General features: G+C 37.4%; 54 protein-coding genes, 2 pseudogenes and 1 riboswitch. Of the genes and pseudogenes, 40 read left to right on the top strand and 16 right to left on the bottom strand.

Features of this window, described 5'->3' with window-relative positions:
- Positions 1-21: 21 nt before the first annotated feature.
- Positions 22-636, bottom strand: coding sequence for a CPBP family intramembrane glutamic endopeptidase (locus tag ACQKOG_RS02315; protein WP_370076884.1), 615 nt, complete (start codon positions 634-636; stop codon positions 22-24).
- 81 nt (positions 637-717) lie between these two features.
- Positions 718-906, bottom strand: coding sequence for a YkvS family protein (locus ACQKOG_RS02310; RefSeq protein ID WP_053483503.1), 189 nt, complete (start codon positions 904-906; stop codon positions 718-720).
- 123 nt (positions 907-1,029) lie between these two features.
- On the opposite strand from ACQKOG_RS02310, the gene ACQKOG_RS02305 reads away from it, so the two are divergent.
- The 3 genes from ACQKOG_RS02305 (at position 1,030) to ACQKOG_RS02295 (ending at position 2,663) form a co-directional block, all read left to right on the top strand.
- The gene (locus ACQKOG_RS02305; protein ID WP_100544207.1) at positions 1,030-1,218 is read left to right on the top strand and encodes a hypothetical protein; all 189 of its coding nucleotides are present in this window, start codon (positions 1,030-1,032) and stop codon (positions 1,216-1,218) included.
- Between the two features lie 92 nt (positions 1,219-1,310).
- Positions 1,311-1,487 carry an aspartyl-phosphate phosphatase Spo0E family protein gene (locus ACQKOG_RS02300; protein ID WP_132357797.1) on the top strand — a complete coding sequence of 59 codons (177 nt, stop codon included), beginning with the start codon at positions 1,311-1,313 and terminating at the stop codon, positions 1,485-1,487.
- Positions 1,488-1,796: 309 nt separating this feature from the next.
- Complete coding sequence (locus ACQKOG_RS02295; protein ID WP_370076886.1) at positions 1,797-2,663, top strand: NAD(P)-dependent oxidoreductase; 867 nt, start codon at positions 1,797-1,799, stop codon at positions 2,661-2,663.
- 142 nt (positions 2,664-2,805) lie between these two features.
- Here the strand turns inward: ACQKOG_RS02295 and ACQKOG_RS02290 are convergent, their stop codons facing one another.
- Positions 2,806-3,198 (bottom strand): DoxX family protein, encoded by a 393-nt coding sequence (locus tag ACQKOG_RS02290; protein WP_370076888.1) that lies wholly within the window; start codon positions 3,196-3,198, stop codon positions 2,806-2,808.
- Positions 3,199-3,363: 165 nt separating this feature from the next.
- Here ACQKOG_RS02290 and ACQKOG_RS02285 point away from each other — a divergent pair, with 165 nt between their 5' ends.
- From ACQKOG_RS02285 to ACQKOG_RS02255, 7 genes are all read left to right on the top strand, one after another.
- Positions 3,364-3,681, top strand: coding sequence for a winged helix-turn-helix transcriptional regulator (locus ACQKOG_RS02285; protein WP_370076890.1), 318 nt, complete (start codon positions 3,364-3,366; stop codon positions 3,679-3,681).
- 144 nt (positions 3,682-3,825) lie between these two features.
- Positions 3,826-4,422, top strand: coding sequence for a protein kinase (locus tag ACQKOG_RS02280; RefSeq protein WP_427444748.1), 597 nt, complete (start codon positions 3,826-3,828; stop codon positions 4,420-4,422).
- 673 nt (positions 4,423-5,095) lie between these two features.
- Entirely contained in the window at positions 5,096-6,421 is a 1,326-nt protein-coding gene (locus tag ACQKOG_RS02275; protein WP_370076894.1) for an MFS transporter, read from the top strand.
- A gap of 180 nt (positions 6,422-6,601) precedes the next feature.
- Positions 6,602-7,504: a chemotaxis protein gene (locus ACQKOG_RS02270; protein ID WP_370076896.1), complete on the top strand. Its 903-nt coding sequence runs from the start codon at positions 6,602-6,604 to the stop codon at positions 7,502-7,504.
- Between the two features lie 302 nt (positions 7,505-7,806).
- Positions 7,807-9,360, top strand: coding sequence for a Ppx/GppA family phosphatase (locus tag ACQKOG_RS02265; protein WP_370076898.1), 1,554 nt, complete (start codon positions 7,807-7,809; stop codon positions 9,358-9,360).
- The gene (locus tag ACQKOG_RS02260; protein ID WP_370076900.1) at positions 9,350-11,506 is read left to right on the top strand and encodes an RNA degradosome polyphosphate kinase; all 2,157 of its coding nucleotides are present in this window, start codon (positions 9,350-9,352) and stop codon (positions 11,504-11,506) included. Before ACQKOG_RS02265 ends, ACQKOG_RS02260 begins: the two co-directional genes overlap by 11 nt.
- Positions 11,507-11,535: 29 nt before the next feature.
- Positions 11,536-13,539 carry an EAL domain-containing protein gene (locus tag ACQKOG_RS02255; RefSeq protein ID WP_427444743.1) on the top strand — a complete coding sequence of 668 codons (2,004 nt, stop codon included), beginning with the start codon at positions 11,536-11,538 and terminating at the stop codon, positions 13,537-13,539.
- Positions 13,540-14,265: 726 nt separating this feature from the next.
- Here ACQKOG_RS02255 and ACQKOG_RS02250 read toward each other — a convergent pair.
- Positions 14,266-14,880 carry a TetR/AcrR family transcriptional regulator gene (locus tag ACQKOG_RS02250; protein ID WP_402872345.1) on the bottom strand — a complete coding sequence of 205 codons (615 nt, stop codon included), beginning with the start codon at positions 14,878-14,880 and terminating at the stop codon, positions 14,266-14,268.
- 225 nt (positions 14,881-15,105) lie between these two features.
- On the opposite strand from ACQKOG_RS02250, the gene ACQKOG_RS02245 reads away from it, so the two are divergent.
- The 5 genes and pseudogenes from ACQKOG_RS02245 to ACQKOG_RS02225 all read left to right on the top strand — a co-directional run.
- Positions 15,106-15,999: an NAD(P)-dependent oxidoreductase gene (locus ACQKOG_RS02245; RefSeq protein ID WP_402872342.1), complete on the top strand. Its 894-nt coding sequence runs from the start codon at positions 15,106-15,108 to the stop codon at positions 15,997-15,999.
- A gap of 15 nt (positions 16,000-16,014) precedes the next feature.
- Positions 16,015-17,535, top strand: a complete 1,521-nt coding sequence (locus ACQKOG_RS02240) for a CoA-acylating methylmalonate-semialdehyde dehydrogenase (protein WP_402872339.1) — start codon at positions 16,015-16,017, stop codon at positions 17,533-17,535.
- Between the two features lie 206 nt (positions 17,536-17,741).
- Positions 17,742-19,232: a gamma-mobile-trio recombinase GmtY gene (gene gmtY, locus ACQKOG_RS02235; RefSeq protein WP_427444738.1), complete on the top strand. Its 1,491-nt coding sequence runs from the start codon at positions 17,742-17,744 to the stop codon at positions 19,230-19,232.
- Positions 19,229-19,495: a hypothetical protein gene (locus ACQKOG_RS02230; protein WP_370076914.1), complete on the top strand. Its 267-nt coding sequence runs from the start codon at positions 19,229-19,231 to the stop codon at positions 19,493-19,495. The genes gmtY and ACQKOG_RS02230 overlap by 4 nt, the downstream gene beginning before the upstream one ends.
- 509 nt (positions 19,496-20,004) lie before the next feature.
- Positions 20,005-20,187 (top strand): annotated as a pseudogene (locus tag ACQKOG_RS02225) (PadR family transcriptional regulator); the annotation flags it as partial.
- 247 nt (positions 20,188-20,434) lie between these two features.
- Here the strand turns inward: ACQKOG_RS02225 and ACQKOG_RS02220 are convergent.
- The 4 genes from ACQKOG_RS02220 to ACQKOG_RS02205 all read right to left on the bottom strand — a co-directional run bounded on the left by ACQKOG_RS02220 (position 20,435) and on the right by ACQKOG_RS02205 (position 23,379).
- A complete protein-coding gene (locus ACQKOG_RS02220) occupies positions 20,435-20,689 on the bottom strand; it encodes a hypothetical protein (RefSeq protein ID WP_370076916.1) in 255 nt (84 codons plus the stop codon).
- Between the two features lie 117 nt (positions 20,690-20,806).
- Positions 20,807-21,859, bottom strand: coding sequence for a hypothetical protein (locus ACQKOG_RS02215; RefSeq protein ID WP_427444734.1), 1,053 nt, complete (start codon positions 21,857-21,859; stop codon positions 20,807-20,809).
- Between the two features lie 38 nt (positions 21,860-21,897).
- Positions 21,898-22,443, bottom strand: a complete 546-nt coding sequence (locus ACQKOG_RS02210; protein ID WP_370076920.1) for a hypothetical protein — start codon at positions 22,441-22,443, stop codon at positions 21,898-21,900.
- A gap of 741 nt (positions 22,444-23,184) precedes the next feature.
- Positions 23,185-23,379: a hypothetical protein gene (locus tag ACQKOG_RS02205; protein WP_427444731.1), complete on the bottom strand. Its 195-nt coding sequence runs from the start codon at positions 23,377-23,379 to the stop codon at positions 23,185-23,187.
- Positions 23,380-23,757: 378 nt separating this feature from the next.
- On the opposite strand from ACQKOG_RS02205, the pseudogene ACQKOG_RS02200 reads away from it, so the two are divergent.
- The 11 genes and pseudogenes from ACQKOG_RS02200 to ACQKOG_RS02150 form a co-directional block, all read left to right on the top strand.
- A pseudogene (locus ACQKOG_RS02200) lies at positions 23,758-24,453 on the top strand (M15 family metallopeptidase); the annotation flags it as partial.
- Positions 24,454-24,607: 154 nt separating this feature from the next.
- Positions 24,608-25,333 (top strand): M15 family metallopeptidase, encoded by a 726-nt coding sequence (locus ACQKOG_RS02195; RefSeq protein ID WP_370076922.1) that lies wholly within the window; start codon positions 24,608-24,610, stop codon positions 25,331-25,333.
- A 695-nt stretch (positions 25,334-26,028) separates the two neighbouring features.
- Positions 26,029-27,345 (top strand): GntP family permease, encoded by a 1,317-nt coding sequence (locus ACQKOG_RS02190; RefSeq protein ID WP_370076923.1) that lies wholly within the window; start codon positions 26,029-26,031, stop codon positions 27,343-27,345.
- Positions 27,346-27,356: 11 nt separating this feature from the next.
- The gene (locus ACQKOG_RS02185; protein WP_370076924.1) at positions 27,357-28,118 is read left to right on the top strand and encodes a 3-hydroxybutyrate dehydrogenase; all 762 of its coding nucleotides are present in this window, start codon (positions 27,357-27,359) and stop codon (positions 28,116-28,118) included.
- A gap of 16 nt (positions 28,119-28,134) precedes the next feature.
- The gene (locus ACQKOG_RS02180) at positions 28,135-29,319 is read left to right on the top strand and encodes an iron-containing alcohol dehydrogenase (protein ID WP_402872335.1); all 1,185 of its coding nucleotides are present in this window, start codon (positions 28,135-28,137) and stop codon (positions 29,317-29,319) included.
- A gap of 141 nt (positions 29,320-29,460) precedes the next feature.
- Entirely contained in the window at positions 29,461-29,913 is a 453-nt protein-coding gene (locus tag ACQKOG_RS02175; RefSeq protein WP_427444726.1) for an HIT family protein, read from the top strand.
- Positions 29,906-30,730: a protein phosphatase 2C domain-containing protein gene (locus ACQKOG_RS02170; RefSeq protein WP_427444723.1), complete on the top strand. Its 825-nt coding sequence runs from the start codon at positions 29,906-29,908 to the stop codon at positions 30,728-30,730. The genes ACQKOG_RS02175 and ACQKOG_RS02170 overlap by 8 nt, the downstream gene beginning before the upstream one ends.
- 413 nt (positions 30,731-31,143) lie before the next feature.
- Positions 31,144-31,911 (top strand): 2,4-dienoyl-CoA reductase, encoded by a 768-nt coding sequence (fadH, locus tag ACQKOG_RS02165; protein ID WP_370076929.1) that lies wholly within the window; start codon positions 31,144-31,146, stop codon positions 31,909-31,911.
- Positions 31,912-32,142: 231 nt separating this feature from the next.
- On the top strand, positions 32,143-32,382 hold the full coding sequence (locus ACQKOG_RS02160; protein WP_049668244.1) for a hypothetical protein: 240 nt from the start codon (positions 32,143-32,145) through the stop codon (positions 32,380-32,382).
- Positions 32,383-32,634: 252 nt separating this feature from the next.
- Positions 32,635-33,075 (top strand): cyclic-di-AMP-binding protein CbpB, encoded by a 441-nt coding sequence (gene cbpB / locus ACQKOG_RS02155; RefSeq protein WP_370076931.1) that lies wholly within the window; start codon positions 32,635-32,637, stop codon positions 33,073-33,075.
- Positions 33,076-33,143: 68 nt separating this feature from the next.
- Entirely contained in the window at positions 33,144-34,031 is an 888-nt protein-coding gene (locus ACQKOG_RS02150) for a LysR family transcriptional regulator (protein ID WP_402872376.1), read from the top strand.
- On the opposite strand, the gene ACQKOG_RS02145 is transcribed toward ACQKOG_RS02150, so the two are convergent.
- Positions 34,019-34,234 carry a hypothetical protein gene (locus tag ACQKOG_RS02145; protein WP_427444719.1) on the bottom strand — a complete coding sequence of 72 codons (216 nt, stop codon included), beginning with the start codon at positions 34,232-34,234 and terminating at the stop codon, positions 34,019-34,021. The genes ACQKOG_RS02150 and ACQKOG_RS02145 overlap by 13 nt on opposite strands.
- Here ACQKOG_RS02145 and ACQKOG_RS02140 point away from each other — a divergent pair.
- The 12 genes from ACQKOG_RS02140 (at position 34,186) to ACQKOG_RS02085 (ending at position 48,548) form a co-directional block, all read left to right on the top strand.
- Positions 34,186-34,383 carry a hypothetical protein gene (locus tag ACQKOG_RS02140; RefSeq protein WP_402872323.1) on the top strand — a complete coding sequence of 66 codons (198 nt, stop codon included), beginning with the start codon at positions 34,186-34,188 and terminating at the stop codon, positions 34,381-34,383. The genes ACQKOG_RS02145 and ACQKOG_RS02140 overlap by 49 nt on opposite strands.
- 364 nt (positions 34,384-34,747) lie before the next feature.
- Positions 34,748-37,135, top strand: a complete 2,388-nt coding sequence (locus ACQKOG_RS02135) for a DUF7408 domain-containing protein (protein ID WP_427444716.1) — start codon at positions 34,748-34,750, stop codon at positions 37,133-37,135.
- On the top strand, positions 37,135-38,070 hold the full coding sequence (locus ACQKOG_RS02130; RefSeq protein WP_370076937.1) for an ABC transporter ATP-binding protein: 936 nt from the start codon (positions 37,135-37,137) through the stop codon (positions 38,068-38,070). Before ACQKOG_RS02135 ends, ACQKOG_RS02130 begins: the two co-directional genes overlap by 1 nt.
- Complete coding sequence (locus ACQKOG_RS02125) at positions 38,067-38,912, top strand: ABC transporter permease (protein WP_370076939.1); 846 nt, start codon at positions 38,067-38,069, stop codon at positions 38,910-38,912. Before ACQKOG_RS02130 ends, ACQKOG_RS02125 begins: the two co-directional genes overlap by 4 nt.
- A 12-nt stretch (positions 38,913-38,924) precedes the next feature.
- A complete protein-coding gene (locus tag ACQKOG_RS02120) occupies positions 38,925-40,385 on the top strand; it encodes a hypothetical protein (protein WP_427444712.1) in 1,461 nt (486 codons plus the stop codon).
- An 11-nt stretch (positions 40,386-40,396) separates the two neighbouring features.
- On the top strand, positions 40,397-41,392 hold the full coding sequence (locus ACQKOG_RS02115) for an AAA family ATPase (RefSeq protein ID WP_370076943.1): 996 nt from the start codon (positions 40,397-40,399) through the stop codon (positions 41,390-41,392).
- A complete protein-coding gene (locus tag ACQKOG_RS02110; protein WP_370076945.1) occupies positions 41,389-42,264 on the top strand; it encodes a DUF58 domain-containing protein in 876 nt (291 codons plus the stop codon). Before ACQKOG_RS02115 ends, ACQKOG_RS02110 begins: the two co-directional genes overlap by 4 nt.
- Before the next feature lie 11 nt (positions 42,265-42,275).
- The gene (locus ACQKOG_RS02105) at positions 42,276-44,021 is read left to right on the top strand and encodes a vWA domain-containing protein (RefSeq protein ID WP_427444707.1); all 1,746 of its coding nucleotides are present in this window, start codon (positions 42,276-42,278) and stop codon (positions 44,019-44,021) included.
- A complete protein-coding gene (locus ACQKOG_RS02100) occupies positions 44,005-46,602 on the top strand; it encodes a VWA domain-containing protein (RefSeq protein ID WP_427444704.1) in 2,598 nt (865 codons plus the stop codon). Before ACQKOG_RS02105 ends, ACQKOG_RS02100 begins: the two co-directional genes overlap by 17 nt.
- A 183-nt stretch (positions 46,603-46,785) precedes the next feature.
- Positions 46,786-47,208: a MarR family winged helix-turn-helix transcriptional regulator gene (locus ACQKOG_RS02095; protein ID WP_427444701.1), complete on the top strand. Its 423-nt coding sequence runs from the start codon at positions 46,786-46,788 to the stop codon at positions 47,206-47,208.
- A 521-nt stretch (positions 47,209-47,729) separates the two neighbouring features.
- Positions 47,730-48,053, top strand: a complete 324-nt coding sequence (locus tag ACQKOG_RS02090; protein ID WP_427444699.1) for a hypothetical protein — start codon at positions 47,730-47,732, stop codon at positions 48,051-48,053.
- A gap of 15 nt (positions 48,054-48,068) precedes the next feature.
- Positions 48,069-48,548 (top strand): EVE domain-containing protein, encoded by a 480-nt coding sequence (locus tag ACQKOG_RS02085; protein WP_427444696.1) that lies wholly within the window; start codon positions 48,069-48,071, stop codon positions 48,546-48,548.
- Positions 48,549-48,624: 76 nt separating this feature from the next.
- Here the strand turns inward: ACQKOG_RS02085 and thiW are convergent, their stop codons facing one another.
- From thiW to ACQKOG_RS02050, 7 genes are all read right to left on the bottom strand, one after another.
- Complete coding sequence (thiW, locus tag ACQKOG_RS02080; RefSeq protein ID WP_427444693.1) at positions 48,625-49,125, bottom strand: energy coupling factor transporter S component ThiW; 501 nt, start codon at positions 49,123-49,125, stop codon at positions 48,625-48,627.
- A gap of 232 nt (positions 49,126-49,357) precedes the next feature.
- Positions 49,358-49,465: riboswitch (TPP riboswitch) on the bottom strand.
- Between the two features lie 67 nt (positions 49,466-49,532).
- Entirely contained in the window at positions 49,533-50,729 is a 1,197-nt protein-coding gene (locus tag ACQKOG_RS02075) for an MFS transporter (protein WP_370076959.1), read from the bottom strand.
- A gap of 431 nt (positions 50,730-51,160) precedes the next feature.
- A complete protein-coding gene (locus ACQKOG_RS02070) occupies positions 51,161-52,234 on the bottom strand; it encodes an ABC transporter substrate-binding protein (protein WP_370076961.1) in 1,074 nt (357 codons plus the stop codon).
- Positions 52,231-53,028, bottom strand: a complete 798-nt coding sequence (locus tag ACQKOG_RS02065) for an ABC transporter permease (RefSeq protein WP_370076963.1) — start codon at positions 53,026-53,028, stop codon at positions 52,231-52,233. Before ACQKOG_RS02065 ends, ACQKOG_RS02070 begins: the two co-directional genes overlap by 4 nt.
- On the bottom strand, positions 53,025-53,837 hold the full coding sequence (locus ACQKOG_RS02060; RefSeq protein ID WP_370076965.1) for an ABC transporter permease: 813 nt from the start codon (positions 53,835-53,837) through the stop codon (positions 53,025-53,027). Before ACQKOG_RS02060 ends, ACQKOG_RS02065 begins: the two co-directional genes overlap by 4 nt.
- A complete protein-coding gene (locus tag ACQKOG_RS02055) occupies positions 53,827-54,933 on the bottom strand; it encodes an ABC transporter ATP-binding protein (RefSeq protein ID WP_370076967.1) in 1,107 nt (368 codons plus the stop codon). The genes ACQKOG_RS02060 and ACQKOG_RS02055 overlap by 11 nt, the downstream gene beginning before the upstream one ends.
- 17 nt (positions 54,934-54,950) lie before the next feature.
- On the bottom strand, positions 54,951-55,493 hold the full coding sequence (locus tag ACQKOG_RS02050; protein ID WP_079559677.1) for a helix-turn-helix domain-containing protein: 543 nt from the start codon (positions 55,491-55,493) through the stop codon (positions 54,951-54,953).
- 406 nt (positions 55,494-55,899) lie between these two features.
- Between ACQKOG_RS02050 and ACQKOG_RS02045 the strand changes: the two genes are divergently transcribed.
- A complete protein-coding gene (locus tag ACQKOG_RS02045; RefSeq protein WP_248718040.1) occupies positions 55,900-56,442 on the top strand; it encodes a peroxiredoxin in 543 nt (180 codons plus the stop codon).
- 438 nt (positions 56,443-56,880) lie between these two features.
- A complete protein-coding gene (locus tag ACQKOG_RS02040) occupies positions 56,881-57,333 on the top strand; it encodes a TlpA family protein disulfide reductase (RefSeq protein WP_053483465.1) in 453 nt (150 codons plus the stop codon).
- The last annotated feature ends 338 nt before the right edge of the window (positions 57,334-57,671 follow it).

Genomic DNA, 57,671 nt, shown 5'->3' with positions numbered 1-57,671 from the left:
TGTTTCCAAATTTTAATGTTATCATGTTAAAGGTAACACTAAAAATAATAGTAGTACAAAAACTACATGGGTTACAATAACAAGTGGCATACTTTTACGCCATTCATATAACAAGCCCCAAATAAGGCCGGTTACAAATGCGGCGATCATACCAAGCATAAAACCGCTTAATGCAATAGAGATGGCGCATAAAATCGCAGTTACAATAACAGCAAAAATAGGACGCATAAAGCGTTTCAGCTGTTGTTGAACATAGCCACGCCAAAAAATCTCTTCACCGATTGCAACAATGAATACGAGTAAAATATAGTGCCAAATATTTTGTGGTCCATAGTTTGCTAAAAATTTTTGTACTGACTGTACTAATGAATCATTAATGTATGGTGCAAGCCAATAGCCAAAGCGTATAATACCGTATGTTATTGTACCGTACCCAATACCGAAAAGTAAAAATTTCCAGGTAGGTAATTGATCTTCAATTTTACCAGCCAAAATGGCAATGGCAATACATACAAGTAAAGTAAAAGCATATAGGTACCAAAATACAGCTTGGTTAGCAAAGGTATATGCAAGCATGCCATAAACGAATAATAAAGAAAGGAGCAATATTATTGTTTGTTTCGAATTTGTAAGCATTATTCGACCTCCATGCTTTTAATATTATCAAAAAAAAAGCCCCTTATCATCTATAAAGACAAATAGGGACTATTCAGACTATTAAGCCTCGTTTGTATATAAAATTTTGTAACGTTTATGGTTGACGACCGTTTTTTCTTCAATTTCAAGGGAATCGAAATTTTCCATGTATGTTAAATCAACGATCACCGAATTTTCATTTACTTTTTCTACTATACCCTGTAAGCCATCTTTAAACTCGATAATATTTCCAACTTCAGCTATTTTCACAGACAGTCAGCTCCTTCATCGACTAATAATATACAGTTTGCATGAAAAAATGGAAAACGTAAAGCCCTTTTTAAATAATTCATAATTTATTAAACAAAATACTAAGAAGTGAGGAAAAGAAAAATGGAAAAATACGAAAATATGCTTAAACAATTACAAAACGGGGAATTAAAAAGTATAGAGATAGAAAAGGAACAATTTTATGAGTTTCGAGAAGTACTTGTAAAACATCCTTTATTTAAACATTTTAGGGGTGAGGCCAAACAAAATGGACGAGTAATCTATACTTATCAAGAAGTTGCAAGAAGCTAATTTGTCGAACATTGTCGTAAGTTAATGCTGTAAGAAATGAAATATAAATGTATAATAATGGTATGATTATTTGTGTGTGGAGGGTTGTATGAATGGTCAATCTACTCTTGAAACAAATGGAGCAAACTCGTGAAATGATGATTCGCTCAGGTGTAGAGAACGGATTACAAAATGCAAAAACCATTCAACTGAGTCGCAGATTAGATCAGTTAATGAATACTTATTATAGACAGACAGCATTTGAAGAAGAAGAAGATCAAGAAGATTGAAAGAATGTTCCTTCAGAGTATAAACTTTTTAAATAATATGTTTAAAAAGCATTAGTTGGGGAATACTTATTTTGAACACAGCAACATTCTCATTTCCCCCTTTAGAGCAGTGATACCCCATCACTTGCTCTCTTTTTTATTTTGATTTAACTTCTTTCAGCGAGTGTCCAGCACATAAGGTATATAGTACAACTTAATAAAAGGAGTTTGAATTATCGCACTTATTCAACTACACTGAAAGATAAAAATAAGTGCTAATGATTGGTTATGTAGAATCGATAGCCTGGATAAACAAAGGAGTATGTACATATGGGAAAAGAGAGTATTGCATTTATCGGCAGTGGTGTTATGGGGGCAAGTATTATCAAGCATTTATTAAAAAATGGTCATGAGGTGACAGTTTACACACGTACAAAGGAGAAAGCGGAGCCGCTTTTGGCGCTAGGTGCAGCTTGGGCAAGTACACCGGCAGAAGCATTTAAAAATAAGGATATTGCCTTTACAATGGTTGGATACCCAGCAGATGTAGAGGAAGTTTATTTTGGAGATAACGGTTTATTGCAAACAGCTGAATCCGGCAATATCGTTATTGATATGACCACTTCAGAGCCAACATTGGCAAAGAAAATTTTTGAGCATGCCCAAAAGCTTGGGGTAGAAGCACTAGATGCGCCTGTTTCTGGAGGAGATATTGGTGCTCAAAATGGGACATTATCAATTATGGTTGGTGGTAGCCAAGATACATTTAATAAAGTTTTATCAGTCATGAAACATTTTGGTGAAAATATTGTTTATCAAGGTGAAGCTGGTGCAGGACAGCATGCTAAAATGTGTAATCAGATCGTTATTGCTTCTGGAATGATTGGTGTGTGTGAGTCACTTGCTTACGGTTTAAAGGCTGGACTTGATTTACCAACAGTATTGCAATCTATTTCGTCGGGTGCAGCAGGCTCCTGGTCGTTAAGTAATTTAGCACCCCGTATGATCAAAGAAGATTACGCACCAGGTTTTTATATCAAGCATTTTGTAAAGGATATGAAAATTGCTTTAGACGAATCTAAAAAAATGGGGATTACATTACCAGGTCTAGCACTTGCTTATGATATGTATGACAAGCTAGTGGAAGCAGGCTATGGTGAAAACGGTACACAGGCTCTTTTAAAAGCTTATCAATAAAATACTGACTATAGAGAGCGAAGAATTCTGATTTTAGAAAACCCGAAGTATCATCTTATGAAAGGATGGGTACTTCGGGTTTTTGTCTTTGATAAAGAAGCTGCAGCTCACTAACACACAGAAAATAGCAAACTACGAAACATTACTCTTTATGAAAAAGTTTTGCGTCTAAAGAAAAACTAGATGCTCCTGCAAGTGCAAAGTATAAAGCAATTGCAGCTAAAGCTAAATCAAATTCATATCCAGCTAAGCCGTTTTCGCCGATAAAGCCAATACTAAGCTTCGCCGTGAAAATGGCAACAATCATAGTCACTGTCAATAAAGCGCCAAAAAGTCTTGTGCCTAAACCTAGAATAATTGCAACACCACCGACTAGTTCTATAATGGCAACAATATAAGCCATAAAGCCTGGAATACCTATGGCATCAAAATAATCAGCTGTGAAGCCGATACCACCTTGAAATTTTTGGAATCCGTGGGCGGCAAAAATAAAGCCAAGCACCACACGTAAAATAGTTGAACCGATATTTTGCATAGTTTAATAAACTCCTTTTTTTTTTTTTTTTTGTGCTTACATTTCGTAACTTAGTTTATTTTTAAAAACAACTTTTGTCAAGTAACTTAATTTTATTTTTAAAAATGATTTTCGGAAAAATGATATACTGTTATATAAGAACGAAGTACTTAGGAGGCAGGGAAATTGGATCAAAAAAAAATTTGCCCACGATTTGAGAAAGCGCTAAAAATATTAAACCATAGCTGGAACACTCTGCTTATTTATCAGTTATTAGAAGGTCCTCAACGATACTCAACAATTAAAAAACAAATGGGTATTAGCAGTCGCGTGTTAACGGAGAGATTAAAAGAATTAGAGATAGAGAACATTGTGAAACGCACTGTTATTCCATCGACACCAGTAGTGATTGAATACGAGCTAACAGAAAAAGGACATGCACTTGCGCCGGTCCTAAAAGCAATTGAAAAATGGTCTTCTATGTGGGTGAATATAGAAGAATAGTAAAAAGGATATCCAAGCGAGGGGGCTTGGATATCTTTTTTAGGCTGTCTTCGTTGTTCTTCAACTAATCTTTAAGAAGGAAAAATTAACAAAGTGTTGAATTTATATACAGTTAAGTTTTTAGTTGTGTAAGGAGGGGAAACAATGCTTAAACAAATAATTCAAAATTGGAATCAGTATTGTAAAGATGAAAATTTTGTTGGCATAGGTTCTACAAGAAAAGTATATAGAGTTTTGGATTATGTAATAAAAGTGCATTTACATCCAATCGGTTATAAACAATCAAAAAATGAATTAGAAATTTACACTTCAATGGCTGATAAAGGTCTTGCCCCCTTACTCGCTCAGACATACTATGTTGATGAATTCATATCTGTACAAAAATATTACAAACCTTTAGAACTAAAGAATAATCAATCGTATGAGGTAAAGGTTGAAGAACACCGATGCTTGATCCCTAATTTATTTGATGAGGTTTTAGAAATATTAGATAAAAACTTCGACTGCTTTGATTTAAAAGACAGTAGTAATTACGGTTTAAACAATGATGGTAAACTTGTTTTTACCGATTATGGTATGACAAAGAGTTTATATGAAAAAGAGTGGGTTCCATTAGCCGAAGAAGGCATACTTCCGCAAATACATTTTGACTTTTGCAGCGTTTGTGGATTAGAAAAGGAACTCCGTATGTACGGAGACAAGGACAAAGACAAACGTTGTTATGATTGTGGTAAGGAATAAAGAGAATCAGTATGTCGGAAAGTTTTAGAAATATTATACATAAACTCCCATGAAGGAACTTAATCATCTTTCATTTTCTGTGGTGAAGTGCTGATTTTTGCGCTCCATGGATGGCTAACGGGGTGGTTTAGTTAAAGAAGGATTTACCAAAGACCAAGTTAATCTACAAAATGTGTAGAATTAACTTGGTCTTTATGTATTAATAGCTACAATCTATATTGAAAACAGCCTTTTTTATTATGAATATGTAATTTTTAGTATTCCGCAGATAAGGCTAAGATTCGTTTATTTTAGAGTGTTAGTCAAGTGAAAATAATTGTATATTGTAAATAGTGTTAATTTTCTTTAGATAAGAGGTATTTTTTATTACATGAGGGAATTTATTTAACTTCTTTCAGCAGAAGTCCCCCACCTCTATGGGTGGTGAGATGAATGCAGTTTTAAGTTACTTTTCATTGGGTGTCCAAACATCCGCTGAAAGAAGTTAAAGCCCCCGGCGGATGTCACGGAATCGGAAAGGAGTTCAATTTAGGATGTTAGCCTAAAATCATCGCATCCATGCGATAACGGCTAACTGACCTGCATCACGCAGGCCTAAGCACAAAGCCGATTCCGGACGCAATTATGCCGAGGCATAATTGATCATATAATAGAGAATGGAAAGGAGGGTTTTATGAAGCGGAATTCAGTAATAGACGCACAGCATCGGAGTCAGTTAGCTCTTTATTTATCACTGCCAATTTTATCGTGGGCATTTTATGATTTTGCGAATACAATATTTTCTTCAAATATTAATACTATATTTTTCCCGTTTTATATGGATGAAGTTTTAGGGACGAATGAGGTAATGCAGCAGGTGGCAAGCACGTTTATTTCTTATGCGAATGCCATTGCAAGCTTTTTCCTCGTCGTTTTTTCGCCACTTTTTGGTGTATGGATTGATAATACAGGCTATAAAAAGAGATTTATAGTGTGGTTTGCATCTATCTCTATCTTTTTCACCTTTATGATGGGTGTTTTTGCAAATCTACAGACGTCAGCGAATTATTCAGGTGTGCCGCTTAGTTTATTTTTAGTTGTAGTCAGCTTTATCATCGCAAAATTTTTCTTTAATTCAAGTCTAGTGTTCTATGATTCAATGATGGGTGATTTAGGAACAAAAGAAGAAATGCCCCTTATTTCTGGCTATGGGGTAGCGATTGGATATCTTGGTACAATTCTTGGACTACTTGTTTATTTGTATGTAGGAAATAGTGGATTCCATCGGGCATTTATTCCAACTGCAATTTTATATTTGTTATTTTCTTTGCCATTATTTTTTATTAATAAAGATACACCGATTCCAAGGTCTCAGCGCAAGCCTATTAAATTTCTAGATGGCTATAAGGAAATTGTTCAGACTTTTAAAGACATGAAGCAATATAAAACTATTTTCACCTTTATGATTGCTTATTTCTTTTTAAATGATGCCATTGCAACAACCATTGCAATGATGGCTGTATATGCAACAACGATTGTCGGCTTTACGTCGGGTCAATTTATCGTGCTTTATTTAGTGTCTACGGTTTCAACTATTATTGGCTCTTTTGCATTTGGTTATATTACAAAAGCAATTGGAGCCAAACGTGCGATTACCGTGGTGGCGCTATTAATGATTGTTGCTTTAACATTTGCTGTCTTTGCGACAGAGCAATGGATGTTCTGGCTTGCAGGTAGTATGTTTGGCGTATCACTAGGATCCATGTGGGTAACATCTAGAACATATATTATTGAATTGTCTCCAGAAGAAAAACGGGGTCAGTTTTTTGGCTTATTTGCATTCTCAGGTAAAGTATCCTCCATTATTGGGCCGGCAGTCTACGGAACGGTCACATTATGGATGAAAGATTACGGAACGCTAGCAAGCCGTGTTGCATTATCGACATTAATTGTGATGACGATAATTGGCCTATTGATACATTTAAAAATTAATGGCTCAAAAGTTGGAGATGACATTTGAAAAAACGTATGCACGCCCAGGTAAGCGCCCTATCGGAATGGAAATCAACCCAATGTTATGATGACAACCCAAGTTCATGATAAAATTGGTAAAAGCAAGTAGGAGAAATGTATTGCCTATGATACAATTGAATTATAAATAGAATTAAATTGAAGTTGAGGAGAAAGGAACGGGGTTGCTTTGGAACATAAAGGTATATTGTTAGAAAGTGGCACAAATGAGCTAGAGATTGTTGAATTTGAAGTAGCGAACAATAAATTTGGTATTAACGTTATTAAAGTAAAGGAAATTATTCAACCGATTCCAGTAACATTTATTCCACACGCGCACCCGCATGTAGAAGGGATCATTCAATTACGAGGTGAGGTTTTACCAGTAGTTGATATGCTCCGAGTATTAGGTATTCAAAATGCAGAGCGTAGTCCTCAGCAAAAATATATTGTAGCTGAGTTTAATAAACAGCGCGTAGTATTCCATGTAGATAATGTAACGCAGATCCACCGTATTTCATGGAATCAAATCGAGAAACCTTCTGATATGTATCAAGGAGGAACATCACAAGTAATTGGTGTTATTAAGCAAAATGAACAGATGATTTTATTACTTGATTTCGAAAGAATTATGGTGGATATAAATCCGGATTCTGGTATTAGTGTAGAATCCGTTAAAAAGCTCGGTAAACGTGAACGCTCTGAAAAACGAATTTTAATTGCTGAAGATTCGCCATTACTACGTAAGCTCTTATTCGATACTATGAATGAGGCGGGTTATGCGAATGTTGAATTCTTTGAAAACGGCCGTGATGCTTATGAATACCTCGAATCTATCGTCAAAGGTGGTAACGAAGTAGCCGAGCATATTCAATTAGTTGTGACAGACATTGAAATGCCACAAATGGATGGGCATCATTTAACACGTAAAATAAAAGAGCATCCAGACCTCCAAAAGCTTCCTGTTATTATTTTCTCAAGCTTAATTACAGATGATCTTCGTCATAAAGGTGACCAAGTAGGTGCAGAGGATCAAATTAGTAAGCCTGAAATTGCGGAGCTTATTTTACGAATAGATCAACTTATCTTATAAAATTAAGTTTTATCAGGGTTTAACAATAGAGATAAAGGTACTTCACAATATTAATAATGGGTATCCTGAAAGTATATTAATAATTTTAAGAGAGTCGGATGCCTTTTAGGCTCCGGCTCTTTTGTATAGATAAATGAGGCTAGGAACAAAATAATAAGGACTGATTTGTCGGGGGATCTATACAACTTTGACGTGAGTATCCTGACATGGGCAAGCTAAGAGCCCGCAGGTTTGTATCTACAAACCGAGGAGGCTAAACGATCAGTAAATAGTATGAATGTATGCGTTAAGGAAGTGATCATTTGAATGAATTAAAAACTGCTATCATCGATATTGGCTCCAACACTGTTCGATTAGTATTGTATCAATACGATAAAGAAGAGGGACTTCGTGAGATTGGAAATATTAAAACGGTTGCACGTTTACGTACATATTTACAGCCCTCTGGTGAAATGTCTGAAGAAGGTATACAAGTATTAACAGAAACATTATTGACTTTTAAAGAAATGCTCGATGATTTTGAAGTGACTGATGTTAAAGCTGCTGCAACAGCTGCAATCCGTCAGGCAACAAATAGAGCAAAAATTATTACCTTAATGAAAGAACAGACAGGCATTCAAATAGAGCTTTTATCAGAAGAAGAAGAGGCATATTATGGCTTTGTTGCTGTAGCGCATTCAATAGGCACGAAGTCCGCTGTAACTATCGATATTGGTGGTGGTAGTACAGAAATAACGCTTTTTGAAAATAAAGAACTACAGAAATCTTATAGTTTCCCTTTTGGAACAGTTTCTTTAAAGCAACGTTTTGTAAAGGGCGAGATTATGAATGGTAGTGAAAAAAAGGAACTCATTGCATTTGTTAAAGAACAGTTCAAATCACTTCCGTGGATTCAGGATATTGGTTTACCGATTATCGCCATTGGTGGTAGTGCTCGAAATATTGCCCAAATTCATCAGCAAAAACATGCATATCCGATAGCAAGTGTACATGGCTACGAAATGACTAAGGAAAATTTAGTGGAGCTCAGTGTGTTTTTAGGTAGTTTAAGTTTTAATGAATTGAAACAGTTAGATGGGCTTTCGACAGATCGTGCAGACATCATCGCTCCTGCACTAGAGGTTTTCAATGTGTTAGTGGAGGTTGTTGGCAGTAAGTTGTTCCAAATAACAAAAAAGGGTTTGCGAGAAGGACTCATTATACAGCGTATTTTGCAAACAGATAAACGTGCGTTTGATAAGTACAATGTGTTTGAGGGAAACGCTAAAAGATTGGCTCGTCAGTATGGTCGAACTGAAATAGAAGTGGACTATTTGACGCGTTTAACGGATCAATTGTACAGTGAATGCTGTCGCGTCGGTTGTTTACAACATAATCCAAAAGATTTGCAATTATTGGCGAAAGCGGCGAAGGTTTTTAATATAGGGGAGTATATTGAGTTAAGTTCGGCGAGCCAGCATACCTTTTATTTAATTGCGAACCAATCTATCGATGGGCTAAACCATAAGGAGCGTGTGAAATTAGCACTGTTAGCCTCGTATAAAAATAAAGATTATTATCAGCTATTCGCAGCTCCTTTTACAGAATGGATAAGTCGTGAGGAGTATCGTAAAATACGAGACTTTGGCGCACTTTTAAAATTTGTCTATGCGTTAAATGTATCTAAAAGAAAGATTGTACGTACCATTAAGATGCAAACAAAAGAGGATTATGTTCAGCTTAACATCTATGTGAAACACAATGCGACCGCTGAAAAATATCAAGCAAATCGACATAAAAAGCATCTAGAACGCGCACTGAAAATACCTATAAAAATAAACTTTATTGAAGAAGGGTTGAGCAATTATGACAACTGAAGTTACGAATAATCAGTTAAGTGAAGGGAATTTAACAGAAGCACAAGGTCGTTTACTAGAGGAAATCGCTAAGCCACAATACTATAATAATCGTGAATTAAGCTGGTTAGCCTTCAACGAACGAGTATTAGAGGAAGCAGAGGATGTCAACAATCCTCTGCTAGAACGATTGAAATTTTTGGCGATATTTAGCTCGAATTTAGATGAATTTTTTATGGTGCGTGTTGCGGGTCTACAGGATCAGGTGCGTGCAGGTTTCCATAAGCCTGAAAATAAGTCAGGCTTAACACCAAAAGAACAATTAGCAAAAATTGCAGAGCGAACTCAGGCATTAGTGCGCCGACAAACTGAAGTTTATAGACATTTAATATATGATTTATTACCACAACATAATGTACATATTGCAGACATGAAAGACTTAAATAATACACAGAAAGCATTCGTCAATGAAATGTTTGCAGAAACTATCTTCCCTGTTTTAACACCTGTAGCTGTAGATGCGTATCGTCCCTTCCCAACTTTGCTTGGTAAAACTTTGAATTTACTTGTTTTATTAGAGCAAGATGAAGCCGACTTAGAAAATCGTGAAAAGGTAGCAATCGTACAAGTTCCATCTGTCTTAGATCGTTATATTAAAGTACCATCAGCAGATGGAGAGACAGTTATTGTCTTATTAGAAGACGTGATTGTAGCGCATATCGAAAAGCTCTTTTATGGTTACAGTGTCAAATCAGCACAGGCTTTCCGTTTGACACGTAATGCTGATTTAACGATTCATGAGGAAGGTGCACGAGATTTACTTGTAGAAATCGAAAAAGAGTTGAAAAAACGTAAATGGGGTGTAGGGAGTCGTCTAGAAGTTCGTGAGGGCGAGATGAGCGAGGAAGTTCTTACATACTTACTTGATGAATTTGAAATTGAAGAAACAGATGTTTTTCATATAGATGGACCACTAGATTTAACTTTTATGTTCTCGTTTGTAAAAGGCATATCTGTTGGTCGAGAACATTTAGAATATGAAAGCTTTATTCCACAGCCACCATTAGATTTGCAATCGGATGAAAATATTTTTGAAAAAGCTCTGCAACAAGATATATTTTTCCATCACCCATATGAGTCGTTTGTGCCAATTGTAGATTTTATCTCAGAAGCGGCGGTCAATCCAAATGTTTTAGCAATCAAACAAACGTTATATCGTGTAAGTGGTAATTCACCTATTATACAAGCGTTAAAGTTTGCAGCAGAAAATGGTAAGCAGGTAACAGTGTTAGTTGAATTGAAAGCACGTTTTGATGAAGAAAATAATGTGCTTTGGGCAAAGCAACTTGAGCAAGCTGGCTGCCTGGTCATTTACGGTATGAATAACTTAAAAACACACTCGAAAATAACGCTTGTTGTAAGTCGTCGAAATGGAAAGATTGAGCGTTTTGTACATCTTGGAACAGGAAATTATAATGATGCAACTGCAAAAATTTATACAGACATGGGTATAATAACGACAGATAAGGAATTTGGCATTGATGCTACTAACTTCTTTAACTATTTAAGCGGTTATACAGAAAAGCCAACTTTTAATCATTTAGTTGTGGCGCCATTTGATATTCGAGATGAGTTTATCCGATTAATGGATGAGGAAATTGCTTGTCATAAGAAGCATGGGAATGGTTTTATTCGAGCTAAAATGAATTCACTAACGGACAAAGACTTAATGATGAAGCTATATGAGGCGTCTATTGCAGGTGTGAAAGTAGAGCTGATCATTCGTGGTATTTGTTGCATTAGACCAGGTATCCCTGGAATTAGTGAAAACATAACAGTAACGAGTATTGTTGGTCGTTTCCTTGAGCATTCTCGTATTTATTGGTTCCATCATAATGGAGAAAATAAAGTCTACTTATCTTCTGCAGATATGATGACTCGTAATATGATTAAACGTGTGGAAATTTTATTCCCTGTATATGCAAGCGAAGCAAAAGCTCGTATTATTAACATCATGAATACACAACTTGAGGATACAGCAAAAGCTCGTATTCAAGACTCCAATGGAAAATATCATTACAAAGAGTTTGACCGTGGTGAAGACCCAATTAATAGTCAGGAAATTTTCCTAAAGGATGCACTAAAACCTACGCTAGACGAAGAATAAAGCAAACACGCTACTTAGTGAGGGATATAATGAAAAAATATAAAGAGAGTGTAGCGCAATTTGCAGACTATCATCAATTCATACAACTCAACCCATTTGATGCAATCGTATGTTTGAGAAAAGTTGATACAAAAGCGTTTGAAGTCGTTCATTTTAACGAAAAGCTACCGTCATTTATTAAGCTACAAGATGTGAAAGCCATCAACGCAGAACAATTTTTTACGGAGCAATGCTGGCTGCAATTATCAAATATATTACAACAAGAATTCAATATAGACCAAAGTCTAAAGGAAAGTACGGAGCACACAGTAAAAACATTTGTTGTTCGTGTACTGCCCTTAGAAAAATCAGTTATAGCAGTTATTCTACGGGAGAAACAAAATGAGGTAGAACCGTATTTGCAATTTGTAGAACAGCACGTAAGTCCGGTATTAACAACTGATTTACAAGGTCGCATTATTCACCAAAACGTTGTTGCCACTTCTCTATTGTCAAAAGAACATCAAAGCTTGATAGGTCAAAATATTTTTTCATTATTAGAGAGTAAGTATATCAACGAATTTAAATTATTATTCGCAAAAACTATTGAGGGCTCAGCATTTGGTATGCCCAAATGCATGTTTAAAGGTCAATTGCTAAGTAAAGAACCATTTTATTTAAGAACGCATCCAACGTACTTTAATGGTGAAATTATAGGTGTACATTTATTTGTGAAAGATGCCACTTCATTTATGAATGATCATGAGGCCTTTTATTACCTAGCATTAATGGATGAATTAACGGGTATTTGGAATCGCAAGGCTTTTAAGGAGCATTGGCTTCAACATTTAAATGATAAAAAGCGTAATAAGCAAGCAGCTATTATTTTAGTGGATATTGATCGCTTTAAAAAGTTTAATGAATCCCTTGGTGAAAGTAAGGGTGATGAACTTATGCGAATGTTTAGTCATAGACTTCGTGAGCTCTGTTACTCCAAATGCTCTCTTTATCGTTATAATAGTGATGAATTTATTTTTGTTCTAAAAGATGCAACCATCAACAAAATTGAACATACGGCTAATGCTATTTTAGACGCATTAAAACAGCCATTCATGATTGATGGGCAGGAATATTTTATTAGCGTGTCGATTGGTATCTCACTCAGTCCAGCAGATGGCATGGATTTAGAAACGCTTGTACGTAAAGCAGATAAAGCATTGTTTTCTGTAAAAGAACATGGGCGTTCACACTACCGTTACTATCGTGAAGATATGACAACTATTTTTCCAAATGAAGCGCTAATGGAGGCCCATTTACGTCGTGCTATCGAATTTAATGAGCTAAGTATTCATTTACAACCACAAATGGATTTAACGAATAACAGCACCAATAGCTTTGAGGCCTTATTACGATGGAATAATCGAAAATTTGGCTATGTGTCTCCTGCACAATTTATACCTATTGCGGAGGCATCAGGCTTAATAATTGAAATCGGTGATTGGATTATTGACGAGGTATGTCGCTATCAAAAAGAGTGGCAAATGAAGGGTTATCGACCAGTACGAATTGCCATCAATATTTCACCAAAACAATTTAGAAAAGAAAACTTTGCTCGGAAAATTAAAACTGCCTTGAAAAAGTATAATGTGCCACCTGAATTATTAGAGGTGGAAATTACCGAAAGCTCCATGACTAATGTTCATGAAACATTTTCAATTTTAACTGAATTGAAGCAACTAGGTGTTTATGTTTCGGTTGATGATTTTGGAACAGGCTATTCATCTTTAAGCTATTTAAAGCGTTATCCGATAGACATCATAAAAATTGATCAATCATTTATAGCTGATATTACGAAAGATGATAAAAATGAGGCAATTATTAAGGCCATTATTTCAATGTCCCATAACTTGGGATTAGAGGTCATTGCTGAAGGGATCGAGGAACCATCACAGGTTGATTTCCTAAAACGTCATTGTTGCCAAAAAGGCCAAGGCTTTTTATATAACAAGCCATTACCTGTAGAAACCATTGTTAATAAATATTTTGTCGGCTAATGAAAACAAGTCAAGTAGCACTTCATCGTGAATTGGATGAAGTGCTACTTTTTAGAGTTTTGGGAAGAGGGGTATCTAAGGGAAATGCAGGTACAACCGATCAAAAAAAGGCATAACCTGATCACATCTCCGGGCAAGCCGATCAAAAAAGGACTTCACCTGATCACATCTCTGGGCAAGCCGATCAAAAAGGAATATACCTGATCACATCTCCGGGCAAGCCGATCAAAAAAGGGCTATACCTGATCACTTTTCCGGGCAAGCCGATCAAAAAAGGAATATACCTGATCACATCTCTGGTCTAGCCGATCAAAAAAGGAATATACCTGATCACATCTCCGGTCAAGGCGATCAAAAAAGGGCTATACCTGATCACTTTTCCGGGCAAGCCGATCAAAAAGGAATATACCTGATTACATCTCCGGCCAAGCCGATCAAAAAAGGAATATACCTAATCACATCTCCGGTCAAGGCGATCAAAAAAGGGCTAAACCTGATCACTTTTCCGGGCTAGCCGATCAAAAAAGGACTTCACCTGATCACATCTCCGGGCAAGCCGATCAAAAAAGGACTTCACCTAATCACATCTCTGGTCAACTCGATCAAATAATGCTTTACCCGAGCAGTTCTCCCGTCAACCCGAACGAACGGAGATACAACCGGATTGGAAAAGGACTACACCCGAGCGCATGCTGTTTCCACCTGAGCAAACCTGTCTAAAATGAGCTATTTATTTTCTACTTTCAATCCATCTAACACAATAGCTGTAAATTGCGCCATTTCTGCAGCTAAATTGAAATCTTCATTGTGGATTAACCAATCATAAACATTTGCACGCATACAACGTTGAATAATTGCTTGAATTTGATTAACCTCTATATCGTGACGAAACTCCCCAAGTTGAATACCTTCTTCGATATAACTGTTCATAATTTGGAAAATCATTCTTTGTGGATTTATTAAATAATGATCTTGTTCCACTTGATTTGTCATCGCAGCAGTATACACAGTTCGTAACAAATCTTTTCCAACAACATTTGTTAAATACTTCATTTGTTCTTGATACAGCAATAAAATTTTTTCACTTGCAGGCAATGTACGATCAATATTTTTTTCCACAGAGCCATAAAAACTATCTAGCTCTTTAAATTTTTCTAAAATAACGTCGTACTTGGATGGGAAATGTGTGTAAAATGTTCCTTTTGATACATTACAGGCTTTAGTAATTTGCTCAACAGATACATGCTCGAATCCATGTTTATTAAATAAATCTAAAGATGCTTTGAGTAATTTTTCCCGTGTTTCTAATGCCTTTTTTTGACGGCTAGTCAATGAATTCATATTGGACAATCCCTTCAAGTTAAAGTATTTTAACATATTTTTTATGGAGAATATTCTGAAAATATAAAATGTTTTGATTGACGTAATGGATTTGATTTGATTATCATTTAATTGACCGTAGTCAATGACTTTGGTCAATTAATAAATCACGTTATTAATGTTACGATAAAAGAGTAGGGTTTGGCTAGTGTTCATTGGATTTTCAAGGAACGGGGGATGTCAACAATGACGGAGAAATTAGGTTTTATCGGCTTAGGCAATATGGGGTTACCGATGTCAGTTAATTTATTAAAGGCTGGCTATAAGGTATATGGCTTTGATACTAATTCACAAGCAGTGGAGCAATTTAAAAAAGAAGGTGGAGTTGGACTTGCAACAGCAAAGGAAGTTGCTGAGCAAAGCGATATTATTATGACGAGCTTGCCGACACCACAAGTAGTGGAACAAGTATATAGATCTGAACAGGGTATAATGCATCATGCTAAGAAAGGAAGTTTATTAATAGACTTTAGTACGGTAAATCCCGAATTGAATGATTCCTTACATAAGGAAGCACAATCATTGGGATTACGATATCTTGGGGCACCTGTTAGTGGAGGTGTTGTAGGTGCTATTAATGCAACACTTACGATAATGGTTGGTGGTGAAGAGGATGATTATCAAAGCGGATCTGGAATATTCCGAATAGTAGGAAAAAATATTTATCATCTGGGTACGTCTTCAAGTGTAGGTACACGTATAAAATTACTCAATAATTTAATGATTGGATTTTATACTGAGGCAGTCGCTGAAACAATCGTGCTTGGTGAAAAGATGGGTATCCATGCAGATACATTGTTTGAAGTGTTAAGTAATAGTTACGGTCAAAGCCGTATTTATGAACGTAATTTTTTAGAATACATGAAAAACGACAACTATCAGCCAGGTTTTTCTACAAATCTATTATTAAAAGATTTGAAACTAGCGAAAAATATGGCAGAAGAAGCAGGGGTACCACTTCGAATCGGGAATAAATTAGTGGATCTTTATAGTGATATTTCTCAGCAAGGCTATGGAGAAAATGATATGTCGGCTGCTTATTTAAGTTTAAAAGAAACATGTAAAATTGAACAATTTTAAAGGAGGACAATAAATATGACAACAGCACATGAGGTTAAAACATTAACGCACTTTATTGGTGGGGAACTAATAGAAGGGAAAAGCGAACGTTTCGGTTCGGTATTTAACCCAACGACTGGTGAGGTTATTGCCAAGGTTCCGCTTGCAACTGCAGAAGAAACTCGAGAGGCAATCGATAAGGCACAGACAGCTTTTCCACAATGGAGAGATACATCAGTAGCTAAACGTGCTGAGATTGTATTAAAGTTCCGTAATCTTATTACTGAAAACATGGAGGAGCTTTTACAAATTATTTGTACAGAAAGCGGTAAAACAATTGAGGATGCGAAAGGTGAAATTACACGTGGTTTAGAGTCTGTTGACTTAGCTATCGGTGCACCTCATTTAATGAAGGGAGAGTATTCAGTTAATGTTGGTGGTGACATTAATGCCTACTCTGCAAAATATCCCTTAGGTGTTGTAGCGGCTATTTCACCATTTAACTTCCCGATCATGGTGCCTTTAGCGCAAACAAGTATGGCAGTTGCTGTCGGTAATGCCGTTATTTTAAAAGCTTCCGAACGTGTTCCTATGACTGCCTTATATGTTAGTGAGCTTTGGAAAAAGGCTGGGTTACCAGATGGCATTTGGACGGTAGTAAATGGAGATAAAGATGCAGTTAATGAACTATTAGAAAATCCGAGTGTGGAAGCAATTTCATTTGTAGGGTCGACACCAGTTGCCAAATATATTTATGAAACAGGCTCGAAACACGGTAAACGTGTCACAGCACTTGGTGGAGGAAAAAACAATATGGTTGTTATGCCTGATGCAGATCTTGATCAGGTAGCAAATGCGTTTATCGGAGCAGCTTATGGAGCAGCCTCTCAACGTTGTATGGCCATTTCTACGATTATGCCTGTTGGAAAGGATACAGCAGATCGTCTTCTTGAAATCTTAAAGGAGAAAATCACTAATTTGAAGGTAGGTTCATATACAAATCCAGAGACAGATTTTGGCCCTGTCATTTCACAGCAATCGAAGGAAGCGATTATTGCTGCGATCAATCGAGGAGAGTCTGAAGGGGCAACAGTTGTTTGTGATGGTCGTGAACTTGATATTGTCAAAGAGTCAAAAGGATTCTTTGTAGGTCCAACATTGCTAGATAACGTAAAACCGGGCATGGAAATTTATGAACAAGAAATATTTGGTCCAGCACGAAATGTTGTACGTGTGGATTCATTGGACGAAGCAATCCAACTTATAAATAAGCATGAGCTTGGAAATGGGGTAACAATCTTTACGAATGACGGTTTAGCAGCTCGTAAATTTACTACAGAAATCGATGTTGGTATGGTTGGTGTAAATGTCCCAATTCCAATCCCAGTAGGCTACCATAACTTTGCTGGATTTAAAGGCTCTCGTTTTGGAGAAGGGCATATGTTTGGTCCCGATCAAGCACGCTTCTTCACTAAAACAAAAACAATATCAGAGCGTTGGATGACAGGTCAAGCATCGACAGCATCTACGTTTGCATTCCCAAGTAATAACGACTAGTTCAGAAGAGGAGCTGTATACTTTTTATTACAGGTAGGAAACCATACTAAAACTTAATAGTTAACCACCAAATACAGTCTTTATACACATAAAAGGCTGTATTTTTTTATTGTCTTAAAATATTATTACAGGTAAAATATATACCAAATACCAAATATATGCAATGATATAACGTTAATTCAAGATACATAGATCGGGGGGAATTTATGAGATATGTAAGAGTGCTAACAAAAACATACAAAGACAACACTGGTAGAAGTATTGAATTGTACTCTCTTCTCGTAGAGCACAATGGAGAAACAAGTCTTTTACATCCATTGCACGAGTATCAGCTAAAAAACCATGTAATGAGCAAGTCATGGCATAACAAACTTATACAGGCAGTGGAATTAATGCTAGATTATATGAATGCAAATCAACATTGCTTTTCATCTCCAAAGGCTTTCTTTGAATCCTTTGCTGAATCTATGTATTCTGGGACGATTGGTGAAGATGGGTATGACCCAAGTGGTCTTTACTGGTTACCTAAAAAAACCACTACAGCGAATAATCTTCTCTACTTACTAACTCAATTCTCTGATTGGCTGGCAGAGAACTATAATGTAAAGCCACTCAATCCATGGAGAAATGCTACCAGTTATGAAGAAAGATTGAATTGGATGGCACAGAACAATAAGAGTCATAGGTCCTTTTTAGGACATTTGGACAGTTCATTAAAAACGTCAGAGACAGCTAAGAAAGCACGCAATCTCAAACTACGAAGAGCTCCTTCAGGTGAAAACAGCGGAACAAAAGCATTTCCTGAAGACAAGATTAACGAATTACTGTGGGAAGGCTTTAAGAAGACAGACAAAAAGAACAATTTAAGTTTTCTTGAGAGTTACAACTGGCGTGATATTGCTATTACTATTTTAATGCATGGAGGTGGCATTCGACATTGTGAGGCTTATCACTTATGGGTACATGATGTAATGCCTGACCCCTACGACCCAAACCTCGCTCTTGTACGAATTTACCACCCTGTTGATGGCGCTGCACCTAACGACTATAAAAACCCCTCAAACGGACGTTATGTAACGAATCGTGAAGCCTATTTAGGTATCAAATATGGCATGCTACCTAGAAACAAATATGTAGACAAGAGGCGCTATGCTGGATGGAAAAATCCTAAGATGTCTGACGGACAACAAAACTATATGCAGGTTCATTGGTTTCCTCGTCAATGGGGATACCTTTTTATGCAAGTTTGGAAGATGTATATGGCTCAACGCCTTCGTGAGAATATACCTGACACACACCCCTTCGCGTTTGTATCCTTTAAGGACAAGGTTAAAGGTGATATGTACAGCATGCAGTCGTTTAAAGAATCTCATGCCAAAGCAGTAGAAAAAATAGGACTTACAGTGGGTAAAATGCATGGTACAACTGAGCATGGTCATCGGCATGCTTGGGGACAACGTGGACGTGCTGCAAACTTAGACCGTCCAGTTATGCAGGCAGGACTGCACCATAAGTCTGAGGAGTCACAGGATATTTATACAGAGCCAACGATAGATAGTGTGACACGAGCACTCACCCAAGCAAGTGAGGCGCTAGAAAATGGCATTAAGCTACCTATGAACGTAGATATGGATGCGTGGTTCAATCAAGAACGTAAGCTACAAAAAAAGTGGATCCAAAGGGGAAAAAATAGATGAAGAAAAAAAACCTTGGACAAAGCTCAGACATAACATTTAGTTGGGTTACAGAAATAGACCCTAAACTTGAACAATGGGGTTCTTTAGCTAAAGATTATCTGATTACAGTTATAAGAAACAAATCTGGAGTAATATCAGCACTTGGGAAATTTCTAATCGAATATCTTCATAAGAAAAATATATCAAAAGTTCCACTCAATGAATGCGTGCTGCTGCCCCTTCTGGCCTGCTCCAAGTTGTTTCGAGATAATAAAGTTGTTTAATACCGTTCAACAATAAATTCCTTTTCTTATGGAACGGTTCTCTACGTTGTTTGTAACTGTAAAATTTAAGGAATCCTTTACAGACAACCCCTAAAGCTTTGGATCACTTCATTAGGCGCACCGTGATTAATCATATGTGTAGCATTATTTCTTTATCGTCATCTTTCATCCAAAGCTGTTGGTGAAAAATCTTTAGCGATTTACCAAATCTCTTAAAGTCTTATCGTATAATCGATAAATAACAGACATAATTTCCTCGTCTATTTCATCAACAAATTCAACTACTTGTTGGTCTTCAACGTTTTCCACATTATTATCTTCTACTATCGTAGAACACCTCCTCTTATAAATATTAGACCTATTTATATTTTATCACATGTGAATGTTTTTATAATTGTTCCTTTTATACAGTTGGTCTACACTACCTTTATTTATCAGCAATATATTTTTTTATTATACCTTGCATTATAGAGTAATATAAATTACGTTATTACCAATATGTGTGAGAAATAGAAGTTGATAAGGGAGTTTTAAAAGGACATATTGATACGTTAATTCTTTCACTTTTACATAGTAAGGATATGATGAACTTGCAAAATTAGTTCGAGAAAAGAGTAAATAATCAGTTTGAACTTAAAGAAGGGACTCTTTATCTGTCATTAAAGCGTTTGGAGAAAAATAAATGGATTTCTAGATGAACAAGGTCCTGGAGTGGGGAAACCCTGTCTAAGTTCATGTTAATTAGACCGTACAATCGGATATGGTCTTTCACGTAAGGATTCTCAGCAAATTATTTCACTTGTTTCGGATTAAATAATTGATGACTCATTTTCTACACTCATGTTCATTATTCTCTTGATAATGTATCTTTTTTAAGTAAAAGCACCCTATGAAGGTAGACTTTTTTTAATTGTCTACCTTCATAGGGTGCTTTTTATATTAAGAAACATTTTTTATCATTTTAGTTTTAATTAAAGAGAAATATTGCATTAATTGATTCGTAATCCATAAAGATAACGTCACAATAAAGGCTGATACACCCCAACGAACGAAATTTGATATTTCAGATAGCGGATAAGGATTTATTACTACTGATCCTGAATTTGATATCAAAATAATATATATCAATCCACGTTCAGAAATTATAAGAGATAATGTAATCACTATAAAATAGACTAATGCTTTCAATTTCATTTTTTAACCACCTTTAGATTATAATATTAAAATACAATACATGAATATAAGAGGGCTCAACTTAATAACTCCTAAACCAGTGTTAAACCATCTTATCATCTGTTTATTACTTACAAATTAATCACTCTCTTTGTAAAATTCTATAACTGTTTGGAATGAGGTAGGGAAGGGTTTTAATCCTAATTCAACAGCTTTTATATCTGCAAGTAATTCTTCTTCCCTATTATTAAGAATCATTAGATAATTTTTTTCTTTGGATGTACGTAACTCTTTCAATTGTTGAGAATCAAAAAATATATATGTTGGTTCGTTTTTTTTCACTTTTACTTTCTCCATTAATACAGAAGAATTCCCTCTTTCATCTAAAGAGATTATATCAACTTCCGTATTATAGGGAACCGGTCCTAATTTCATACCTTCTATTGGTGATTTAGTAATTACTATCCCTTCATTTATCATATATTCAATGTCTTGTTTATTTTTTCCTATCCATTTAGGGTAAGGGGTTAAATTAACATTCTCCACATCTTTCAAATCCAAATCAAAAGTATGTTTGGCAGTATTGTTATTTACGTTAACAGGGCCATCCATAACGAAATTCCGATGGATGGGTGACATTTCACCATTGTACAAACCCGGAATTCCCGAGTGTTCAAGTGGGAAAAATAATAATTCATTCATCCCATCTTTATCCCATTCAATCTTAATATTAATTTCCACTGAAGATTCAGGCTGTACATCATATAAAATGGAATAAGCCCATTCACTAGAGTTATTCATTTTTACTTTCGCAAATTTATTACCTTGCATGAAAAAACTCTGAACTTTCAATTTTTCGTTCCCCTTATTTTCGAAAATAATTGTCCCTATAATATGGTCCTGCTCCGTATCAAGTTTAATATAGGGATAGGAGACACTCTTCATCTTAATATGTTTTATAAGTTTTTCGTTGGGAAGGAACCCCAACACTTTACTGTATTTTGGACCGATATCTGGAGATGAGTTGAATATATTGTAATCATCGTTAATTTTTACATCAGGAGAATCGTTAGAAACTTCTTCATATACTTTTATCTCATTTTTCTCTGTGTTTTCTAGATCTGAGTATACTATTCTTGCCAAAAAAAGAATTATAATTATTGCTATAACAAATAAATAGATTTTTTTCATTTATTAACTCCTTGATTAAGAAAATGTCGATTTGAAATTTAGTAGTTTATACTATCAGAGGTATATCCAGTAAAAGTTATATTTGATGTGAATCTATTTACCGTATGGTAAGTTAACCCTGACCATGCATTCGTACCCGATAAATCATTAGTCTCAATTGTAGAAGTAGCTTTAGAAGATGAAGACAATACAGTAGTCGAAGCAAAATTACCTTGAATAGGACTTAACCCTGCTGTACTAATGGAAGTTTTTGCAGTTATTACATCCATAATTCCTCCGTCTTGAGAATACCCAGTGCTAGTAACTTTACTACCCGATCCTTTAACTGTTGTTTTCCCATTTGTATATTTGAACGCTTCGTTTGCCAAAGGTGAAATTCCATAATCTGAAGTTTCATTATTTGAAATTTCATTTGGATCAAAAAGTTCAATAGTATTAGGATACTTTCCTACTTCGAAAGATTCCCAAGCCTTATCCCAATCAATATCAGTATATTCAGAGCTCGCTTTAACTGATGAATTACTACCTGTAGATAAAACAACACCTGCAATTAAGAACGGCGTTAACATTTTTGTAAGTTTCATACAAATTCCTCCTTTTTCTATTATTACCTTATAATATTTTCCAATTTATTAAAAGTGTGATTTTAACTAAATTCATGAGTTTAATTTGAAATTTTCTGATTTTTCGATATAATATATTAACAAAATTTGGATGTATTTTGTTTTAATCTTTTTTAAAATATTATTTTTACATAAGTACCATTGAATCAATTTCATGTGAGATTACTCAATTGAAAACATAACTAGAAGAAAACGAACTATTCCAGTCTCTTCCCGGTATAGGTGAAAAATTCGCGAACGGGTGCTTTACTTCAATAAGGAGTAGAGCCTTTTTCTACTTAAATTAAACCAGCTAATAGATTGTCAATAAAAATCTTTATAATTAAAAAACACTTCATGCTATACATACCAGTGGATTTACGATAATGACAAAGTACTCTCTTGCTTCTAAAAACTGAACAACTGGGGCATACTCAAATAAACCTCGCATTTTTCGCGCAAAAAAAGGGCGTAAATGGATTAAAAAGGATTTCCACACCCGAGGATGTTGCTGAAACCATCTGTTATACACTTCTTCAAAAGTCTCTAACAGGACAAATCATAGCAGTAGACAATGGTCAAACAATGTAAGAATCGATTCCCTTTTTATTTATAATTGAGAATTCAAAATTGAAAAGATGTTTACTGAGTTTGTAAAATCCATCAGTAAACATCTTTTTGTTCGTTTATCAAGGTTATTAGTATCAATTTGATCATACATTATTATTGAAAAAAAAAGGATGCTAAATATTTAATTTCCTTTTCATCAGGTGTTGCATATCCTACATTATTTTTATCACTTAAATAGGCAACACAATCTGGATATAATGCTTCTGTCCATTCTTTAACTTCAAACTCTGAATCAAAAATACGGTTATCCTCTTTATGGCTTCCATTTATCCATTTAACATTCTCCATTGAATCCACCACACTTCCAATTTCCCCCACAACTATTCTATATTATTATGCTAACCTGCGCCTTTAGTTCAATAAAAAAGAGCTGCCTATGCAACTCAATGATTTTCAAGTAAAGCACCCCAAGTAGCCTAATCGATTGCATTAATTTTATTCCCTCTCTTAAACCCTTTAATTATATGCGAGCGAGAAATCGTTGATAACAAGGTTATGGTACTACTTACGAAGTTACCGAAAACTTATCAAACTATGTACCTCGACTTAATAGGAGGAGGTCTTTCATTCGTACTCTTATTTTTTGTAAATTCAGTTCCTATTGCATGGGTGTGTGAATTGTTTGGGGGAATGGTATTTCCTTTATTCAATGCCCAAAGTGCAGCAAATTTACTTTTGGTCAATAGTAAGAACCCAGTTCACAATGAAAGTATAATATCAGATGTCATCAATTTATACGCTAACAAAGAATTGGTAAAAGGATATAAAGTGTTTAATAGCGAAATATTTTTATCAGAAGATATAGCAAGTAAATTTTCGGATATGGTTCTTGATGCGGAAGAAGATGGAGTTTCTAGTTTTTTAATTACGAGTGGTTTTCGAAGATTTGATGAGCAAACTAAACTTTATAAAGAAATGGGTTCCAAACGTGCCTTACCAGCAGGTTTCAGCGAACACAATTTAGGTTTATCGCTTGATATGGGAAGTACCCAAGGGAAGATGGAGGTAGCACCTGAGGGAGAGTGGATAGCACAGAACGCTTGGAAATACGGGTTTACTCTACGTTATCCAGAGGATAAAACGGACATAACTGGAATTATGAATGAACCATGGCATATCCGCTTTGTCGGTTTACCGCATAGTGCGATTATGAAAGAAAAGAATTATGTTTTAGAGGAATATTTAGACTTTCTAAAAGCAGAAAAACATATTTCTGCTACTGTAAATGGTCAAAAATATGAGGTCTTTTATTATCCTGTTACTGAAAATACCACTATTAATGTACCAGCCAATCTTCGTTATGAGGTATCGGGTAATAATATAGATGGTGTGATTGTGACAGTATTTCCTGATACAGTATAGAAACTCAAGGACCTCGTGTAAACCAGGGTCAAACAGGTACAACATAAAAAGAGTGAGAGAGCCAAAAGGCGAACAATCTCCTATAGGAAATCCAACAGATCCCCCAGTTGTCCGAATCAGCTGGGGGATCTATTAGAAAGAGTCTTTTACACTAATGTACAAGGAGTCATATAAATATGATAAAAAAACAGTCACAATTGCACTACTCATGATGATTCTAATTGTTTTTGGCTGTTCCAGAAATGAACAAAACAAACAACAAATCCAACAGGGATTACTCACTGTCGCTGATCCTGAAAGTATCACCCTTCTTGTCAATAAAAAATATGCTTTTCCGGAAGGCTATGAACCGAAAGATCTCGTTTATCCAAATGTTCCATTTATATTTAATGGAAAAATAGAAAAAAGAATGATGAAAGAAGAAGCAGCGAAGTATCTCGAAAAAATGTTCCATGCTGCGAATAAACAGAATATTTATCTAGCAGGTGTTTCAGCCTATCGTTCTTCTCAAACTCAAACAACCCTATTTAATAATTATGTTAAAAAAGATGGTATTGAAAAAGCAAAAACATATAGTGCTGTTCCTGGTACAAGCGAACATCAATCAGGATTAGCAATTGACGTTAGTGGAACCGATGGAACTTGTGCTGCAGATGATTGTTTCGCGAATACAGGAGAGGCAGCATGGCTTGAAGATAACGCCCATAAATATGGATATATCATTCGCTTTCCAAAAGGCAAAGAAAATATTACCGGCTACCAATATGAACCATGGCATATACGTTATGTTGGGGTAAATTTAGCCACTGAGTTATATAATAAAGGGTTAACATTGGAAGAATATTATGAGTCAGCACCTGTGAGTAGAGAGAGAAAATAACAATGAGTATCTCAAAAATATAAAATTCCTCCAATAATATGTAGGATAAATTAATTTAGTGGGCCCCTATTGAGAATAGGGGCTCTTTTTTGAATTTAAAAATTGAATTTGTATATTAAGTAACTGCCTATATCAACTACCCAATCAATCCTCAAAACCATTTATCTTTCTCTGATTACTTATCATCTTGCCAACGCGGCAAAGATATACTTAAAATCACAACATACTCGAGGCTGATAATATCGAAAATTTTTAGTTGTAAATACCTAACATATCAAAGCGGTTCCCGGTCGTAAGACTGATGTTAAGATGCAGAATGGATCGCCAAGTTACTTCGTCATGGATTACTCAAACAAAGCTAGTTTCATTCCAGATCGCACCCAACGTGAATTACAGAATTAGTTCGGTATCGTCGGAGTATAATTAAAGAACGCAATCGAGACAACATAACTGCATTCAAAAGGTACTCTGTAGCACTATCGACTTTAATGAATAAATTTATGCATATTTCTTAACGTTGTAAATCCGCATTTTTCTGACGCTAACTCTTGCAAAAGTTTTAGTATAAAGTTTTAGTATATATACTAAAACTTTAACCCTTTATCCAAAAGACTTCTAGTTCATTTAGTATATATATTACCTATAATAATTTTTATTACAGCTCTTTTTTCTAAAAGCAGAAGAGGAGGATGGGGATGTTAGAGTACATTGGGCTTTTTGGTAGTTTAGCTTTACTTGTGTATTTAACAATGAGGGGCGTAAATTTACTGATTTCAGCACCATTGACTGCATTGATAGCGGCCGTAACGAATGGTCTAGCATTTTTTCCACAAACAGCTGATGAGAATCAAGCTAACTTCTTAACAAGTTATATGGATGGGTTCACTGGATTCGTTGGTTCATGGTATTTAATGTTCATGGCAGGAGCCATTTTCGGAAAGGTAATGGAAGATACGGGAGCAGCTGATAGTGTCTCTAAATGGATTGTAGAAAAAATTGGAGTGAAATATGCAGCCTATGCAGTAGTAGCTGCAGCAGCAGTACTAACGTATGGTGGAGTCTCAGTATTTATCGTAGCCTTTTCTGTATATCCAATGGCTATCAGTTTATTCAAGCAAGCTAATTTTCCTCGTCGCTTTATCCCTGCTGCACTTGGTTTAGGTTCTGTAACCTTTACGATGACCTCAGCAGGTTCACCGGAAATTCAAAATTGGATTCCTATTCCATACCTTGGTACAACGCCATACGCCGGATGGGAAGTAAGTATAATTGTTGCAATTTTTATGGCTATTGGTGGATCACTGTGGCTAAATTGGATGATCAAACGTGCAGTAAAAAGCGGAGAGATATTCATCGAACGCTCTACTGATCCAGTTGTTGATGAATCTCGTAAGCTTCCAAGTCCAATTTTAAGTATTGTACCACTAGTAGTAGTTTTAGGCATTTCCTTTGCGTTCCACGAATCTCTAGGAACTTCAGCCCTAATTGTGGCATTAACGAGCGGATGTATTATGGCTTATCTAGTGAGCTATAAATATTCAAAGTCTGTCGGTGCGACACTAGCAGCTGGTGCTATGGGGGCAGTTGTAGCTATCGCTAATACGGCAGCTGTAGTTGGTTTCGGAGGTGTGGTAAAAGCTACACCATCATTTTTGGCAACTGTTGACGTTATGACTAATATTCCTGGAAGTCCGTTAATTGGCGGTGCGTTAGCCATCGCTGTAATAGCAGGTTTAACAGGCTCGGCTTCAGGTGGTCAAACAATTGCACTGCCTTTACTTGCTCCACACTATATTGACATTGGAGTTGATACGGAGGCGTTGCACCGTACAATTGCTATTGCATCAGGTTCTCTCGATTCATTGCCACATGGTGGTTATGTAGTAACAACCATCAATTCGGTATGCAATGAAAAGCATAAAGATGCTTATATGCCATTTGGTGCTTTAACCGTCATTATACCGATTATAGGTACATTGATTGCCATCATATTATTCTCACTAGGAATGTAGGGGGATTTGACGTGAAAGGAAAAACTGTTTTTATTACAGGAGCAGCCCGTGGTATCGGGTTATCCATGGCGTTAGCGTTTGCTGAGCAGGGAGCTAATGTCGTTATAACAGATATTAATGAACAGCTTTTAGCGGAGGCAATTCAACAAAATTCGCAATTAACTGCATACACATGTGATGTTACGAATGAACAGGCAATATGTGATGCGATTGACTTTACTATTAAAAAGTTTAAGACAATAGATATTTTAATTAACAACGCAGGGTTTCAGCATGTTTCTCTTATAGAGGATTTCGCGACAGAAATCTTCGAATCCATGCAAAAAGTGATGCTTGTTGCACCTTTTATAGCAATGAAATATGTCTTACCACATATGAAGAAAAATAAGTTTGGACGCATTATTAATATGGCATCCATTAATGGCGTTATTGGGTTTGCAGGTAAAGCTGGCTACAATGCCGCCAAACATGGGCTAGTCGGTTTAACGAAAGTGGCGGCACTAGAAGTTGCAACTGAAGGGATAACCGTGAATGCGATTTGTCCAGGGTATGTCGATACAGAATTAGTACGTAATCAGTTTACGGATTTGGCAAAGACAAGGGGAATTCAAGTAGAGGAAGTGCTTGAGCAGGTGCTTTATCCACTCGTTCCTCAAAAACGCTTACTAGATGTATCGGAAGTTACAGGACTTGCGCTTTATTTAGCTAGTGATATGGCAAAGGGGTTAACAGGTCAAGCAATACTTTTGGATGGCGGTTATACAGCACAATAGTTTAGGAGGGTGAAAGATGATTCAAACAAAAACAATCTATACGGTACATTCACCAGGAACAATCGTTTATGGACGAGATTCTTTTCAAGAAGTAGGTGACTATGCGAAAAAATTGGGGACTAAGGCTCTTATCATTAGTGATCCGATAATGGATAGCTTAGGCTTTGTTAATCAATGTAATACTTTATTAAAAGCTAGTGGTTTGGAAGCGATTTCGTATTTAGGCGTAACAACGGAACCAGTAGATACGTATGTAGCAGAGGGGCTCCATATTTTACAATCTGAGGGCTGCGACATTATTATTTCCGTCGGTGGTGGGAGCTGTATCGATACAGGAAAAGCGATCGCAGTAGTTGCAACGAATGGTGGCTACATTGGCGATTATATGAAAATGGCAAAAATTGCAGAGCAAGCACCAATCCCGCATATTGCGATACCGACAACGGCTGGTACTGGTTCAGAAGCCACGGATGCAACAGTCATTACGAATACGAGAAATGACGTGAAAATGATGATTAAGCAACCTGCATTTATGCCAAGTATCGCTATTGTAGATCCGATTTTAACGGTTACATCCCCACCCTCCATCACTGCAGCGACTGGTATCGATGCATTAAGTCATGCTATTGAAAGTTATTTATCTCGTTTAGCACATCCTTACTCGAATGTACTTGCACTATCAGCCATGGAGTTAATCGTTAATAATATTTTAAAAGTTTATGAGCAAGGTAATGATATTGAAGCACGGGAAGCGATGTCGCTAGGTTCAATGCAAGCAGGTCTTTCATTTTCAAATGCTTCTGTCGCTTTAGTACATGGCATGTCTCGTCCGATAGGAGCGCTATTCCATGTGCCACATGGTATTTCAAATGCCATGCTCTTGCCAGCAGTATTAGAATTTTCAAAGGATGCTTGTGTCAAACGGCTGGCGGATATAGGTGAATTTTTCAATACAGATAATGAGCAATTATCACAAGAAGAGCTTGCCGATTTAGCTATTGTTTCGATTAAGGAATTGTGCAAGAAGATGGATATAGGGAATTTAAAACAGTGGGGGATTGATGAACAAGCCTTTTACGCAGCTATTCCAAAAATGACAGCTGATGCAATTGCCAGCGGTAGCCCTGGAAATAATCCTAAGGTTCCAACACAGGAAGAACTAATGGAGCTTTATAAGATTGCTTACCATTATGAGTTTTAGGATTACGAAAAGAAACTGTCTAAAATAGAGTTACAAATCATATGTGATTTGTAACTCTATTTTTATCGGTTAGGAAAAGTATTCCGATTTATTGGTAGTTATGTTATAATTTCGAAAATTCAAGCGAGGGAGTGGGGATTAATGGAAGAATGTTTTATTTGCAATAAACACACGGGCAACATTCAAACTTCAGGGGTCATGATTTATGAAGACGAATATGTTTATGTTGGGCATATAGATAGGAATGGAGCACCCAATTATTTAGGTCATATAATGATAGATTTAAAAAGACATGTCCCTACTCTTGGAGATATGACTTTAGAAGAGGCACAAGCATTTGGGGTTATTATGGCTAGAGTCAGTAAGGCAATAATGGAGTGTGAAAAGGCAGAGCATATTTATTCATTAGTTTCCGGAAACTCAGTGCCACATTTGCATATGCATTTAGTTCCTCGATATCCTAATACCCCTCAACAGTATTGGGGACCAAATGATGTGTATGATTGGGAAGAAGCTCCTATGGGTGACAATAGCGAAGTTGTTAAACTTTGTACACGTATTAGAGCATATCTGGAGAATAATGCAGATGAGTAAATCTATTGAAGATTTTAGTTGGATAGGTAGCCAAGACAACTTCATAGATCAACCAAGTGTTCATCAAATTAAACATGTTATTGTTGGGCGATATGGTGGTAACTCCGATGCAGGCCAATATAAAAACGAAGATGGCTGTTTAGTATGGCTAGATGAAAAGCAAGATTGGGAATTTTCCGTTTTACTGGATGCGCATAATACATCTGAGAGTGCTCAAATCATTATCGAGCAATTTTTTTATTATAAAGATGAAATAAAACATTTATTATCATTACCAACAAACCATCAAACCTTTAAAAGACTTGAAGAGAAGATTTTAACTATATTTCAATCAGAAGAGTTCTTATCTGTTTGCAGGAATATTACTGGAGAAACTGCGTGTTTAATTGTCGTAAGAAAAGATAAATATGTATGGTGGTTTTCAGTTGGAGACTGTGTTCTTTTTTTATTTCATCAAGAATTGGCTGCACTCGGTCAGTTTCAATTAAATCAAAGGCAATTTTACGAATGGATAGGCCAAGTCAATACTTTTGAACAGGACGTCCCTTGCTACAGTATTGGAATTAAAGAATTAAGAAAAGGAGAAAATCGTCTTTTTCTAACCACAGATGGCTTACTTGAATGTCCCCATGAACCATATTCAAACACTATTAACATTTATAATTCATTTTTTAACTCTACGGATCAAGAGAGCATTTGCTCAATGTTAAACAATATCAAAAAAAATGGTGTCAGAGATAGCACCACTATCGTTTTTTGGAAAGTTAATATTGCAAAGGAAGCCACTAGAGCAAGTAATCAAGAAGCGAGTTCGTAATGGATTCTACCCGCGCGCACCATGGAAATACCCGCGGAAGAGAAGCGGATCTCCGCGCGCGTCAGAGAAATACCCGAGGAAGAGAAGTGAATTCCCGCGCGCACCATGGAAATACTCGCGAAAGAGAAGCGGATACTCGCGCGCACCATGGAAATACTCGTGGAAGAAAAGAGGATCCCCGCGCGCGTCAGAGAAATACCCGAGGAAGAGAAGTGAATTCCCGCGCGCATCATGGAAATACCCGCGAAAGGGAAACGAATCTCCGCGCACGCCAGTGAAATAGCCCCGCAACTTAAGAATCCCTGCTAGTAGGACTACTCCCTAACGTTTTGCAGAATTAATATGACATATACGAGAAAATATAGTAATATTTATATGAATCATCATTCATTTTTTTCGAAGGGGGAAATCGTATGTTGCAGGGGAAAACAATTATTATTACGGGTGGATCAAATGGCATGGGGCTTTATATGGCAAAGCAATTTGTTGCTGAAGGGGCAAATGTTGTCATTACAGGTCGTAACGAGGAGCGATTAGCAGAAGCGAAAGCCTTTATTTTAGAGGTTGGAAAAACGATTGAAACGTTCCAAATGGATGTTCGAGTGCCTGAGCATGCTGAGGCAATGCTAGCATTTGCTGTTGAAAAGTTTGGACAAGTTGATGGGCTTGTGAATAATGCGGCCGGTAATTTTATAGTGCGTGCAGAGGATTTATCACCAAATGGTTGGAAGGCTGTTATTGATATTGTTTTAAATGGGACATTCTTTTGTTCTTCGGCAGTCGGTAAGTACTGGATCCAAAATAATATTAAGGGATCTATTATTAATATGGTTGCAACTTACGCATGGAGTGCAGGTGCTGGTGTTATTCATTCTGCAGCAGCAAAAGCAGGTGTATTGTCATTAACTCGAACATTAGCTGTTGAATGGGGGAAACAATATGGCATTCGAGTAAATGCGATTGCTCCTGGTCCAATTGAGCGTACAGGTGGTGCGGAAAAGCTTTGGGAATCAGAGGCTGCAGCTGCTCGTACGCTAGATTCTGTTCCGTTAGGCCGGACAGGTACTCCTGAAGAAATTGCAGATTTAGCTACATTTATAATGTCTAATAAAGCAAGTTATATGAACGGTGAATGTGTGACACTTGATGGCGGGCAATGGCTTAATCAGTATCCTTTCTAACTTTTTTCAGCAATTTTTTTCTGTAGCGAAGGCAAAGCGACAGCTACAAGTGTTTTATGTAACGGAAGCGAAATGGCTGTTACAATTATTTTATGTGGCGAAAGCGGCAAATGTTTTCTGCGCGAAAGCAAAGCGTCAGCGGCAATTTGCCGAGGCTAATTGATAATAAAAACTTTGCATAATGGAGAGCTGGGTTGACGCATACTAAGGGTAAAGAAAGGAGTTTTGCCGATGGGTATGTGGTTAATACCGGCTCTTATTGCCATTACGATTATTTCTGCCATTTCGCTTGTGTCGACGCTGAAAATTGCTAAAATGACATCTCAGCGGAAATCAGAAAACGATACGCCGATTTCAGAAACCGTTGAAGAGTATGCGACTATGCTCAACCCAGTTGTTTGGGTATATATCATTTTTTTACTCTTTTTGGGAATAATGATTTTTTATTACTGGAGTAAGGCTGGATATTAAGTAAATAATATCTTCATTCAGTTCATATTTTATAAATGAGGCTGAATGAAGATATTTCTCCATTACCCTCAAATAAAAACCCTCGTATATATGCACTTTCGATACTTAGTTTTGTTCAAAATGCTAAAATAATTCGTTGCTTTATAAAAAACTCTTCTCGGCCTTGTCGTGGTCATAAAAGGAATAGTTATGATATGATAAAAGGGAAGCATCCTGTTCTGCAAAGCGGGGACAGAAAAGGAGAAGAAGTTCATGATTTCAACTAACAGCAAAGACTTATTAGCAATGCCAATTAGTGATTTTATTATTTCATCTGAAAAGGTTGCACATGTACAAAGTGGAAATAGTGCGGAACATGCACTCCTAGTACTTACACGTACAGGGTATTCATCGATACCTGTTTTAGATATGAAATATCGACTTCAAGGTTTACTAAGTATGAAAATGATTACTGAATCCATTCTTGGACTAGAACATATTGAATATGAAAAGCTACCCGACATTAAAGTGGATACAATAATGGAGAAAGATATCGCTGTATTAAAGTTGAAGGATACTTTCCAGCGAGCGCTCGACTTAGTTATTAATCACGCCTTTTTATGTGTTGTGGACGAAGAAGGAACATTTGCGGGAATTTTAACAAGACGTGTTATTTTAAAGCAATTGAAAAAATATATTTATCAAAAAGAGTAGTAGTTTAAGAGGGGACTCAGATGAAAATCATGAGGCCCTCTTTGCTTGTATTGGAGGTTTACTGATTGATGGCAACGGAAGCTGAAATTTTAAAAGTACTAGCAGAGGAACGTAATATGCGTAAAGCAGCAGAACGTTTATTTTTATCTCAGCCAGCACTTTCACAACGGTTGCAGACTATTGAAAAGGACTGGGGTGCTCAGTTATTTATTCGTTCGCAAAAAGGACTTACGGCGACACCTGCTGGAGAGCTTATTATTGCCTATGCAACAGAAATGCTCAGCAAAAAAGAAGAGATATTTGAAACAATCCAATCATTAACGACGAAAGTAAACGGGACATTGAAAATCGCCTGTGCATCGATTGTCGGCCAAAACTGGCTTCCGATCATATTAAAGGATTTTGTATCGAAATATCCTGATGCAAAAATCTCTCTGATGACTGGCTGGAGCTCTGAAATTGTAAAAGCGCTTTATGAGGGTGAGGCTCATATAGGGATTGTACGTGGGCAGGTTGATTGGAAAGGGGAAAAAATTCACCTATTTCGTGACACGCTTTATTTAGTAGATAAAGAGCTAAAAACTATAGAAGATGTCCTGACGACAGATCGACCTTTTATTCAATTTAAAAGTGATTCCAATTACTATCAGGAAATTCAACAATGGTGGCAGCAACATTTCGCTTCAAATCCAAGAAAGCAAATTTTAGTGGATCAGATTGAAATTTGTAAGCAAATGGCATTGAACGGCATTGGTTATGCTATTTTACCTTCCATTACTTTAAGTGACAATGATGGCATTAATAAAATAGCATTAACGAATAATGAAAAAGAATTTGGTTTAACGCGTGATACTTGGTTAATTGGCTATGAATCTTCATTTGAGTTACGACAAGTAGAGGCTTTTGTAGAAGTAGTGCAAGACCATGCACGATGTTTGTTTGATTATACGAAATAAAAAAATATCAAGGCAGTCTCAAGTGATTCACTCGGGGCTGCCTTTTTTAACCAATTCTTAATCTCACCATAGCGTAGGTTGATTTCCGTTCCGACTGGGCGCTTTGTAGCTGCCGCTTCGCTTTCGCACAGAGCAAAGCTTCCTGGGGGGTCCGTTGAGCCGCTTGGGCCAACAGATGTTTTTTTCGCGAAAACGTAGTGCAACGAAGCGACAGCAACAGCAGGATGTTGGTCACGAAGGCGTTATCACAGGACGTGATGGTGTTAGCCTTCGTTCCCCTATGTGCTCTCTCCAGGGTCTCATCTGTGACGCTAGTCCCCTAGTCTCCACTCCAATCAACTTATTCACATGACATAGGTTTAAAAAAATGTCATCCCACTTTTTTATTTTATCGGAACACTTTCAAGAATTATCGCCCAACCTTTAGAAAAAGGATTCACACACAGTTTTGTGTATGAATCCTTTTTGCTCTTTGGAAGGTGGATGTCGATAAAATTTAAAAGTTGGGTGATAAAACGTGAAAGTTAGTCGATAAAATTTAGCCTCCACTCCACTTACATGCATACGTTTTAATAAAATGTCATCCCTAACTTTGGAAATCAGCTAATTCTTAAGAGTTTATGAATATTCATGAAGATGTCATAAGAAATGGAACAAAGTGCAATTTAAATCGTATAATTATGTAACCAACAATTTACATAAAAGGGGTTGAGTTTTTGAAGAAAAAGAATATAACGGCACTCATACTACTATTCATGCTTGTTATTAGCTTTATTCTACCTATGGAGCAGGCAAAAGCGGCTGCTACGTTAGATGTGCAGGCTAAGGCAGGGATTGCAGGTAAAGCAAAATACCAATCAGTTGTGCCAATTCAAATAACAGTAAAAAATAATGGTACAGATTTTTCTGGAGATATGGTCATCAATACTTCCAGTTCCAATCAAGCTGCGTCAGCTAAAGTGCTTCCAATAGATATAGCGGCGGGAGAAGAAAAAACATTTGATATTTATCTAGAGGGTATCGATTCCTGGAATGCAGATGTGTTTGCATTTTATGAAGGAGGCATTGAAAAAGGAAAAAAGGTTGCTTATAAAGGAACAAAGCAGCTACAAGGTAATCTTTTAGATCCTTCATCAGTTTTTATTTACACATTAACGGATAATAGTGATCGTTTATCAGCATTTTTCAAGCTATCCCAATTAGCTCCTCAAAATAGTGTTGAAGTTTTCAATTTAAAGCAAATCAAGGATTATACACTGCCAGAGGATACACAGGGATTTGCAATGGCGAATGTTATCGTCATCGATGAAATTGCGATTGCTGATTTAACGCAAAAGCAACAAGAGTCCTTACTAAATTGGGTACAAAATGGTGGAACATTAATAGTAGGAGCTGCTGATCAAGTAAATGCAACAGCAGGTATTTTCAAAGATTATTTACCACTAGCATTATCACAACAAATGACATCCGTTTCAGCAGATAGCCTATCAAAATTATCAGGCGGAGGAAAATTTACACATCCTATTTCTATATATGGGGCAACTGAAAATAAAGGAAGTATTCCTGTATTAACAGATAACAATAAGATTTTAGCTTCTAAGAAAAAAGTTGGCAGTGGGGAAATTATTCAAACAGCCTTTTCTTTAGGAGATCAACCACTTGCGTCTATGGATGGCTACCCAGCACTAGTGTCAAAATTGATAAATATTCAAAAGATGTCACAACAAGGGGTAATGATTAATGGACAGTCACCGCTGGATCAAATTCCATATGACCTGCGTACCATAAATGAGCTATTCCCTTCGTTTGAAGTATCTGTTAGCTATATGCTAATAGTTATTATTTTATATATTTTAATTATCGGACCTATTTTATATTTCATTTTAAAGAAAATAGACAAACGTGAGCATGCATGGTGGATCATTCCTGCGATATCAATTGTGTTATCTATTGCTCTATTTATTTTTGGTGCAAAAGATCGAATTGGGCAACCGCAAATTCAACAATCTGCATTTTATAAAATAAATGAAGATAGTAGTGTAAATGGTTATTATGTAGAGTCCATTTTAACAAATCGTAGTGGTGATTTTGTTGTTAATGCAGATAAGAATACAAGTGCATTCGCGTTACGAAATTCTATTAATTTCGCAGGGGTAAGGGAGGATTTACACGAAATATCCTATATTAAGGAAAATGCCAATGGTTCAACGCTAACACTACGTGATTTAAGTTATTGGTCTGTGCAATCGTTTGCAGGGAAGTCAGTGGCACAAAATATTGGGAAGATGGATATCGATATTACGTTAAATAATGAAAAGTTAACTGGGACAATTAAGAACAATTTCCCGTTTGCCCTAAAGGACGTTACTCTAATCTCTGGCATTAAAGAAGTTAAACTTGGCGACATTGAAGCGAACGGTACACTTAAAGTCGACACAGAGCTAAAAGCAACGGTTCTTCAAAAACCATCTGATTTTACTAATTACAATTTTAATAATTATCCAGCGAAGAAGGAAGACGTGAATCCTTCACGTATCGAGGGTATGAAATCTATGGCATTACCGCTTGTAGAAGATGATAAAAAACCTGTCATTACAGCATGGGCAGACCAAGCAATTGCTGGGGTTGAGCTAGAAACAAGTGCTAGTATGTCGCCGATTTCCTATTTTGTTCAGCCATTTGAAGGCAAAGTAGAGTTATCAGGTCCATTTACGATGAAACGTAACAACTTTGCGTATTCAGTAAACCAACTATCTCCTAATTCGTATGCTGAAAAAGTAGATGAACAATTAAATAATTGGCGCTTGTCGGATGGTTCCTATGAAGTATCCATCGCGATGCCAGATAAGTTTATGAATTCAGTTCAAACATTAAACGAATTGACAGTTTCAAATAAGGATATTGATCGCATGCAGCTATCGATTTGGAATAACGAAACGAAAAATTATGAGCCATTGGTAGATGCGAAACAGGTGTTTACAGGTAACATAAAAAAATACTTCAATGATCATGATGAATTGCTGATTGAGATTAAATTCGGACCAGATCAAACAGGTGAGGAAACAAGATTACCAGATGTAGAGCTGAAGGGAGTGGCGAAATAATGATTGAAATTCGTGATTTAACGAAAAGATACGGCTCCTTTACAGCATTAGATCATTTGAATTTATCTTTGGAGGAAGGGGTTGTCTTTGGTTTTGTAGGTGCCAATGGGGCAGGTAAATCGACTACATTCTCGATTTTAGCAACCTTGCTATCTCCAACTTCAGGTGATGCCATTATTAATGGTAAAAGCGTTATTAAGGAACCTAAGGAAGTTCGAAAACAAATTGGTTATATGCCAGATTTCTTTGGCGTTTATGATCAACTAAAAGTAGACGAATACTTAGACTTTTACGGTGCCAGCTACGGCATTGGGGCAGCTGAACGAAAAGTACTTATTCCACAGCTACTAGAGCTCGTGAATTTATCGAATAAACGTCATGAATATGTTGATTTACTGTCACGTGGGATGAAGCAGCGTCTATGTTTGGCACGTGCACTTATCCACGATCCTAAAGTATTAATTTTGGATGAACCTGCTTCAGGCTTAGATCCACGCGCCCGAGTAGAAATGCGAGATATTTTACGGAATTTAAAATCTATGGGAAAAACGATTTTAATCTCCTCACATATTTTGCCTGAGCTTGCAGAAATGTGTGATGAAATCGGTGTGATTGATAATGGTAAGCTTATCGCTCATGGCAATGTGGCTTCCATTCAAGCACAGCTGCAGGGGGAGAAGCGTATCGTAGTAAAAGTAACGGATCGTTTAAACGAGGTACGTGCGTTTTTGGAGGAGGATCCACTGATCTCTTCTATAGATGTAATGGATAATCGCTTAGAGACAGCCTTTAATTACCGAGGAACAGATGACGATCAGGTAGCACTTTTGAAAAAGGCAATACTTGCGAATTTACCTATTTATGCATTAAGCGAAGAGGAAAAAGATTTAGAGGATGTCTTTATGGCTATTACGAAGGGAGCGGACAATCAATGATGGAACGATTTTATAATCCGGTATTCGTAAAAGAATTGAAGTTGCGCTTCCGTTCTTTTAAAAGCTTTTCAGGTTTAATGTTTTATTTAGCGGTTATTTGTATTTTTATCGTAGGATTTTTGCTTATAACAACTGGATTCACAGGCAAAGGTTTCTTTAGACCAGACACAAGCTTTATGATGTTCGCAGTCTTAACAATATTACAAATGGCTCTTGTTCTTTTCATTACACCGAGCTTAACTGCCGGTGCAATTAGCAGCGAAAGGGAAAAGCAAACATTAAATATTTTACTAACAACGACACAAAGTTCTACTCAAATCATCATTGGGAAATTATTATCCTCGGTAGCATTTTTAGTATTAATGCTTATCGCAGGGTTACCATTGTATAGTTTAGTATTTTTATTTGGTGGCGTATCACCGTCTCAATTAATCTCGATATTTTTATTTTATTTATTAACAGTTGTAGCCATTGGTAGTATTGGTGTTATGTTTTCAACCATTACAAAACGAACAATTGTTGCGATGATTTCTACGTATGGTTCGATCATTTTTTTAGGTGGCATTACAGCGTTTTTCTTCTTCTTATCAATGGCCTTCCATCAAATGGGGAATGCCGCAGGTACTGGTACTTCCTACATGACTTACTTCTGGGCTTCTATTAACCCAGGTGCATTAATGCTTACGCTTACTTCATCATCTATGGGCGATGCTTTAGTGCAAGTTTCAGGAGTGAAATTACCTGTATGGATTAGTTATTTAATAGCTTATTCATTGATCATTGTTGTTTGTTTAACAATTGCGATTAAAAAATTACGTGCCAATATGAAAAGTAACCGATAAGGAGGAAATCTTATGGAGCGTCGTAAGCAATTACGAAAATATATTCAACGTGCAAAGACGAGTTTAACAGTAGAAAGAAGCATTCCAATTGCACAGTACGGCTTGTTTTTGGCATTGCTTTCGAGTGCTGCCCTCTTCCTCGTTTCCAGGCTCTTTGTTTGGCCGTATTATCGCCAAACAGCTCTTGCTATCTTTATCATAGTCATACTAGCAACAGTGCTGTTTATGTGGTGGAAGCGTGTGAAAGAAAAGGAAGCATTGCATACACTGGATGATTATTTTTCTCACAATGAACTTGTGACAGCCTTATCGTTCGAGGACGATAAGGACCCACTCGTTCAATCTCTACTAACGAAAGCAATCGAGAACGTTGAAAAGGCATTTGCTGATTTTAAGGCTCGGAAAAAAATTTTATTTCGCCCCAAAGCATTGATTGGCTTATTTGGAACAGCTGTCGTACTGGCCATTCTTTATATGTTCCCAGCAGCTTCACAAATTGAAGCAATTGAGGTGGAAAAAGAAAAAGCTGTCATTGAAGACGTAAAGAAGGAAGTTGCTAAATTAGAGAAAAAAGCAGAAACAAAAGAAGTGAAAGAGCAATTAAAAGAATTGCAAAATACGTTAAAAAAGACAGAAACAGCTGAAGAGGCATTAAGAGAAGTCGTGAAAAAGCAAAAGGAGCTTTCTTTAAAGGAGCAACAATTAAAGGATAAGCAAACGGCTAGTAAGGAGGGCGCTTCTGACGACAAAGGCTTATCGAAGGAAGAAGCGGAGCAATTGAAGGAGCTCGCCCAAATGCAGCAGGAGCTAACGCAAAATGCAAATGCTACTCAGACAGCTATGAGCAAGCTTGGGAAACCTGCAAGCAATACTCTACAAAATGCTATTGCGAGTGCCAATAGTGCCAATAATAATCAGCAAAACAATCCTAATACCAATCCATCAGCGAATTCACAGCAAAGTAATCAACAAGGTCAAACAGGACAACAAGGCCAAACTAATTCTCAAAATGGTTCCCAACAGGCTAGTGGTCAAGGACAGAAACAAGGATCGAATCAAAGCAATCAACAAGGACAAGGCAATGGTCAAGGAAACGGACAAGGTCAGGGTCAAGGACAAGGTCAAGGACAAGGTCAGGGAAATGGCAATGGTCAAAGTCAAGGTACTGCTCAAGGAGGTAAAGGCGCAGGCACAGGCACAGGCACAGGACAGGGCGGCCGCGATTTATTGACAACACCGAATAGAATTGGTGGATCTAGTCAGACTTCAGTTGATGGTGGAGCATTAGGAGATGGATCACATGTTTCAGAGCAACAAGGAAATGGCCCGATTACTAAAGGTTCTATCCGTCCTTATGAGGAAGTTATAGGTTCCTATAAAGATAGCTATTTAGAAAGCTCAGAGCGTTTACAATTACCGAAGGATTTACAAAATGTCGTGCAATCTTATTTCACGTCAATTGACTCTAAGTAGGAGGAAAAGGAATGGCATTTACAGAGCAACAATATGTTGAAATGAGTACGAAATTACAACAAGTAAAGGAAGAAATTCATCGCTTTATCGTTGGCCAAGAGGAAGCAATTGATTATACATTATACGCAGTCCTTGCTGATGGGCATGCATTATTAGAGGGCCTACCGGGTTTAGGGAAAACGATGTTAATTCGTACAATTTCTGAAGTACTAGATTTATCATTTTCACGAATTCAATTTACACCAGATTTAATGCCAGCGGATATTACAGGGACAAGCATGATTGAGCGCACAGCTGATGGCAAGCAGCAATTTACGTTCCAGCCTGGTCCAATTTTTAGCCAAATGGTATTAGCAGATGAGATTAACCGCGCAACACCAAAAACACAAAGTGCACTGCTTGAAGCAATGGGTGAAAAAACTGTAACAATTTTGGGAGATACAAAGAAGATGGCGAAACCATTCTTCGTGTTAGCAACACAAAACCCGATTGAGATGGAGGGAACATACCCTTTACCAGAAGCACAAATGGACCGATTCCTATGTAAAATTCTAGTGCCGTATCCTGAGAAAAGTGAACTAATGGAAATTATGAAGCGTACAACAGGCGCTAAGGAAATTGATTTACAAAAGATCATGGATACAGAAGCACTGATTGAAGCGCAGCAAATGGTTAAGGAAGTACTTGTTGCTGATGAAATGCTCGAATTTGCGACGGATCTTGTTGTGGCTACACATCCTGAGAGAGTGGATGCCATTGATGAGGTCAAGCAATATGCCATGTATGGTAGCGGCCCTCGAGGTTTACAAAGTTTAATCAAATTAGCGAAGGCAAGGGCGCTTATGAATGGACGTTTCCACGTCTCTGTAGCAGATATTAAGTCAGTGGCTAAGCCAGTATTACGCCACCGGATGCTGTTGAATTATGAAGGGGAGGCTTCAGGTAAAACAGCAGACGATGTGATTGATGTCATTTTAGAAAAAGTACAGCAAGGTGTTAGCAGGTGACGCAAAAATTATTATTGCCCGAGGATTGGTTAGCGAAAATCAGTCGCTTCCAAGTGGCAACGGCCTCCAAATTACGTGGGCAGCACAAGGGCTCGCACCGTTCGCAACGCTTTGGGGCATCGCTCGATTTTTCGGATTTTCGTGAATATCATTTAGGTGATGATGTACGTCAGGTGGATTGGAACGTCTTTGCGAGAACTGATAAATACTTCATTAAACGTTTTTTAGATGAACAAGAAATGCGCGTCCACATTTTGCTAGATACAACTAAATCGATGGGCGATCAAGCAAAATGGACTTTTGCCCGGCAAATTGTCGCCTCACTTGGCCTAATGGTGCTCGGACGCGATGATCGCTTATCATTTTCTTTTCTACAGGATGAGGTGAAGCCACCGTTTCGTCGTAAGGGTGCTATGTATCGTCGCGCCTTTTTACAGTTGGTCACCGAGATTGAGCAAGCAACTTATACAAATAGCTTCGCACAAGGAGCTTTCAAAGCATTGCCTAAGGATAGTACCGTACTATTTATTGTCACAGACGGACTTGAGCCAATCGAGGAATGGGAGCAACTTTTAAAAAGGCTACCACGTTTTGCAGGGGATGTCCGTATTTTGCAAATAGTTACACAAGAAGAAATAGCACCAGAATATACGGGTGATGTGCGCTTACTTGATCGTGAAACGGGCAGAGATGTAAATGTTACGATGTCTTCTAAAGTGCTGGACACATATACGGCAAGACGTTTATTACATGAAGAGGAATTTGAAGCAATTTGTCGACGTTTCGGTGTTCGACAATTACAACTTAAAGTAGAGGATGGATTACAGCATGCCATCTTCCATCAATTATTAAAAGCACATTGGATTAGGTGAGGTGAGCCGTATTGGGCTTTAGTCAATTACTTTTTAGCTGGACGGCCATCATCCCGGTCATTGTCCTTCTATATTATTTCTTTCGAAAAAAATATACCGATCAAACCGTATCCTCCACACTTTTCTGGTCGGAAATTATGCAAGAAACACGTGTGTCACCATACTTAAAACATTTACAAAAAAATGCACTGCTTTATTTGCAACTACTTGCTCTTCTTTTACTCGTACTAGCATTAATGAATCCATATGTTAAAAAGTCAACCATTGTTGGTGCGCAGACGATTTTCATAGTGGACACTTCTGCAACGATGTTAGCAGGGAAAGAGCAGTCAACATTTGATACACATAAAAAAGAAATGCTGTCATTGGTCAATGAGCTTGATGGAAGACCTGTGACACTCATTACAACAGGTAATACGCCAAAAGCCATATTACAGCAAGAAACAAATACTAAAGATATTGAAAAAGCCATTCAACAGTTACAAGTAACTTATGAGACAGCTCAAATGAATAAAGCTTTAGATGTGGCACAGGCTTTTGTCGGCAATACACCAACATCTATTTATGTCTTTACAGATGCGCTCGATAAAAAGCAATTACCGATGGAAAAAGATACGGTGAAGTGGATCGTAAAAGGGTCTGCAAAGGATTTAACAAATATCGCAATGACACGTTTTGCTGCTACTACAGATGGACAATCTGCTATGGCGCTTGTACAGTTACAAAATGATACGGACCAAGAGCAAAATGTAAAACTTTCGATAGAAAATGTTAAGGGTAAGGAGATCGTTACAGAGAGTGTCGCATTACCTCCAAATGAAGCCATAACAAAAACATTTAAAGATCTACCGTTAGAAGATACGTTGACTGCCAAAATAGATGCTAAGGACGATTATGCTGTTGATAATTCACAGCCTGTATTGCTACAAACAGCTACTTCAAAAGTAGTTGTGGATCAAAGTATGCATCAACTCATTCAAAAAGGTTTGCAAACGATTAATAGTAGCGTGAAAATTGTTCCATCTTCAAAACTGGTTGATAATCAGGATGCTACAGTAGTGACCAATCAGACGGCGCTACTCGAAAAGATGGACAAGCCAATTGTTTTATTTGGACGGGATGACGTTGAGAAGGTTGAAGCTACTGGGGAAATCAGTACAACAAGTGATGCATTGTTTGCATTTAGTGAGCTAAAAGATATTTACGTCAGTGCTGTATATCCTGGATTCGATGACTATAAAACGATTGCATCAGTTGGAGACCAGCCATTTATTCAGCGTTCACCTGAAGGGGATATCGTTGTATTAGCTGATATTGCAGATACAGATTGGCCGTTACATCCTTCATTCCCATTATTTTTATGGAGTGCTGAACAGGAACTTTCAGAATCAGTTGGTTCTCTTGGTATTTTCACACCAAATGAGCAACGCGCAGTTGCTTTAGCGCAAGGTGATTGGAGTATTTATTCGCAGGAAGAAGAGTTTTTATCGTCCATTTCGAATGGTCTACTAACAGCTCCAATGAAGCCAGGAATTTATACAGCTCGCTCAAAAGATGAAGAAAAGCGCTTCATCGTACAGCTCCAAGCGCAAGAGCGTGTGATTGAAAAAGGGACAAGTTATACACTTGGAGAGCTTCCGGACAATGGTAAGGAAGAAATATCGAAAACATCGTTCGTGCCTTGGATTATCCTTATGATTCTGATATTACTTGTTTTAGAGTGGGAGGTGCAACGACGTCGTGGATTTACGAATTGATATGCCATTAGCATTGTTGCTTTTACTTCCACTGCTTATGTATTTTGGATGGACCTATTGGCGTGAACGTCAGCGACTAAAGAAGAGTCATATCGTCGTACTAGGTATTCGTATTGTGGCAGTATGCTGTTTGGTTTTTGCACTTGCAGGACCCTATATTTTATTGCCCGTAAAGGAAGAACAAGTATTATTCTTAGTAGACCGTTCTGCTTCAATGAATGGGACAAATGATGAGATGGCCAATTTTATAGCGGAAAGTTTACCGTCGAAAAAAGATGAACAGCTTGCAGGGATTTATTCTTTTTCATCGACTTTACAAACGGAAGCCATTTTATCGAAGTCTTTAAAGGAAGTGCCGAAGTTTACAGCTATAAAAGCAACAGATCAAACAAATATTGAACAGAGTCTACAGCTCGCTTCAGGTATTGTAGATCCAAAAAAAGCAACACGACTTGTACTCTTAACGGATGGCAATGAAACAAAAGGAGATGCCTTAGAATTTGCATCAAAGTTTAAAGGGTCAAATATAAGTGTTGATGTAATGCCATTTAACCAACCTGTTGCTAAGGATGTATCTATGAAAAGCTTTGTCACACCGCAAGTTGCTTATGTAGGTGAGCAACAGCAGCTAGTTGCCGAAATAAATGCAACTGTAGCAGAACAAGGTGAGCTATTGCTATACGAAAACGATAAGCTAATTCACCGTGAAGCAGTGGAGCTTGCAGAAGGGTCAAATATTTTTACATATAAACACTCAGCAACGGCTGAAGGGCTTGTAAAATATGAGGCACTCGTGCAGGTTGAACAGGATGCCATTTTTGAAAATAATAAATTAACAAGCGTCACGATGGTGCAAAGTGAACCACATTTACTAATTGTTAATGGCTATGATACGGCATCACCAATTGCAGCAGCGCTTGGCAAACAATCAATTGCCTATGATGTTGTAAATGCTAACAGTCTGCCAAATGAACTTTCTAGTTATTTACAATACAATGCCATCATTTTTGATAATGTGCCAGGACATTTAGTAGGTGAGGCAAAAATGAATGTCATTGAGCAAGCAGTGAAAAATTTTGGTGTCGGTTTTACAATGGTCGGTGGCGAAAATAGCTTTGGCTTAGGAGGCTATTTTAAAACACCAATCGAAACTTTACTACCTGTTGAAATGGAGATTAAAGGCAAAGAGCAATTGCCATCATTAGGGCTTGAGATTGTCCTTGACCGCTCTGGAAGTATGTCTGGAGCAAAGCTAGAGCTCGCAAAAGAGGCGGCCGCTCGGTCAGTTGAAATGCTACGAGATGAAGATACGCTCGGGTTTATTGCCTTTGATGATCGACCTTGGGAAATTATTGAGGCAGGACCACTTAGCAATAAGGAAGAAGCGGTAGATACGATTTTATCTGTAACGCCAGGGGGTGGTACCGAAATATTTGGCTCACTAGCTAAAGCTTATGAAAATCTAGCTGATTTAAAGCTACAGCGAAAGCATATTATTCTATTAACTGATGGTCAGTCTCAGCCTGGTAACTATGAAGACTTAATTGCTCAAGGAAAAGAGAATGGCATTACTCTTTCAACAGTTGCAATTGGTCAGGATGCAGATGCTAACTTACTTGAAGCGCTTAGCGAGATGGGCAGTGGGCGTTTCTACGATGTTGTTGATGAGCAGACAATCCCTTCTATTTTATCGCGTGAAACAGCCATGATTTCACGCACATATATTGAGGATAACCCATTCTATCCAACGATATTTAATGCAGCTGGCTGGAATACATTATTTACAGATGGTGTACCTAAAATGAACGCTTATATCGGTACGACAGCAAAGCAAGGAGCTACTGTTATTGCAGAAAGTGAGAAGGAAGATCCAGTACTTGCAGAATGGCAATATGGCCTTGGCAAAACATTCGCCTTTACTTCTGATTCGACAGGAAAATGGACAGGGGACTGGGCAAGATGGCAAAATTGGGGCACATTTTGGCAAACGCTTATTTCAAAAATGCTACCAAGCTATAATGATGTTGCCTATGATGTACGTCTAGAATCAGACGGCTCATTTGTCATCACAGACCCAACAAATGAAGCGGCGTTCTTAGATATTGTTGCTGTCAATGAAGTGGGGGAAGAACTTGATACACAGCTTGAAACAATTTCAGCATCACAAGTTCGAGCAGTCGTACAAGCAGAACCAGGACTCATCTTCTTCCGCATTGCCGATGAAGAAAATGCCATTTACCAGGCAGGCTTAAGTGTACCTTATAGTGCTGAGTATGAATTACGACCAGTGAATGAAAAGTTAGTCAAAGAGCTAACAAAGCAAACAGGCGGCTCCGTTTTAAAAGAACCGAGCGAGGCATTCCGTGAATTTACTAAAAAAGGTGCGGAACGCCAAAATATTGCAACATGGCTCTTATTGGCGGGTATGCTACTATTCTTCATAGATATTACTATTCGACGCTTTGGTTGGGGCTTCCTAACTAGGCCGAAGAAAAAAGAACAGCCTGTAGAGGAAACACAGATACAGGCAGAGGACACAAATGTTGCCCAGCTATTAAAGGGTATGAAAAAACGATCCTAACAGATAAAACGATGGTGCATAGAGATGTGCCATCGTTTTTTTGTAATTTCAACAACTGGATTGGAGAATTATTCATGAAAGGTAAAATATGACTTGTAAATAATATACATAGATGCAATAATAGATGATAGTAATAAAATATTACTATCACTTTTAAGTACTATAGATTTTGGAGGTTTGGACATGACCAATATAATGAATTCTTTTGGGTTTCTTAGTTTTAAATTAGCAGAGGCTTTAGAGGAAAATCTCGAGAAATATATTAGTGAAAAATATCAAATGAAATCCAGAGAAGTCGGGATCATGATTGCTGTAAAAGAAAATAAACTTAGTCAAATTCAAATAGGACAGATTTTAAAGTTAGATAAAAATAGTGTCCGCTTTTTTATCGATGGTCTAGAAGAAAGAAATTATGTTTATAGGGAGAAAAATCCAGAAAATAGAAGAGAGAATTTAATATGCCTTACGGAACATGGTGGAAATTTGGCAGAAGAGTTATTGAAGACCCTTTCGATTTCTGAGAATGAAGTGTTAAACGTACTTTCATTGGAAGAAAAAGAGCTGTTGAAAAGCATATTGAAAAAAGTATATGAAAATCGTGAATAGGGTTTAACTTCTTTCAGCAACCTGCTGAAATAGAGGAACTCAGTCTAAGAACGCCACGTCCTGTGGCAACGACTGAGTGACCAACTTCGTGTTGGCCTAAAGCCTCCGGCGGATGTCACGGATTCGGAAAGGAGTTAATAAAGGATGTTAACCTAAAACCATCGCATCCATGCGATAACGGCTAACTGACCTGTATCGGTGCCGCTGCCGCTACGCTTTCGCGCAAAAAACATATGTTGCTGCTGCCGCTACGCTTTCGCGCAAAAACATATGTTGCTGCTGCCGCTACGCTTTCGCGCAAAAACATATGTTGCCGCTGCCGCTACACTTTCGCGCAAAAACATATGTTGTTGCTGTCGCTTCGCCTTTCGCACAGACAAAAACACGTTGCTGCCGTTACGTTAGCACTGCGCTTTCGTACAAAAAACATTTGCAGGCCTAAGCACAAAGCCGAATCCGGACGCAATTATGCCGAGGTATAATTGATAACCATATCAATAAAAAAGAAAGAGTGATGAGAAATGAAAGCAGTAGAAGTTATGAAGGAGTATTTGAGAAGAGCGCAAGTAGAGGGTCAGGATCTATCTGATATGTATGTAGATCATGGAGAATTAAAAAATTTTAAAGGTGAAATTTTTAAAGGAAGAAAAGAAATACAAAACTTTTACACGTCACCTATGCCAAAAGGCTTTAAATTAACTATCCAAAATATTGATGGTGATGATACAGAATGTATTGCTACAGTTTTAACTACTTGGGATGGTTTGCCAAACCCAGTGATTCTGGAAGAAAGGTTGATTCTTGAAAATGAAAAAATAAAATCGTTGGCGATGATTCCAAAATAAAAGGGGGCGGAAGCTATGTCATTAAATCCTAATAAAAATTCCCTTCCTACACCTGAAAGAGACACGAAATATTGGATTGGTGTGGTATCTCTTAATCATGTGCAAAAAGGGGTTGAGGGAGGATTCGGCCAGTTATGCCATGGTAAAGAAAGACCTTTGAAACGAATGCAAAAAGGAGACTGGATCATTTATTATTCTCCTAAAAAAAGTCTAGATGGTAATGAGCCTGTAAGAGCATTTACCGCAATTGGAAGAGTGAAGGACGAGCGAATATACGAGTTCCAAATGGCAGAAAATTTTATTCCTTTTAGAAGAGATATAGACTTTTATAAAGATGCAAAAGCTGTGCCAATAAAAAGGATCTTAGATTATTTAGAGTTTGTAGAGGACAAATCCAAATATGGCTATAAATTTAGATTTGGTCATTTTGAAATAAGCAAAAAAGACTTTTTATTAATTGCTCATGAAATGGGATTACCGTTGAAGTATGGGTGAATTGGAACAAAAAACGTTACTTTCTTAATTAATTGTCATTAAAGAAAGTAACGTTTTTAAATTGCTTTAAATCAAGTTATTTAAGCTGAGTGTTAAGGTTAGTTACAAATACTGTCTTACGCAAATTGCTAGCAACGACAATGCCTAGCATAGCACCAATGGTACTTGAAGTTAAAAAGGCTGGCATGAAAAATAAAGCAGCAACGGATGTCCCCATTAATAAATGCGCGTAAGGTACTGCGATAAGTGAGGCAATGATACCTGTCCCCAACATTTCACCGACTCCTGCAAGCCATTGCTTATCGCTGTATTTATAGGCAAGAGCTGCACATAGAGCGCCAATAACACTGCCAGGTATAGCTAGTAATGAGCCTGTGCCTGTTAAAATACGAATAATGGCTGTGACAAAGGCGACCATAACAGTAGGAACTGGACCAAGAATGATAGCACCGATAACATTAATGGCATGTTGGACAGGGTAGGCACGCGCAATCCCCGTTGGTATTGAAACGAAGGTAGAACCTGCTACGGCAATTGCTACTAATAAGGCCATGATTGTTAATTTTCGAATTGACATAATTTCCACTCCTTTGAAATGTGAATTTTATAGTTAGCGCCGCTAAACAGGAGAGTTCCGCCGCTAAAGCTATGAGAAGCGCCGCTAAAGTGGAGAATACCGCCGCTAAGCCAGTGAGAATGGCCGCTAAACAGGAGAGTTCCGCCGCTAAGCTAGAGAGAAGCGCCGCTAAAGCGTAAAAAAGCCGCTTCCTAAAAAACAATAGGAAGCGGCCTTGTATCTACATAGTAAAAAGCAAGTGTCGGCACTTCCCTCCGCTAGTGTGAACTAGATCAGGTTCAAAGGGTCCGTATATGATCATATACGTCTCAGCCTTTTAAAGACTCCCCTAGTGGTAATTAATAGAATTTTTAGTTTTTCACATATTAATGTAGCATACTACTAAAAATAGTCAATAACTTTTCAGACTATTTTGTATCAGGATGCATAAGATGTGGTGCTTTTTTCATTGTCCAAATAAGGGCAAGGAAGAAACAAGCCATTAAAATAATAGACCCGAATATATAAGGACTGTTCATATTCCAATCGAATAATATACCTGCTAGAGCTGGACCAATCATATTACCAAGACTCATATAAGCATTGTTCAGACCAGCTGCATAGCCCTGTTCATTCTCAGCAAGCTTTGAAATCAATGTGTTGACGGCTGGGCGAATCAATGTCGTAGCTGTAGAGAAGATGGTCGCTACAATTAAAATAAGTGCAAAACCAGATGCGAATAATATTAAGAAAATCGAAACGGCTGCAATAAATAAATTGACTAACACTACTTTCATTTCGCCGAAGCGATTAAACAGCGGTGTAATAACAAACATCTGTACAACAACACCAAAAGCGCCGCCCATAACTAATATAATGGCGATATCAGTAGGTGTGTAATTAAACTTGTCTGTAACAAATAATGATAATGTTGTTTGGAAGTTAGCAATCCCGAAAGAGAATACAAGCATGATAATTAGCATGACAAAATAAGGCATTCGGACTGAACGGGCCATCTGCTTTGCAAGATTATCCTGCTTCTGTGCTTTTTTAGCAGTGTTCGGTTTTGTAGCAGGCAATAAAAAGAACGATAAAATAGCTGCTAAGATAGCTGCACATCCAGCAGTATAAAACGGAAAATGCAAACTAACTTTTGAGAGGAATCCGCCAATACCTGGTCCGATCATAAAACCAAAGGACATTGCTGCCCCTATCATCCCCATACCTTTTCCGCGTTCCTCGTACGTTGTGATGTCAGCCACAAATGCCATTATAGGAGGTGCCACAAATGCAGATCCAAGGCCACCTAAAAAGCGTGCCAAGAAGAGCATCCACACATCTGTAGAAAGTCCGAATCCAATTTGTGCAAGTCCTGTTACGATAAGGCCGAAAATAATGAGATTTTTACGACCGTATTGATCGGAAAGATTCCCAGCAATTGGAGAAAATACGAATTGTGCTAAGGCGAACGTTGCAATCAACATGCCAAGTACTTGTCCTGCAGCACCAAATAGTTTTAAATAATCAGGCATGACAGGAATAATAATTCCGATACTCCCCATTGCGATAAACATATTAAACATTAAAATATACAAAGCCGCCTTGTTAGACTTCTGCTGGGTCATCGAATACCCCTTTCTTTAATCAAATATACTACAGTCTACCACAAGGCTTGTACGTTTGCTATTGACTATAAGTCTGAGATTTAGTAGTAAGGTTATGAGGATTCTATTGATCAAATAAAATAAGCGTGTTGATTTCCGTTCCGGCTGGGCGCTTTCCTGGGGGCGTCCGATGAGCCGCTTCGCTTCGCTGCAGGGTCTCATCTGTGACGCTGATCCCCAAGAGTCGCCCAGCCTCCACTCCAATCAACTTATAACATGATATAGTTTTAACAATTATCAGTCCTATCTATTAGAGATGAGTCGATAAAAGGAATCTTTTATTGATATTTTGCTTGTTTATCCATTTTTAAAAATAGTTTACCTTCAGCTAAACGAAAAAGCTGTTCTCAACGTTACTAACGTGAGAACAGCTTTAAATGGGTTAAAATAGGTTATCGAATACTCATTTTAAATTCCAAGAACAGCTCATTATATTTGCCTAAGTAATCAGGACCTAAGTTTTTATAAACTTCTAATGTTTTACGTTGTTCTTCAGTAGGATAGAAGCGTTTATCAGATACAACTTCTTTATCCATTAACTTCATCGCTGCAATATTAGGGGTAGAATAGCCTACATAATCAGCGTTTTTAGCACCCGATTCAGCTTTCAGCATAAAGTTAATGAAAGCATGTGCACCATCAATATTTTTTGACGTTTTTGGGATAACCATATTGTCAAACCATAAGTTTGAGCCTTCTTTTGGTACAGCGAAGTCTAAATCTTCATTTTCTGATAACATGTCTGCTGCTTGACCAGACCAAGTGAGTGCCACAGTAGCTTCATTATTAACCATCAACGGTGTAATTTCATCCCCGATAATGGCTTTAACATTTGGCGCCAATGTGATTAGTTTATCAGTAGCTTTACGTAGCTCCTGGTCATCTAAAGAGTTGAGAGAGTAGCCAAGACTGTTTAAGCCCATACCAATCACCTCACGTGCACCGTCTACTAAAAAGACTTTACGCTTTAATGAAGGATCCCATAAGTCCTTCCAAGATGAGAAGTCTAAATTTCCAACGAGCTTTGGATTATAGACAATGCCGACTGTTCCCCAGAAATATGGGACAGAATATTTATTGTCCTTATCAAATGGTAAATCTAAAAAATAAGGATCAATATTTTTAAAATTAGGGATTTTCGTTTTATCTAAAGGAATAAGTAAGTTTTCTTCCTTCATTTTTTCAATCATATATTCAGAAGGTACTGCGATATCGTAAGCTGTACCACCTTGTTGAATTTTTGTCATCATTGCTTCATTTGAATCGAACGTTTCATAAATGACGTGAATGCCTGTTTCTTTTTCAAATTGCTTCAGCAAATCCGGGTCTATATATTCTCCCCAGTTAAAGATCGTTAACGTATCTTTACCACTTTTACCACCACCGGCACTTAGGGCGTCAGCAGCATAGAACAAAAGGGCGGAAACGACAAGGATTGCGACTGTTGCTTGAATTAATTGCTTCATTGAGTTCCCCCCGTTCTTTTACTAGCGCGGCTTGTAATGAAGTAATAGCCAACTACGACGATAACCGTTACAAAGAATACTAAACCAGAAATAGCGTTAACCGTTAAGGAAATACCGGCACGTGCCATTGAGTAAATTTCAACAGATAAAGTACTAAAGCCGTTACCTGTCACGAAAAATGTTACCGCAAAATCATCTAGAGAATATGTTAAGGCAAGGAAGAACCCTGCAAAAATACCAGGTTGAATATACGGTAAAATAACACGCATCATGACATCTTTTTTCGTTGCTCCCAAATCTAATGCAGCATCGATTAATGATTTATTCATTTCTAATAGTTTCGGTAAGACCATCAGTACAACAATTGGGACGCTGAACGCTACATGTGCTATTAACACAGAAGTAAATCCTAATTTAATACCAATCATTGTGAATAAAATTAAGAAGCTTGCACCAATAATGACATCCGGGCTCACAATTAACACATTGTTTAAAGAAAGTAGTGTATTGCGCATTTTTGCATCTTTAACAGTGACAATGCCAATTGCTCCTAGTGTCCCAATGATTGTAGAAATCAATGCAGAGAGTAATGCCACGATCACTGTATTAATTAGAATTACGAGTAGACGTGAATCCTCAAATACGGCTTTATAATGTTCTAACGTAAAGGACTCAAAATTATTCATTGATCCGCCACTATTGAACGAATAGAAGATTAAATAGAAGATAGGTGCATACAAAACGATAAAAACAATCGCTAAATACACTCTTGCTGTAGCAGATAGTTTTTTCATCGTACGCGACCTCCTTTATCCTTTTTCTGTCCTGTAATTAACATAACGATGACCATGAATAAAATTAAGAAAACAGCAATTGTTGAACCCATTCCCCAGTTTTGGGTTACAAGGAATTGTTGTTCAATAGCTGTACCCAGTGTAATAACACGATTTCCTGCAATTAAACGAGTGATCATGAAAAGTGATAATGCAGGAATAAATACAACTTGAATACCTGATTTAACACCGTCCATTGTTAAAGGCAATATAACGCGACGGAATGTAGTAAAGGCAGATGCCCCCAAATCACGTGCGGCATAAACAAGAGCCGGATTTAAACGATCCAATGAGTTGAAAATCGGTAAAATCATAAATGGAATAAAAATATAAACGGATACGAACACAAAGCTAATGTCAGTGAATAGCATTTGCTTCGGATCAAAACCAAATACTTCGATAAATGCATTTAATGGACCGTACAAGCCGAAAATCCCGATAAAGGCATATGTTTTTAACAAAAGATTAATCCAAGAAGGAATAATAATTAGTAAAAGCCAAAGCTGTTTATGTTTCGTCTTCGTTAAAAAATAGGCTGTTGGATACGAAACAAGTAACGTAAAGAACGTAATTAAAAACGCATACCAGAATGAACTTAATGTCATTTTTAAATAGACAGAAGTAAAGAATGCTTTATAGTTATCGAGCGTGAAATTGCCATGTATATCTAGTAGGGAATAGTAAACAACGAGTGCAATCGGCGCGATAACGAAAAACGCAATCCATAAAACATATGGAAATAAGGCTGATTTCGAAGTCTTAGTTTGCATCTTCGTCGTCTCCATACGCCTCTAAACGTTTGTCGAATTCTTCTTCTGTTTCATTTAAGCGCATTACATGAATTGCTTCTGGATCAAAGTCTAAACCAATTTCTGTCCCTACCTCAGCTTTTTTCAATGAATGCACGAGCCATTCATTGCCATCTTTGTCGTACGTAGATAATTCATAATGCACCCCACGGAACAATTGAGTATCAACTTTAACGACAAGCTTGCCTTTATCGATTGTTGTCATTTCTAAATCCTCTGGGCGAATGACAATATCGATTTTTTCGTTTGGCTTCATACCTTGGTCAACACATTCAAAAACTTTACCAGCAAATTCTACTTTGAAATCTTCAATCATCACGCCAGGAACAATATTTGATTCACCAATAAAATCAGCAACGAAGCGGTTAATTGGCTCATCATAAATATCTACCGGTGTACCAGATTGTTGAATTTCACCTTCACTTAAGACAAAGATTTCATCACTCATGGCAAGTGCTTCTTCTTGATCGTGTGTGACAAAGACAAATGTTTTCCCAAGGCGTTGTTGTAACTCACGTAACTCATATTGCATTTCTGTACGTAGCTTTAAATCTAAAGCTGAAAGAGGTTCATCGAGTAAAATTACTTCAGGATCGTTCACAATCGCACGAGCAATTGCAACACGTTGACGTTGGCCACCAGACATTTCAGAAATTTCACGATTGCCATAGCCTGCTAAGTTAACGAATTTTAATGCTTCAACAACACGGTTTTTAATTTCACTTTCAGGAAGCTTTTTTATACGAAGCCCAAATGCGACGTTTTCAAAGACGTTTAAATGAGGAAACAAAGCATAATCTTGAAAAACAGTATTTACTTGGCGTTCATTTGCTGGCACTGAGTTGATTTTTTTATTATGAAAATAGATATTTCCTGTTGTCGGTTCTGTGAATCCAGCGATCATACGTAAAATAGTTGTTTTACCACAACCGGACGGACCTAGTAGTGTATAGAATTTGCCCTTTTCTAGCTCCAGGTTAATGTTTTTTAAGACGACCGTGCCGTCATTATAGGACTTTGAAACGTTTTCAAAGCGGATAATCGAATTCGTTGTCATAGATGCGCCTCCTTAAGCTATAAATATGAATCCGTTGCGACAAGTAAAATTTTTGTTTCATCAGCATGTGCATTAAAAATTTGATGATGATCTGTCGCTTCAAAATAGAGAGCATTGCCTTCACTCGCTATGTACTGTTCATCTCCTAAAACGAGACGAATACGCCCTTCGACAACATAAATAAATGTTTCTGAAAGGGAGGGTTCAAACTGCTTAAATTCACCATCAGCAGCAAGTGTTAAGAAAATGGGCTCCATTTCTTTTTCATTTGATGTAGGAATCAGCCACTGAATTTCATATTTCTTTTCTTCATCTGTATAAGTGGATTGATCTTCCTCTGTATATACAACCTTTTGTTCAGGTGCTCCATCATCGAAAAATTCCTTAGGTGTTGACCCTAAAACCTCTAATAGTGAAAATAGTGTTTCAATGGAAGGTGAATTTAGATCACGTTCTAATTGTGAAATATACCCTTTACTTAAATCTGTACGTTCTCCAAGCTCCTCTTGGGTAAGACCTTTTTTTAAACGAAGCGCTTTGATTTTTGCTCCTATTTGCATCTTTTCCCTCCTAGAAGAAGTTTAGCAATCATAAACTTTTGAAATACGAAGTTTACTTTAACGAAACTTTTAGTTTACTAAAACCATTACAATTATACATAATAATAAAGAATTTGCAATCGTTTTTAATGAAAAAAAAGTAGATGAAATTTTTAGAAATTATACATAAATACCGCATAGAAAAATTTCGTTTAAATAAGAATAAAATTGTTAAAAATAGCTAATGAATAGGCTGTAGCAGTTATTCCATTTAGGGATTTGACGGAAATTTGTCAGATAATTTAATGTGAGCACTTTTGTGAAGTTTACTTGTTTGAAAAACTACGATTACTCTGTTATCGTAGAAGACGAGTTCGCTGGTGCGAATGGAATATATACACTACATATTTAATCGGAGGGATTTATAATGGCAGAACGCATGGTAGGTAAACAAGCACCTGACTTTACAATGGAAGCAGTACTTCCAGACAAATCATTTGGTAAAGTATCATTAGAAGACATTAAAGCACAAGACAAATGGACAGTTCTTTTCTTCTATCCAATGGACTTCACTTTCGTATGTCCAACAGAAATCACTGCAATGAGCGATCGTTACGATGAGTTCGAAGACTTAGATGCAGAAGTAATCGGTGTTTCTACTGATACAATCCACACTCACTTAGCTTGGATTAACACTGACCGCACTAAAAATGGTCTTGGTGAGTTAAAATACCCATTAGCAGCAGATACAAATCACCAAATTTCACAAGAATATGGTGTATTAATTGAAGAAGAAGGTATCGCACTACGCGGCTTATTCATCATCAACCCAGAAGGTGAATTAAAATACCAAACAGTATTCGATAACAACATCGGCCGTGATGTAGACGAAACTTTACGTGTACTTCAAGCTTTACAAACTGGTGGTCTTTGCCCAGCAAACTGGCGCCCAGGTCAAGCAACTCTATAATTTAGAGTTTTAGATCATTCAACAAATAAAGAGTCCCCACAGTAAGTTTGTGGGGATTTTTTTAAACTTGATAGAGAAAAAGGTTCATCACCAAAAATTGGGGATGACTTTTGTTAAAACGTTGGAGTGGAGGATAGGCGACTCCTTGGGGGATTAGCAATAGAGGAACGAAGGCTAAAACCATCACGTCCTGTGATAACGCCTTCGTGACCAGCATCGTGCTGGCCCGAGACCCTGCAGCGAAGCGGATGTTTTCTGTGCGAAAGCGTAGTGCTAACGTAGCGGCAGCAAATGTTTTATCTGCGCGAAAGCGAAGCGTCAGCGGCAATTGTTTTCTGTAGCGAAAGCAAAGCGGTAGCTACAAAGCGCCTAGCCGGAACGGAAATCAACCACACGTTTTGATAATGATCCTAGAAAAAGGAAAAAGGAGAATGTTTTATGAAACTTCGTGAACAAATGCCTGAACTTGTAGGCGCAACGACTTGGTTAAATGGTGAAGTAACAAAAGCGGATTTAGTAGGCGAAAAGCCAACATTAATCCACTTCTGGTCAGTTAGTTGCCATCTATGTAAAGAGGCAATGCCGGATGTGAACAATTTCCGTGATCAATACAAAGATGAGTTAAACGTTATCGCAGTGCATATGCCACGTTCTGAGGAAGATACAAATTTAGAAACAATCAAATCGGTAGCAGCAGAGCATGACATTGTGCAACCAATCTTTGTAGATAGCGAATTAAAGCTGACAGATGCATTTGAAAACCAATACGTACCTGCGTATTTTGTTTTCGATAAAGATGGTCAGCTTCGTCATATGCAAGCTGGTGGTAGCGGTATGAAAATGCTAGAAAAACGTGTGAATCGCGTTTTAGATGAAATGCGCAACGCATAAAATAGTAGAAAACGAGGCGGGGATATTTTACTCCTCGTCTTTTTTTATGGAAAACACAATGTTAGTGTCCACTACGGGATTATTATGAAGCTCACTATATGTGACGTACCTTGAGCGATCAATGAGTCAAGCTGATTGAAAAAAAGCAAGCCGATGGAGAAGTGACCAGAGCGGAAAAGGGGTTGGCCGGATTACTTCCTCGGCAGCCCGAGTAGTTTTATGGTAAACCTGATCACTTCCTCGGTCAACCCGAGCAGTTTTAGTGCAAACCTGATCACTTCCTCGGTCAACCCGAGCAGTTTTGGGGCAAACCTGATCACTTCCTCGGTCAACCCGAG

Source organism: Lysinibacillus sp. NPDC093216 (assembly GCF_050280325.1).
GTDB lineage: Bacteria > Bacillota > Bacilli > Bacillales_A > Planococcaceae > Lysinibacillus.
This window is presented reverse-complemented; position numbering and strand designations above follow the sequence as displayed.

What these genes read in the sequence shown, in the direction of transcription:
- ACQKOG_RS02315 (WP_370076884.1), bottom strand. Translation starts at nt 636, where the DNA reads ATGCTTACAAATTCGAAACAAACAATAATATTGCTCCTTTCTTTATTA.
- ACQKOG_RS02305 (WP_100544207.1), top strand. Translation starts at nt 1,030, where the DNA reads ATGGAAAAATACGAAAATATGCTTAAACAATTACAAAACGGGGAATTA.
- ACQKOG_RS02300 (WP_132357797.1), top strand. Translation starts at nt 1,311, where the DNA reads ATGGTCAATCTACTCTTGAAACAAATGGAGCAAACTCGTGAAATGATG.
- ACQKOG_RS02295 (WP_370076886.1), top strand. Translation starts at nt 1,797, where the DNA reads ATGGGAAAAGAGAGTATTGCATTTATCGGCAGTGGTGTTATGGGGGCA.
- ACQKOG_RS02290 (WP_370076888.1), bottom strand. Translation starts at nt 3,198, where the DNA reads ATGCAAAATATCGGTTCAACTATTTTACGTGTGGTGCTTGGCTTTATT.
- ACQKOG_RS02280 (WP_427444748.1), top strand. Translation starts at nt 3,826, where the DNA reads ATGCTTAAACAAATAATTCAAAATTGGAATCAGTATTGTAAAGATGAA.
- ACQKOG_RS02275 (WP_370076894.1), top strand. Translation starts at nt 5,096, where the DNA reads ATGAAGCGGAATTCAGTAATAGACGCACAGCATCGGAGTCAGTTAGCT.
- ACQKOG_RS02260 (WP_370076900.1), top strand. Translation starts at nt 9,350, where the DNA reads ATGACAACTGAAGTTACGAATAATCAGTTAAGTGAAGGGAATTTAACA.
- ACQKOG_RS02255 (WP_427444743.1), top strand. Translation starts at nt 11,536, where the DNA reads ATGAAAAAATATAAAGAGAGTGTAGCGCAATTTGCAGACTATCATCAA.
- ACQKOG_RS02250 (WP_402872345.1), bottom strand. Translation starts at nt 14,880, where the DNA reads ATGAATTCATTGACTAGCCGTCAAAAAAAGGCATTAGAAACACGGGAA.
- ACQKOG_RS02245 (WP_402872342.1), top strand. Translation starts at nt 15,106, where the DNA reads ATGACGGAGAAATTAGGTTTTATCGGCTTAGGCAATATGGGGTTACCG.
- ACQKOG_RS02240 (WP_402872339.1), top strand. Translation starts at nt 16,015, where the DNA reads ATGACAACAGCACATGAGGTTAAAACATTAACGCACTTTATTGGTGGG.
- gmtY (WP_427444738.1), top strand. Translation starts at nt 17,742, where the DNA reads ATGAGATATGTAAGAGTGCTAACAAAAACATACAAAGACAACACTGGT.
- ACQKOG_RS02230 (WP_370076914.1), top strand. Translation starts at nt 19,229, where the DNA reads ATGAAGAAAAAAAACCTTGGACAAAGCTCAGACATAACATTTAGTTGG.
- ACQKOG_RS02220 (WP_370076916.1), bottom strand. Translation starts at nt 20,689, where the DNA reads ATGAAATTGAAAGCATTAGTCTATTTTATAGTGATTACATTATCTCTT.
- ACQKOG_RS02215 (WP_427444734.1), bottom strand. Translation starts at nt 21,859, where the DNA reads ATGAAAAAAATCTATTTATTTGTTATAGCAATAATTATAATTCTTTTT.
- ACQKOG_RS02210 (WP_370076920.1), bottom strand. Translation starts at nt 22,443, where the DNA reads ATGAAACTTACAAAAATGTTAACGCCGTTCTTAATTGCAGGTGTTGTT.
- ACQKOG_RS02205 (WP_427444731.1), bottom strand. Translation starts at nt 23,379, where the DNA reads ATGGAGAATGTTAAATGGATAAATGGAAGCCATAAAGAGGATAACCGT.
- ACQKOG_RS02195 (WP_370076922.1), top strand. Translation starts at nt 24,608, where the DNA reads ATGTACAAGGAGTCATATAAATATGATAAAAAAACAGTCACAATTGCA.
- ACQKOG_RS02190 (WP_370076923.1), top strand. Translation starts at nt 26,029, where the DNA reads ATGTTAGAGTACATTGGGCTTTTTGGTAGTTTAGCTTTACTTGTGTAT.
- ACQKOG_RS02180 (WP_402872335.1), top strand. Translation starts at nt 28,135, where the DNA reads ATGATTCAAACAAAAACAATCTATACGGTACATTCACCAGGAACAATC.
- ACQKOG_RS02175 (WP_427444726.1), top strand. Translation starts at nt 29,461, where the DNA reads ATGGAAGAATGTTTTATTTGCAATAAACACACGGGCAACATTCAAACT.
- ACQKOG_RS02170 (WP_427444723.1), top strand. Translation starts at nt 29,906, where the DNA reads ATGAGTAAATCTATTGAAGATTTTAGTTGGATAGGTAGCCAAGACAAC.
- fadH (WP_370076929.1), top strand. Translation starts at nt 31,144, where the DNA reads ATGTTGCAGGGGAAAACAATTATTATTACGGGTGGATCAAATGGCATG.
- ACQKOG_RS02160 (WP_049668244.1), top strand. Translation starts at nt 32,143, where the DNA reads ATGGGTATGTGGTTAATACCGGCTCTTATTGCCATTACGATTATTTCT.
- cbpB (WP_370076931.1), top strand. Translation starts at nt 32,635, where the DNA reads ATGATTTCAACTAACAGCAAAGACTTATTAGCAATGCCAATTAGTGAT.
- ACQKOG_RS02150 (WP_402872376.1), top strand. Translation starts at nt 33,144, where the DNA reads ATGGCAACGGAAGCTGAAATTTTAAAAGTACTAGCAGAGGAACGTAAT.
- ACQKOG_RS02130 (WP_370076937.1), top strand. Translation starts at nt 37,135, where the DNA reads ATGATTGAAATTCGTGATTTAACGAAAAGATACGGCTCCTTTACAGCA.
- ACQKOG_RS02125 (WP_370076939.1), top strand. Translation starts at nt 38,067, where the DNA reads ATGATGGAACGATTTTATAATCCGGTATTCGTAAAAGAATTGAAGTTG.
- ACQKOG_RS02120 (WP_427444712.1), top strand. Translation starts at nt 38,925, where the DNA reads ATGGAGCGTCGTAAGCAATTACGAAAATATATTCAACGTGCAAAGACG.
- ACQKOG_RS02115 (WP_370076943.1), top strand. Translation starts at nt 40,397, where the DNA reads ATGGCATTTACAGAGCAACAATATGTTGAAATGAGTACGAAATTACAA.
- ACQKOG_RS02095 (WP_427444701.1), top strand. Translation starts at nt 46,786, where the DNA reads ATGACCAATATAATGAATTCTTTTGGGTTTCTTAGTTTTAAATTAGCA.
- ACQKOG_RS02090 (WP_427444699.1), top strand. Translation starts at nt 47,730, where the DNA reads ATGAAAGCAGTAGAAGTTATGAAGGAGTATTTGAGAAGAGCGCAAGTA.
- ACQKOG_RS02085 (WP_427444696.1), top strand. Translation starts at nt 48,069, where the DNA reads ATGTCATTAAATCCTAATAAAAATTCCCTTCCTACACCTGAAAGAGAC.
- thiW (WP_427444693.1), bottom strand. Translation starts at nt 49,125, where the DNA reads ATGTCAATTCGAAAATTAACAATCATGGCCTTATTAGTAGCAATTGCC.
- ACQKOG_RS02075 (WP_370076959.1), bottom strand. Translation starts at nt 50,729, where the DNA reads ATGACCCAGCAGAAGTCTAACAAGGCGGCTTTGTATATTTTAATGTTT.
- ACQKOG_RS02070 (WP_370076961.1), bottom strand. Translation starts at nt 52,234, where the DNA reads ATGAAGCAATTAATTCAAGCAACAGTCGCAATCCTTGTCGTTTCCGCC.
- ACQKOG_RS02065 (WP_370076963.1), bottom strand. Translation starts at nt 53,028, where the DNA reads ATGAAAAAACTATCTGCTACAGCAAGAGTGTATTTAGCGATTGTTTTT.
- ACQKOG_RS02060 (WP_370076965.1), bottom strand. Translation starts at nt 53,837, where the DNA reads ATGCAAACTAAGACTTCGAAATCAGCCTTATTTCCATATGTTTTATGG.
- ACQKOG_RS02055 (WP_370076967.1), bottom strand. Translation starts at nt 54,933, where the DNA reads ATGACAACGAATTCGATTATCCGCTTTGAAAACGTTTCAAAGTCCTAT.
- ACQKOG_RS02050 (WP_079559677.1), bottom strand. Translation starts at nt 55,493, where the DNA reads ATGCAAATAGGAGCAAAAATCAAAGCGCTTCGTTTAAAAAAAGGTCTT.
- ACQKOG_RS02045 (WP_248718040.1), top strand. Translation starts at nt 55,900, where the DNA reads ATGGCAGAACGCATGGTAGGTAAACAAGCACCTGACTTTACAATGGAA.
- ACQKOG_RS02040 (WP_053483465.1), top strand. Translation starts at nt 56,881, where the DNA reads ATGAAACTTCGTGAACAAATGCCTGAACTTGTAGGCGCAACGACTTGG.